Below are 41,133 nucleotides of genomic sequence, written 5' to 3' on the forward strand. Positions count from 1 at the left end.
TCAGAAGTGAAACGAAATAGCGCCGATGGTAGTGTGGGGCTTCCCCATGTGAGAGTAGGACATCGCCAGGCTTTAAATTTAAGAAGCCCGCTCGAAAGAGCGGGCTTTTTTGCATCTATAGAGTTTTAAAATTAGCTCACTTTATACCTAAAAAGTGTTCATCTAAGGTGCGATATACTTGCTCTCTGCAACCTTCCAAAAGGCTTTAACAAGCGGATTCTCCAGCTGAGTTTTGTTGCAGCAAACACCAAGTTTAAAAGGTTTAATTGGTAAGACTTTTAAACGATTTATCTTTTCTCTTACCGGACTGTTGTTGATTACAACATCAGGTGCGATACCTACTCCACACCCCAATGCAACCATACTTACGATGGCTTCATGTCCGGAGGTTTGTGCGTAGATCTTTGGCTTTATTTTCATTTGTTTGAGCCAAGTATTGGCCCTGTCCCTTGCCGTTCCTGCTTCTGGGAGTATGAATGGAATGACCGACCAGTCTGGTTTTTCTTTTTGTAGCTCTTCAGCAAACGCACTAACCCCAACAGGTACGATGACAGAAAGTGGGATTTCACTGATCGTTTCAAATGCGATTTTATTTGGCATCTGTTCTGACTTGGCTGATATGGCAATATCGGCTTCATCTGCTAGTATTTTGTCGATCGCTTGAGCTGGATCGCCGGTTGATAGTTTGAACTCAATGAAAGGGTTCTGAATACGAAAGTCAGAGATTAGCTCCGGAAGATGGCTGTAGCTTGCAGTAACAGAACAAAAGAGACGGATTTCTCCTTTCAATTCATCCTCGGTTCCCTTCAGGTGACTCTGATACTGCTGCCATTCGCCAAGAATCTTTAAGGCTACTGGGACTAGCTTTTTACCTTGGATAGTTAAATCAACGCTACGGTTGTCGCGTAAAAACAATTGTTGGCTGGTTTCCTCCTCTAATTTTTGTATCTGTCGGCTTAAGGCTGAAGGGCTAATATGCATTGCCGCTGCGGTCTTGGCGAAACTTTTACTCTCACAGAGATGAATGAAAAGTTGCAGGCTTTTGATATTCATTAAATTTTCATTTCCATGTTGCATAAATTGCAATAACTAATTGTGAATATATCACTTTAAGCAATCTCATGTCTGTTTTAGTATGAAGTTATTCGGTAAGGCAATTACTGACCTCAATGGAAGAATCTCAAAGGAGCACCCAGATGGCTAATTATTTCAATACCCTAAACTTGCGCGAGCAGTTGGACCAATTAGGTCGTTGTCGTTTTATGGACCGCAGTGAGTTCGCTTCAGAAGCGGATTATCTGAAAGGTAAGAAAGTAGTCATTGTAGGTTGTGGTGCTCAAGGTCTTAACCAAGGTCTGAACATGCGCGACTCTGGTCTAGACGTTGCTTATGCGCTTCGCCAAGCCGCGATTGATGAGCAACGCCAGTCATTCAAAAACGCAAAAGACAACGGTTTTGAGGTAGGTAGCTACGAAACGCTAATTCCACAAGCTGATCTAGTAGTAAACCTTACTCCAGATAAGCAGCACACAAACGTTGTTGAGACGGTAATGCCGTTGATGAAAGAAGGCGCAGCACTAGGTTACTCTCACGGTTTCAACGTTGTTGAAGAAGGCATGCAAATCCGTAAAGACCTAACGGTAGTAATGGTTGCACCTAAATGTCCAGGTACGGAAGTTCGTGAAGAATACAAGCGCGGTTTCGGTGTACCGACTCTTATCGCTGTTCACCCAGAGAACGACCCAAAAGGTGAAGGTTGGGATATCGCGAAAGCTTGGGCTGCAGCAACAGGCGGTCACCGTGCAGGCTGTCTAGAGTCTTCTTTTGTTGCTGAGGTGAAATCTGACCTAATGGGTGAGCAAACTATCCTTTGTGGCATGCTACAGGCTGGCTCTATCGTATGTTACGAGAAGATGATTGCTGATGGTATCGATCCTGGCTACGCTGGTAAGCTTCTTCAATACGGTTGGGAAACCATCACTGAAGCACTGAAGTTTGGTGGTATCACTCACATGATGGATCGCCTAACTAACCCTGCAAAAGTGAAAGCATTTGAGCTTTCTGAAGAGCTAAAAGAACTGATGCGTCCGCTATACAACAAGCACATGGATGACATCATCACCGGTCACTTCTCTAGCACTATGATGGCTGACTGGGCAAACGACGATGCAAATCTACTAGGCTGGCGTGCAGAAACAGGTGAAACTGCTTTCGAAAACTACCCAGAAACTGACGTAGAAATCTCTGAGCAAGAGTACTTCGATAACGGTATCTTGATGGTTGCTATGGTTCGTGCGGGTGTTGAGCTAGCATTCGAAGCGATGACGGCATCTGGCATCATCGATGAGTCTGCTTACTACGAGTCTCTACACGAGCTGCCACTTATCGCAAACACTATCGCACGTAAGCGTTTATACGAGATGAACGTGGTTATCTCAGACACTGCGGAATACGGTAACTACCTGTTCGCTAACGTAGCAACGCCGCTTCTACGTGAGAAGTTTATGCCAGCCGTAAATACTGACGTAATTGGTAAAGGTTTAGGTGAAACGTCTAACCAAGTGGATAACGCGACTCTTATCGCTGTGAATGAAACAATCCGTAACCACCCTGTAGAGTACATCGGTGAAGAGCTACGTGGTTACATGACTGATATGAAGCGTATCGCGGTGGGCGGCTAAATGACTCCATTTCGGTGTCGAAGGTGCTCGTTTACTATCGTAAAGTCCGCGCCTTCTCCTAGAAATGAAACCTTAATACAGCGTAATTTACTTAGTCTCAAGTAACGCAGTAGATAAACTCCAGGCAGACTGGAGTGATAGATACAAAATAAAACACAACATCTAATCAAAAGGCTTGGTCGCCGTTGACCAAGCCTTTTTGTTTTTAGCCGATTTATCTGCGCGCCGATAAGAAAAACGCTCCTTTGTGAGGAGCGCTTTGATACTTATTTTTCAGCAAGCTTTTCTTCAAGTTGCGCCAACTTCTGTTCCATTTCTGTTAGCTTTTGACGTGTACGTAGTAAAACTTGAGTTTGAACATCAAACTCTTCGCGACTTACAACATCTAGCTTGTTTAGCTGGCCTTGGATTACTTGACGAACTTTCTGATCGACATCAGAGCCCAACTCTTTTACAGGTTGAGGCATTGAGTCGTGAATCTGTTTAGCAATTTGCTCTAATTTCTTTGGGTCAAACATAGTGGCTAAAACTCCTTTTGATTTGTCCTCATTTTAAGTAAATGATACGTGAAAGTCGCCATTTAGATGGCAAAAAAGAGAGCGGCAATAAAAAAGGCCACCGAAGTGACCTTTTTGAATGCCTTAATAGCTTATCTGTTATCCGCTAATTCACGATGAGCTGCTTTCGCTTCGTCAACTCGCGCTAACTTCTCCAAGTCTTTGTCTTCAACAAATACTGGCAGAGGTTTGTGTTTTTCAGCTAGGTAGCTGTAAATCACAGGTAGCACGAATAGTGTGAACAGTGTACCGATTGCAAGGCCAGCAACGATGACGATACCGATACTGAAACGTTGCGCGGCACCTGCACCTGTTGCGTACATCAGCGGGATCAGACCTGCGATCATCGCTGCAGTGGTCATTAGGATAGGGCGAAGACGCACTTTCGCAGCTTCCATCACCGCATCAATACGAGACAGTTTATTATGTAACTGCTCTTCTTTGGCGACTTCACAGATCAAGATACCGTGCTTGGTTATTAGGCCGACCAGCGTTATCAAACCAACCTGCGAGTAGATGTTCATCGAGGCCGTACCCCAGGCCAATGCGATCAAGGCACCACATATTGCCAGAGGTACAGATACCATGATGACAATAGGATCGCGGAGTGATTCAAATTGAATCGCCAGAACGAGGAAGATGATCGCAAGTGCAAGACCGAAGGTTGCATACAAGGCACTACCTTCCGTTACAAACTGACGAGATTCGCCCATGTAATCGTGGTTATAGCCTGCAGGCAGCTTGGTTTGTGCAATATTCTCAAACCAGTCGATTGCGTCACCCATAGCAACACTAGGCGATGGTACTGCACCCACAGTCGCTGAGTTTAGCTGGTTGAAGTGTGGCAAAGAGCGAGGCTCAGCCACCACATCGATAGTAATCAGACTGCCTAATGGAACCGCTTTACCATCCACAGAGCGTACATAGTAGTTCTTCATCGATTCTGGGTTTAGACGCCATTTACGCTCAACTTGAGGAATCACCTCATACGAGCGGCCATTCAGGTCGATTCGGTTTACATAGCCATCTGCCATCATCGTGCTGAGGGTGATGCCAATGTCTTGCATAGTCACACCGTAGGCACCCGCTTTGTCTTTATCGATCTTGATCTTCATCGTTGCTGAATCGTAGTTCAAATCCAGGTCGGAATAGACAAACATTGGGCTACTTGCAACATCGGTTAGAATATCGCTAGCGATAGTAAACAAGCTCTCGAAGCTATTTGGTGTTGTAATTACAAACTGAACAGGTAGACCTGAGCCTGCACCTGGAAGCTCTGGCATTTGGAATGCAGTGACAGACATACCAGGTACACTTGATACTAGGCCACCCACACGTTTCGTGATTTCAGATTGGCTTGCCTCTCGTTCACTCCAAGGCTTCAATGTTGCTAGGCCAAACGCTTGGTTTGAGTTTGGTACACCATTAAAGACCTGCGCGTATTCCACCTCCGGTTGATCTGAGAGTATTTGGTTTACGTCATCCATGGTATTTTGGATATAGTCCAAGTTCGCGTTTGATGGGGCGGTACCCATCAGCATGACCACACCTTTATCTTCAGATGGTGCTAGTTCGCTAGGAATAAACTTGAACAAGACCGGTAAGCTTGCAAATACAATGATTGCAAACGCAATAACAACCGGACGATGAGCCATTACCGCTTTCAACATGCCTTCGTAACGAGTGGTCATGCCATCAAGGATATGGTGAACTTTTTGCTCAAACTTGCTTGGCTTCTCGTTCGCCTTCAGCATCTTCGAACACATCATTGGTGATAGTGTCAAAGCGATGATGCCGGATACGAATACTGAACCTGCCAGTGTCAAAGCGAACTCTTTGAACAATGAACCGGTGATACCACCCATCAATGCGATCGGTGCGTACACTGCACCTAGCGTCAATGTCATCGCGATAACTGGAACCGCAATTTCACGTGTACCAATGATTGCAGCTCGGAATGGTGATTCCCCTTCTTTGATGTGACGGTCAACGTTTTCTAGTACAACGATCGCGTCATCCACCACCAGACCGATGGCAAGCACCATCGCCAGTAGCGTCATCAAGTTCCAAGAGAAACCCATTGCCTGCATCACCATTGCCACACCAATCAATGAAAGTGGAATGGTCACGATAGGAATGATTACCGCGCGGAATGAACCTAGGAACAGTGTGATAACCACAAGTACGATTACTGCTGCTTCAAGAATCGTTTTCACTACTTCGTGAATCGATTCGTTGATGGCGATAGTTGAGTCGTACATTACGTTCATTTTGATGTTACTTGGTAGGTTGCGCTCAAGCTGAGGCAACAGTTCAAGTACGTCTGCTGCAATGTTGATTGGGTTAGCACTTGGCGCTGCGTTGATCGCCGCAACCACAGCTTCTTGACCGTTTGCACTTGCGCGATAAACGTCGTGACTCTTCTCTAGCGTTACTTTAGCGATATCACCTAGGCGGATGACATCCCCTTCACCAGTTTTCACGACCAATGCTTCAAGTTCAGCAACGTTTGATACCTGAGTATCTGCGCTACCGTTATAAAGCACGAACTCACCCGTCGCTTGACCGGTTGCAGATTGGTAGTTGTTGGCGTTAAGAACGCTCATCACATCGGTTGCGGTAAGCTTCAAAGCGCCCATTTTGGCAGGATCTAACCATACGCGCAGTGCGTACTTCATACCACCATACAGGTCAACTTTGGACACACCGTTTACGGTGAACAACTGCGGGTTGATTACACGCTCAAGGTAGTCAGTGATCTGGCTTGAAGATAACTCGTCACTCGTAAAGCCGATGTACAGTACCGCCGTTGTCGAACCTGTCGACATGGTTACGGTTGGGTCTTCGGCTTCTTTTGGTAGCTGTGAACGTACCGAGTTGGTTTTCGCCAGAATGTCAGACAACGCCGCATTTGGATCAGTATTCAACTTCATGTTGACAGTAATGGTCGATTTACCTAGTACCGATTGCGAAGTCATGTAATCAATATTATCGGCTTGCGCTACCGCTTGCTCCAATGGCTGAGTAATAAAGCCTTGGATCAAGTTGGCACTTGCACCGTAGTAACTGGTGGTCACGGTGACCACCGTATTCGTCATTTCAGGGTATTCACGAACCTGCATTTTGAACACCGCTTGCAAACCAAGCAATGCAATCAAAAAGCTGATCGATACCGCTAAAACTGGACGTTTTATAAAAACATCTGTAAAGCGCATGATGCCTCCAACTTAAAGCATTGGTGTTTCAGCAGGTGGGGTAGTTGCATCGCTTTCGACAATGCTTACTTTCGCATGGTTACTCAAACGGACTTGACCCGATGTCACCACTACATCACCTGGCTTCACGCCTTCTAGAATGTGTGCGATATCTTTAGAGCGTTCGCCAACTTTTACCACATGCTGCTTAACGCGTTTTTCGCCATCTTCTTCTGTTACGATGTAAACATTGTCGCCATACAGCGTAAATGTGATCGCGGTTTGAGGTAGAGTGACCTGATTTTCTAATTTAGGCAGAATGATGTTTGCACGCGCGAACATACCACTACGCAGTTTGCCGTCACTGTTAGGGATATCCGCTTGAACTTGAATCAAACCACTTTGTACGTTTACAGCTGGTTCAATCGCAGAAATAGACCCTTTGAAAGGTTGGTCTGGATAAGCGTCAACAAAGATATCCACTTCTTGATCGATATTGATACGTGAAATATCGGTTTGTGGCACGGTGAAGCGCAAGCGCATCACGCTGGTATCTTCAAGGCGAACAATGTCGGTGCCCGCCTGTAGGTACTGACCGAGGTACACGTTACGAATACCTACCACACCATCAAATGGCGCTTTGATTTCGCGTCGGTCGATGGTCGCTTTCAGGCTTTCAATGTCTGCTTTTAAGGAGAAGTAGTTTGCTTCTGCTTCGTCATACGCTTCTTTAGAAATAGAGCCTTTTTTGAATAGGCCTTGGTAGCGTTTGTATTTCGCTTCTGCCGCTGGCAACTTAGCTTGCGAGCTCTTCAAATTTGCTTTTTCGACTTCAGAATCAAGCAGCACTAATGGCTGACCCGATTTAACTTGAGTACCGGAATCAAATGCGATTTTATCGATAACACCGCTGGTCTCATTTGCTACCGTCACGCCTTGGTTTGGCTCGATAAAACCAATTGCTTCGATGACTGGTACCCAATCCACCGCTTGCACTTCTGTCACGGTTACTGGGAACTCAGGTTCAGGACGGTTTGCCATGTATTCAGCGATCTTTTGTTGCTTAAATAAATTGAAACCTATCACGCTGCCGAACAAGAGAACGGCGATAAGTAACATAAAGAAAGTCCACTTTTTCATTCTATTAAGAACTCCAAGTTAGTGTTTAATAATTGCATCCCAACTGGCTTCAATAGCGGCCTCTAATGCCGTCTTATCCAGTTGATAAAATCCCAAAGCGTGTTTCCGAGCAAGTGCAACACTTGCCTCAAAACTTAATCCAGAAAGTACTTCGTTATCGAGAAGCTTGAATACTCCCTCGTCTTTACCCTGATTAAAAAGAAGATCTACTTGGGCAAACATTTGTCTCTCAAGTTCCCGAGCTTTGCTACTATTTGAACAGGGTAAAGATTCATATTGGACTCGGTTGCTGATCGCACTTAAGTTCGAGCTCGCTAGATTCCAAATATTGAGCCACATGGTTCGATAACGCTGTTTTAAAGGCATCTCTTCACTAACACCTAGTTGCACCGCAGTAGCAACACGCTTAGCAACGTTAAGGCGTAGTTCCTCTAAAAGATGTTCTTTATCTGAGAAATAACGGTAAATCGTCCCTGCTGCGACACCTGCCTCATTGGCGAGCTTTTGCATGGAAAGCCCTTGAAAACCAGATTCAGCAATGAGTTGTTCAGCAGCGACTAAGATTTGTTCTCGTTTATCTACAGCAGGGTTATCCTTCATAATGTCACCCTTTAATGAATGAACGTTCATTCATTATAGCTTAAATACCCGCCATTTATGCAACAGAATATTGCACTTAATTGGTGTAAAAATTACAAGAAATCAGCATAGCTTTCACGAGGCCACCCCTTTATCATAGGCGCCACATTCATCACCCGCAGAGAATTTCTATGAAGCTGAACCCTAGTCAAGATGAAGCCGTGAAATACGTGTCTGGTCCATGCCTAGTGCTAGCTGGTGCTGGCTCGGGCAAAACTCGTGTTATTACCAATAAAATCGCTTATCTGGTTCAGCAATGTGGTTACAAAGCGCGTAACATTGCGGCGGTGACGTTTACCAACAAAGCAGCACGTGAAATGAAGGAGCGTGTAGGTCAAACGCTAGGGAAAGGTGAGTCTAAAGGTTTGATGGTATCAACATTCCACACTTTAGGATTGAACATCATCAAGCGTGAGTACAAGCATTTAGGGTTGAAAGCGGGCTTCTCACTGTTTGATGACCAAGACCAGCTAGCTCTGCTCAAAGAGCTTACTGAAAAGCAGCTTGATGGTGATAAAGATCTGCTACGTCAGCTTCTGAGTTGTATTTCCAACTGGAAAAACGACATGTTGACGCCAGAGCAAGCCAAAGCGCGTGCGCAAGGTGAACAGCAACAATTGTTTGCGTTCTGTTTTGATATGTACCAAAAGCAAATGAAAGCCTATAACGCGCTTGATTTTGATGACCTAATTTTGATGCCCGTTTTACTCTTACGTAATCATGAAGACGTTCGTCAGCGTTGGCAGAATCGTATCCGTTACCTACTGGTTGACGAGTATCAAGATACCAACACGAGTCAGTATGAGCTGGTCAAATTAATTGTCGGAGAACGTGGACGATTGACGGTTGTAGGGGATGACGATCAGTCTATTTATTCATGGCGTGGTGCGAAACCTCAGAACCTCGTGTTGCTGGGTGAAGATTATCCGAATTTGCGTTTGATTAAGCTAGAGCAAAACTACCGTTCAACGAGTCGAATCCTGCGTGCGGCCAACATTTTGATAGCTAACAACCCTCACGTCTATGAGAAGTCCTTGTTCTCTGAAATTCCTGACGGTGAAAAACTCAAAGTGTTGTTGGCTAAAAATGAAGAGCACGAAGCAGAGCGCGTAACGGGTGAACTAATTGCGCATAAGTTCCTAAACCGTACCGAATATAAAGATTATGCGATTCTATATCGTGGTAACCACCAATCACGTTTGATTGAAAAGTCTCTGATGCAAAACCGTGTACCGTATAAAATTTCTGGCGGCACCTCGTTTTTTGCGCGCGCAGAGATTAAAGACATCATGGCGTATTTGCGCGTTTTGGTTAATCCGGATGACGACAATGCATTTTTGCGCATTGTGAATACTCCACGACGTGAAATTGGCCCAGTGACGTTAGAGAAGTTAGGCAGTTATGCCAATATGCGAGGCAAGAGCCTGTTTGAGTCGAGCTTTGAAATGGGGCTCGAACAGCACCTAACGGGACGTGGCCTAGAAAACCTGCGTCGTTTCACCCAATGGCTAGTGGCGATTGCTGATCAAGCTGAGCGTGGTGATACCGTCGAAGCGGTTCGTTCGCTAGTTCGTGATATCCATTATGAAGATTGGCTATACGAAACTTCAGCAAGTCCGAAAGCCGCTGAAATGAGAATGAAGAACGTTTCTGACCTTTATTCCTGGATAGTGGCGGACCTAGAGGGTGACAACTACGATCAAGAAGAGAAAACGTTAAAAGAAGTCGTTCAACGTTTGACCTTGCGTGACATGATGGAGCGCGGTGAAGAAGATGAAGACAGTGATGCAGTACAACTGATGACCTTGCACGCATCAAAAGGCCTTGAGTTCCCATATGTATACTTAATTGGGTCCGAAGAAGGTATTTTACCGCACCAAACCAGTATTGATGAAGATAACGTGGAAGAAGAGCGTCGCCTGATGTACGTTGGTATTACTCGAGCGCAACGTGAACTGACTTTCACTATGTGCAAAGAGCGTCGGCAGTTTGGCGAGTTGATCAAACCTACTCAAAGCCGCTTTTTGGATGAGTTGCCATTTGATGACGTTGAATGGGAAGTAAACAAAAAGCCAGTATCAGCAGAAGAGCGTATGGCGAAAGGTCAAGCACACATTGCCAATATTCGAGCAATGTTTAAGAAGTAAAGTAACCTTGTTCTCACTGACTAAAAACAAAAAGACTTGCCAACTGGCAAGCCTTTTTCGTTGATGTCTTTACTTATAGACCTTCAATCATGTGGTCAATTGCTGCGATGATTTCATCGTCAGAACAGTCCATACAGGTTCCTTTGGCTGGCATCGCATTGAAGCCTTCTAATGCGTGCTTCACTAACGTATCTTTGCCTTGTGCAATACGTGGTGCCCAATCATCGGCATTACCTGTTTTAGGTGCGCCGTTTACACCAGATGCGTGACAAGCAATACAAAAAGTACCATAAACTGTGGCGCCATCACGTGGACCGGTTGGTTCTTCTTTCACTGGCTCAGAACCTGCTAGATAAACATCACCGACAGGTTGGATGCGTTCTGCGATCGCATCGTATTCAGTTTGGCTGATGTCAGAAGCTAAAGCTGCCGTAGAAAACGTTAAGGCAGCGAACAAAACGCTAATCATTTGTCGAGACATATCCATTAAACCCACTTCACATTCCCGAGGTAAGTGACTTACCTATTTATATAGTTAGAGTATTAATGCCGAGCAGAGAAATCATTAAATTCCACTGAATGGCATAGAATGATTAGACAACTTGGTTGCAGCTGTTAAATCAATGTAAATAATGGGTGATTATATCCCGATAACTTGTTGCAATAAACAACAAGTTATCCATGACAGGGCGTGAATCACATCAAAAATCCACTTTAACGGAAGATAACTGTCGAAAAAGAGACCAAACGATAAAAAAAGTAAAAAAAGTACTAGACGGCATAGTGTGATATCCGTATTATTCCACTCCGCCGATAGGGCATGCGCCCGTAGCTCAGTTGGATAGAGCGTTGGCCTCCGGAGCCAAAGGTCGAAGGTTCGAATCCTTTCGGGCGTACCATTGCCTCGGAGGATACATCGGTAAAAATCAGTGGTGGCTATAGCTCAGTTGGTAGAGCCCCGGATTGTGATTCCGGTTGTCGCGAGTTCAAGTCTCGTTAGCCACCCCATTCTTTCTTTTTTAGATTGAATGCGGTAGCATTGCTCCCAATCTTGATTTAATCAAGATAAAACATCGTCGGTGAATAGCGCAGCTTGGTAGCGCATCTGGTTTGGGACCAGAGGGTCGGGGGTTCGAATCCCTCTTCACCGACCACTATTTAGTTTATGGCTATATAGAGCGGTAAACAGAAAAAATTGATGGTGGCTATAGCTCAGTTGGTAGAGCCCTGGATTGTGATTCCGGTGGTCGCGAGTTCGAATCTCGTTAGCCACCCCATTAATTAAGGTGATTTCTTAGTTGAAGTGTCCTGTCTGATTTGAGAAAATCAGCAAATACAGTTCGGTGAATAGCGCAGCTTGGTAGCGCATCTGGTTTGGGACCAGAGGGTCGGGGGTTCGAATCCCTCTTCACCGACCACTATTAGAAAGCCTGCTTTTTAGCAGGCTTTCGTCGTTTTAGAGTTTATGATCTCGCTTGGACTGTATTAGTCGGTAATGTATCAATGGATTTGAACCCAAGTGGGGTTCGCCTGAAGTTAGAATTCGGCTCTTCACCGACCGCTATTTAGAGCCTCAGTCGAAAGACTGGGGCTTTTTTGCATCTCTCCTGAAAAGAATCGGCATTCCATTTCAATTTTTCCCCAAAGTGTACAGCTCTAGGGGCTTTTGACCACCTATGATCCAAATGCTTTTCGAGCTGACAAAATAAACCCCAGAGCAGTGTCTGGGGTTTTGTAGTTTTCTAATCCGCTGCTTTTATTGGGCGAGTGTTTTAAGGATTTCTTTCAGTTCTACCGTTTCTTGGATTTCAAAACTTGGCGTTATATCCGTTGAGTTACTTGCGCCTGTCGCATTCACCCACACACTCAAAATGCCCATATTGTTAGCGCCAGCAATGTCAGCAGGTAAAGAGTCGCCCACGTGTAGAGCCTCTTCTGGTTTTACTTCGACCAAGTCGAGCGCTTTTTGGAAAATACTTGTAGCAGGTTTCTCTTCTGGCTCTTCTCCTCCCACAATAATATGGTCCACCCAGTTGCTCATTTGTGTCGCGTTTAATTTAGGGTGTTGAGAAAAAATCGGGCCGTTAGTGATCACGACGAGTTTGTAATGTTGACGAAGGTCGCTGAGCATTTCTTTTACACCAGGGAAGAAGGTGAACGCGCCCATACGTGCAGAGTCAAAGTAGTCTTGAGCTTGTTGAGCCTCTTTTGCAGTGATGCTGACGCCTTGCTCCGCCAAGATGTTTTGGATCAGGCCACAACGGAAGGCATTTTCATCGGGTAGCAGAGCCACAAGGTGAGGGAACTCAGCATTCAGCTTTTTGTATACACCCTGTAAGTAGCGCTGCAAAAACGCTTTTGGCTCGGTAACTTGTGGGTAGGTCTTATGAATCCAAGTTGTAAACGCTTGTCCTGCAACTTTATCGGCTTGTGACGTTGCACATAAAGTCTCGTCCATATCAAAAAAAATCGCTTTAAGCACAGGGGCTCCTTTTATTTACGGCTTGGCTTTGACACTGTTCATCTATTATCCCACTCTCAATTGTGTCGTAAAGGGTTAAAACCGGCGAGTTTTCTTATGACGTACGAATGAGGATAGCGGTACTTTCCTTTTGCTTAGTCAATAAACCGCTTAAGTGACGCATATTCTGCGTTGGAGCAGGATTTGTGTGGTTTTGCTGTTTTGTTCACGTTTTGACCTATCCTTTCTCTTCCTAAGTTTGGCTTTTTGTATTTGCCGACTATTTTATTAATAGTTTTTTATGTTGAAAAAACACTTTTTGCATATGATATTGTTTGTTAAATGTTAATAAATGCACATGAATAATGCGGTTAATGATTTTGTTTAGTTCATGTTTACTTTTAGAGCATTTTTCTAGTTTTATTGGTGCATGACGCACAAAAATAGTGTGATATGAAAATAGTTAAATACTTGTTAATGCATTTTTATTCGCTAATTGTGCGTTTATTTAATGTTTTTTCGGCGGAATATACTTTAATTGTTGCTTTTTTGTGTGATTTTTGCCAAATTATTTCCGCATTAAGATTTCAGAGTATTATTCTGAATTTGAACGGATTCATTCAGGTGATGAATGGTGCCTTTGGCATGATTCGATACCACAGACAAGGCAGTAGAGGTCTGAAATGTCACTATTAGAAGTGAAAAACCTTCGTATTGAATACCCATCCCGACACGGCGTTCACGCTGCCGTGAAGTCACTTTCTTTTCATATTGAACGTGGTGAAATCGTGGGTGTTGTTGGCGAATCAGGTGCGGGTAAATCCACCGTTGGTAACGCTGTTATCGATTTGCTTAGTCCCCCAGGTCGCGTTGCTAGCGGTGATGTATTCTTGGATGGAGAAAAAATTTCTGGCCTATCACCAGAAGCGATGCGTAAGGTTCGCGGCTCGAAAATAGGTTTTATTTTCCAAGATCCGATGACCTCGCTCAATCCACTTTTTACTGTTGAGCAACAGCTGAAAGAGACGATCCACGCTAACATGAAGGTCTCTGATGAAGAGGCGTATCAGCGCGCGCTTTCTCTTATGCAGCAGGTTGGTATTCCGCAACCAGAAAACCGCTTAAAACAGTACCCGCACCAATTCTCTGGTGGTATGCGTCAGCGTGTTGTCATTGCTATTGCTTTGGCTGGTGAGCCTGATCTCATCATCGCGGACGAACCAACTACGGCGTTAGACGTTTCTATCCAAGACCAAATCCTCAACTTGATCCGCGAGCTGTGTATCAAGAACAATGTCGGCTGTATGTTGGTTACTCACGATATGGGTGTCGTCTCCAACGTCACCGATCGCGTGGCGGTAATGTATCGTGGTGACTTGGTGGAGTTTGGACCAACAGCCAAAGTATTGGGTGATCCTGATCACTCTTACACTCGCAGTCTAATTTCAGCGGTACCACGTTCAGACAGAAAGCTAGATCGTTTCCCGTTAGTAAGCTATATCGAAGAAGCGGCGGAAATGGAGCCACTCGATATCAAGAACCACTGGTTAGGACAAAGCCAAGATGAGCGTGAGTACACTGGCCCGCTTTTGGACGTGAAGAACGTCAATCTTCGCTTTGTGACCAAAGACTCTTTGTTCGAGAGCCGCCGAGAATACGTGCAAGCATCTAATAATGTGAGCTTTGAAGTGCACGAAGGCGAAACCTTTGGTTTGGTGGGCGAGTCTGGTTCAGGTAAATCGACCATTGCACGTGTGATTGCTGGTTTATACCAACCTAACTCTGGTCAGGTGAAATTCGAGGGCATTGACCTGACCGCTTTAACCTCTGAGAAAGAGCGCCGCCCGATGCGTCGTCAAATGCAGATGGTGTTCCAAAACCCGTATACTTCAATGAACCCTCGTATGAAGGTATTTGATATTATTGCTGAGCCAATCCGTTTTCATAAATTGACGAAAAACGAGTCGGAAACTCGCCAAATCGTGAATGACCTATTGGATCATGTTGGTTTGGGTCGAATGGCTGGGCTAAAGTATCCTCATGAATTCTCCGGTGGTCAACGTCAACGTATTTCTATTGCGCGTGCGTTGGCGACTCGTCCTCGACTTTTGATTTGTGATGAACCGACCTCAGCACTGGACGTATCGGTACAGGCACAAATTCTAAACTTGCTGAAAGATCTGCAAAGTGAGCTGAACTTGACTATGTTGTTTATCAGCCACGATTTACCTGTTATTCGTCAGATGTGTGACCGAGTAGGTGTGATGCAAATGGGTACACTTTTAGAAGTGGCACCAACAGAACAGTTATTCACGGCACCTCAACACGAATACAGCAAAAAATTGATTTCTCTGATGCCGGAGTTTACAGGCTTGCGAGAAGAGATCGAAACGGCATAAACCAAGCAATTCGCTTGGCTAACCTTTAGTCATAACAAAGACGCAAACACAACAACAAGGGATCCGTATCCCCGCATGAAGGAGTTATGCAAATGAAAACCATGAAAAGCAAATTAGCAGTGGCGCTAATGGCTGCGGGCCTAAGCTTTAACGCAATGGCAGCAGATATCAAAGTTGGCTATGCAGCTGACCCAGTATCGCTTGACCCACATGAGCAGCTATCAGGTGGCACACTGCAAATGTCACACATGGTATTTGATCCGTTGGTTCGCTTTACTCAAAAAATGGATTTCGAGCCTCGCCTAGCGGAAAGCTGGGAACGTATTAACGATACGACTGTTCGTTTCAAACTGCGTGAAGGTGTGAAATTCCATTCTGGCAATACTCTAACGGCTGACGACGTCGTGTGGACGTTCCAGCGTTTACAAAGCTCTCCTGACTTTAAAAACATCTTCGACCCGTACGAAAAAATCGTCAAAGTTGACGACAACACGTTCGATCTTGTAACTAAAGGTCCTTACCCACTAGTGCTGCAAACCGCAACGTACATTTTCCCTATGGACAGCAAGTTCTACACGGGCAAAACTGCGGACGGCAAAGACAAGTCTGAGTTAGTGAAGCACGGTAACTCATTTGCATCGACTAACGTATCTGGCACGGGGCCATTCATTGTGACTTCACGTGAGCAGGGCGTAAAAGTGGAATTTGAACGCTTTAAAGATTACTGGGACAAAGAGTCGAAAGGTAATGTTGATAAGCTAACGCTTGTGCCAATCAAAGAAGACGCAACTCGTGTAGCAGCGCTGCTTTCTGGCGGTGTAGACATGATTCACCCAGTAGCGCCAAACGACCACAAACGCGTTGAAGATGCTGACGGCATCGACCTAGTTACGCTACCTGGTACTCGTATCATCACGTTCCAACTAAACCAAAACAGCAACGAAGCATTGAAAGACGTTCGCGTTCGCCAAGCGATTGTTCACGCAATCAATAACGAAGGTATCGTGAAGAAAATCATGAAAGGCTTCGCAACGGCCGCTGGTCAGCAAAGCCCGGCAGGTTACGTGGGTCACGATGACAAACTGGTTCCTCGCTACGATCTGAAGAAAGCGAAAGAGCTGATGAAAGAAGCGGGTTACGAAAATGGCCTGACGCTAACGATGATCGCACCAAACAACCGTTACGTGAACGATGCGAAAGTAGCACAAGCGGCGGCGGCAATGTTGTCTAAGATCGGTATCAAGGTTGATCTGAAGACCATGCCAAAAGCGCAGTACTGGCCTGAGTTCGACAAGTGTGCGGCAGACATGCTGATGATCGGTTGGCACTCAGATACAGAAGACTCAGCGAACTTCAACGAGTTCCTAACGATGACTCGTAACGAAGAAACCGGTCGTGGTCAGTACAACTGTGGTTACTACTCAAACCCAGAAATGGACAAAGTAGTTGAAGCTGCGAACGTAGAAACAGATCCAGCGAAACGTGCAGAAATGCTGAAGGGCGTAGAAGCGACACTATACAACGACGCAGCATTCGTACCGCTACACTGGCAAAGTGAAGCATGGGGCGCGAAGTCTAACGTGAAAGCGGCAGATATCGTTAACCCAATGGTAATGCCTTACTTCGGTGACCTAGTGGTTGAATAATCACGGTTAGTCTACTTTGAGGAGGGATGGATTTCCCTCCTCAACTTAAAGCACTCGACTCAATTTTGTTTCAGTCGGATTGAGTTGGTTATTTAGACTGAATTTTCTCTCTAATTTAGAGATCTATGGATAGTTAAGGGGCAAGGAATGTTTTCGTTTCTGGTCAAGCGCCTGTTTCAGGCACTGATAGTGATGTTTGTGATCAGTTTGGTGGCGTTTGCCATTCAGGACAACCTGGGTGATCCGCTGCGTGAGCTTGTAGGTCAGTCGGTTTCGGAATCGGAGCGTCAAGCGCTACGCGACGACTTAGGCCTGAACGATCCCTTTATCACAAAGTATACGCGCTTTGTGGGTAATGCACTGCAAGGTGATTTGGGTACCTCATATTTTTTCAAGCGACCTGCGGTTGAGGTGATTCTCGACAAGCTGGTGGCTACATTAGAGCTCGTGTTTGGCGCGACGCTTATCATCATTGTTTTCTCTATTCCGCTTGGGGTGTACTCTGCGATTCATCCTAAGAGTGTTTTTACCAAATTTGTCATGGCGATGAGCAGTGTCGGTATCTCGATTCCGGTGTTCTTAACCGCAATCATGCTGATGTATGTCTTCTCCATCGAACTCGGCTGGCTGCCTTCCTATGGGCGAGGTGAAACCGCTAACGTACTCGGTTGGGAATCTGGCTTCTTTACCATTGATGGTATCAAGCACCTCATCCTACCTTGTATTGCGCTAGCGTCTATCATGCTGCCGTTGTTCATCCGTTTGGTACGTTCAGAAATGCTGGAAGTACTGAGTTCGGAATACATTAAGTTCGCCAAAGCAAAAGGTTTGAACTTACAAAAGATTTATTACCAACATGCACTTAAGAACACCATGCTACCAGTATTGACGGTAGGTGGCGTGCAGATTGGTACCATGGTGGCCTACACCATTCTTACTGAAACCGTGTTCCAATGGCCGGGCACTGGCTTCCTTTTCCTAGAGGCAATCAACCGTGTAGATACACCGCTGATCACTGCCTACGTTATCTTTGTTGGTCTGATCTTCGTGGTAACCAATACCATCGTTGACTTGCTGTACGGCATCATCAACCCAACTGTGAACCTAACTGGAAAAGGAGCTTAATCATGAGCCAATCAAATTTAACACCAGCTCCTGCTCCATCAGCGTGGCAGCGTTTCAAAGAGTCAGATTTTCTGTATTACTTCAAACGCGACAAAGTGGCGATGGCGAGTTTTACCGTCTTTATGATGTTCTTAGTATTGGCATTGGCTGCACCGATTCTTGCGCCAACAGACCCGTACGATCTGACGTCTATCGACATCATGGACTCTGAGTTGCCACCTTCGTGGATGGAAGATGGCGATGAGCGCTTTGTGTTGGGTACTGACGAGCAAGGCCGCGATATTTTATCGACCATTCTTTACGGCTCTCGTTTGTCTTTGACGATCGGCTTTTTAGCCGTCGGTCTTCAGTTGGTACTGGGTATCATCATTGGTTTGTCGGCGGGTTACTTCGGTGGTCGTATCGATAGCTTCTTGATGCGCTTTGCGGATGTTCAACTATCGTTCTCAACCATGATGGTGGCGATCATCGTATCGGCCATCTTCAAAGCCAGCTTTGGCAGTGATTTTTACAGCCAATATGCGGTGGTCATGCTGGTGGTGATCATCGGTGTGGCAGAATGGCCGCAATACGCACGTACCATTCGCGCCTCGGTATTGGCAGAGAAGAAGAAAGAATACGTCGAAGCGGCGCGTGTGATGGGCTTTAAAGCTCCGCGAATCATGTTCCGTCACATTCTGCCGAACTGTCTATCGCCAATCTTGGTTATCTCGACGGTACAGGTAGCGAACGCGATCATGTCGGAAGCGGCACTGTCATTCCTAGGTTTGGGTCTTCCTGTTGATCAGCCGTCACTAGGTGCGCTGATCAGCATCGGCTTTAACTACATCTTCTCAGGTGCGTGGTGGATTACTGCCTTCCCAGGCATCGTGCTCGTAACATTGGTTTTGGTTATCAACCTGTTGGGCGACTGGCTACGTGATGTATTCAACCCGAAACTGTACAAAGGATAAGAATTTTCCCACCAAGCGTTGTAAATTCGCTTAATTCCTTCCTAAACTGAGAGCCGGATGCAAATTCCGGCTCTTTTTTTGCTAGTTATTCTTTGTTCACATTTTTTTGGCGCTTTGCCGCCATAATGACCTTACCCACTAATTTAGAGTGAAGTGTATGGAAATGAAGAAGGCACAACACCCATCTCGTATCTTCCAAGCAAGCCTAGCTTTCGGCTTGTCGCTGGTATGCGCCCAGTTTTCTAGCCCAGTATCGGCGGAGGAGTTCCTTTGCCAAGCCACTCAAGCCAGCGAGAAAGAATTACCGATGCTTGAGAAAACGTGCCCAATTGGTAACGGAGTATGGGGAAAGAAAGTGCCGCAGGGGGGCAACTACCTTTACTGGATTCAATGCGGATTGCTACCCAAGCCTATGTCTCTCGCGAAAGCTAAGCCTCTCTATAGTAAAATCACGACTGACGTATGGATGAAGCCTGAATCCAAAGGCTATCGCTGTTTGATTGGACCTTACAAGGCATTGTCTGATGCGAGGGATGACTTACGAGGAGTCAAAACCTTGTCGAATTACAAAGAGGCGTTCATCCGAGTGGTTGGGAAAGGGACGAAACAACCAGTAACACCACCTACACCTAAATCTACTGTATCGTCGAAATCAGCCGCATCTTCGGTTAAGCCAACACCGACGGTGACCCCGAAACCCGCGCCAGTTCCTGCTGTGCGAGCTGATACCGACGCCTTTAAAGCGCGGGCAGAGAAGCCAGATACCAAGGCAAAAAGTTCACGTGATAGCTCTTCGTCTACGCCTGTTGCTAAGACCAAAGCGAAGCCAATTGTCACTGGAAATGATGACATTGAAGTTCGGTTGAGAACTTCAGTACAGGGCAAAACGTACGTGGTCCCATATTTACTCGATCACCATAATCAGTTTTACATGGAACATGGTAAGCCGTGGAACCGCCTCAACTACGAAAACTCGCACAAAGTATGTCAGCAACTGGGTATGAGCTTAGCTAACCCTGCAGAGTTTAAAGCGCTGAGGGCGTCTGGGGTGATGGAAAAAAATCAATGGCCACTGCAACTGCCGTATTGGGGCAAAGATAAGAAAGGTTTGTTCGCCGATCGTGAGCCCAATCAGCTCACCGGGACCTCATTATTGAACGTGGTGTGCGTGAAATAACGACTCAGATATTGTGGTCAAAATATAGAAGAAAGCCCCGAGTTCGGGGCTTTTTTGCGGTCTCAAATATTATCGCTATTTGAGTGGCGTTTCTTTGTGACAGTTAGAGCAGATATACACTTCTTTGATGCCGACCAATCGTTCCCAAAGTGTTCTGCGTCTTCTACGCAAATGTACGCTATCACAGCAAGGGTTAACGATGGTTGCTTTAGTCATCATCACCAGGCTCCAAAATCGGTAGTGAACTCGCGATGCTTGTCATGGCTTCTTTGCTGTTAGAGTACAGACCATATTCCGGTGCGGATTCATGACCGTTTTGTTCTTTACTCCAACGAATACCAATATAAAAGTCACCAAAATCGCGGTTGATGTAACGATGACGAGTTTTGTAATCTGACTCTGAGCCTGTTTCTTCTAGAATCAGCAGTTCGCGGTCTTCATCATTCAGGACTTCCCAATTACCTGGAGTTTGGAATCCTGTTGGCATGAACGAAGTGTAGTTGTAAGTATCAGTGTCGTATTCGTACGTACCTGACGAGTATTTCAGGACTGTGTCGTCGCCTGTGCCATTACTTTCTACCATCAAGTCATGCTCTACCGTGCCTTGTTTGATGTGTTCTGCAACCGAAAGTGATTCTGCAAATGGGGTATTGCTTGAGTCCATCCAGAACAGCTCATCATCTGATATTTTAACGATCATTTGAGTACCGTTATGCTCGGTTTTGTGCTGGTACAACATTTCATACTCGTCGCCGTAGCTGTTGTATAGCTTACCGTCTTTCAGCTCAACGTCGTTACAGTCTTTATTGTTGTATTCCGTGTAACCAGTTTGTTGGTCCAGATCGGCAAGAATGGCGTAAGCATCGTGTTCCCATGTGTCTTTTAGGAAGTCACTGATGTTCGCTTTGTACTCTTGATTCATCTCATCGTGGTTTGAACCCCAGCAGAATAGTAGGCCTTCAGAATCTTGCATCAACATGGCGTAGCCAATTTCACCATCTTTCTGTGCAAAGCTACCCATTTTCCATTCTTGACCGTTGAAGTGCTCGTGAGTGAAGCCCAAAGTCGGTACTACTGGTGGTGGCGTGACGCCTTCGATAACCGTTGGCATGCTGAGCGCAATTTGTACCGCGGTATGGCCATCTGTTGCGCTAATCGCAAGTACTGCTCCAGCTTCACCTGCTTTTGTTGGTGTGCCTTTAATGGTGATAATTGCATTACCATCCTCAGATACTGTTAGACCTTCAATGTCTACATAGTCCGCTGAGTAGTCGGTAATTTGACCGTCTTTATCTTGGAACAAACCAGAAATATCGAGTGTTTGTTCAAACACTTCACCTTGTTGTAGGTACCAACCATCAACGATGGACTGCAGACGCGCTTGTTCTGTTTCTACAACCATTGGTGGTAAGTTTGCCGATTCGATTTCGAACTGAAATACGGTGCTTACCGTACCCAAAACCTTACCTGACGAATCAATGTCTTGCGCCGTTAGAACAATCTCAAAATCACCAGCTTTCTCTACGATTGCAGTTGGATGTAGAACAATCAGGTTGCCAGTTTGCACAACTTCAATGCCTGTGCCTGCAAAGTTGTGCGTCAGTTTGGTTGTCACAAGGTTTTGGTCTTTGTCTGCAAATAGACCTTCAATGTCTAGCTCTAAGCCATCAAAATCCACGCCTTGTACGATTTTTGGTAGTTTTTCTAGCTTATCTTTAGCTGCCTTTTCGACGATTTTGTTTACGGTTAGCTTGTTATTAACTGCCGTTTCAGGTGCTAAGGTGTCGCTGTCTGGGGTCGCGTCAGTGATGATTGGACGTAGATTTGGGTCATTGATGTTTTCGCCAGATGCAACAAGACGTTCCACTTCTTGGTTTGCCGCTTGAGCAAACTCCGTGGCTTTTTTCTCGTAGTTCGTTGGGTTTTGTGCTTTCGAGTCGGTCAGAATCTGAGCGGTTTTATGTAGTTCGGCGTTTTTTGTCGCACCTTCAACAAAATCACTGTACAGATTAATTGGTGCTTCTTCTGAGCCTCCTAGCGCTTGGTTTACTTTCGCTTTCGCATCTTCTTCACTAATGGCTGGATCTTTTGCCATTTCAATCGCCACAAGATCCGTGATAGGTGAAATCACGTTTGATGATGTTGGTGCACGGAATACGATTTCGTGCGCCATAGCTTGGCCTGGATGATCCATATCAACCGTGTATTTGCCAGCGTACTCTTTCGCATCCAAGGCGATGAGCTGTTTCTGCTTTGAACCGTTTGGTGTGATGGTCTGTAGTGCTAGAGTGCTTTCTGGTTTTGCATCCAATTTCAGTTGACCTTTCTCATCGGTCAGACCAAGGAATGTTTCTTGAGTGTCCCATTGGCCGTTGTTGTTCGTATCTTCAAAAACAACGGCATGCTTGAAGTAGCCGTCAAAACCTGTGATCACCACGCCGTCGTTAGCACTGTTTGAACCACCATCTGAACCGCCACAGCCTGTAAGAGCGATAGCCACTGACGCTGCTAGTAAACTCACCTTATTCATTATTTATTTGTCCTTGTTTCGTTTCCGAATGAGAAAGTCGCTTTTTTTATTATTTTTTTCTTTATATCTCACTAGTGAGATATAAGAGAGTGGTGTCTTTTTAATGACTATTGAGCTTAGGTTCAAGACACGAAAATCCGCACAAAACCCGTAAAATTTATTTCTATTTTTTGTCTATGATGGAAAATTTATAATTTGATCACGGTTCCAGTTTTATTTTGGGAATGATTGTTTTGTTAATATAACCACCGGTAAAAAAGGTTTATTGGGTGCCGCTAAGGACAGGGGCGTGATAAATCATGTTGATCTTAAATTCCTCAACGCGATCAGCAAATTGAGGGTGAGGTTTAAGCACATAACTGTAGACTTCGCCTGGAATGAATATGTCGTAATCTGTGTATTCAAGGTTGTAAAACATAAATGTTCGTTGCCAGTAATTATCTGGCCATTCAGCACAATGTATTGGATTTACGCCGTCAAAATCCATTGAGCTAGAGATAATATCGGCAAACTCGCCTCGCCCCGCTACGATAGAGCTGTACCAGTAAAATAAATAATCATGACAAAATAGGTCATGTTGATTTGATTTCATATTGAGATCAGAGTCCAGCTTGTGCACTGGTTCGTTACCCTGAACACTTCTATCAAATATGTAGTTGCTAGCAGTCCCGTTTATGTAACCCCCTCCTGAAATGGGAAAGAGGTAGTCAAACAACGTTCCTTGATATTCGTACTCACCAGTGTGGACATTGATGCGTTTTTCCATCGATTGCTTGTTTTTTTGCATGGTGTAGCTTTCGAATTGTTTACCATCAAACACGGTGGTGAAGTAGTTCCGAGTATCTTCATGAACCTGAGATGGGTATTCTTTTTTGATGGTCCAAATTTGGCGTACACCTTGGACATAAACGATCAACGAGTCATCACTGATTTTGTACTTGCCCACTTTTTTCAAGTCTCCCTTTTCAGGACACTGGCGTTTGTTGTGTGAGGCGGCATAACTTACTTCGCCCCCTCAAACTGAAAGGCCTCGCAATACACCACTTCATACGCGTACGCGATACCGGCAAGATTTTGTGTCGTCTCTAGGCGATAAACTACATCGCCAACTAACGAGTGTTCTGTGTCATTTTGATCGGGTGTGATAACGGGTAACTCAAAGCGCGTTGTGACCCATGCATGATCGCTATTACCGTGATAATCATCGCGCGCTGCTACCGCTAAATATGTGGTGGTTTTTATTTCCTCAGGCGCTCCTTGCACCATCATTTGTCCTTGGTTGAGGACTCTTAACCCATTGGCGTTTTCAAGCCAAATCTGAGTGGTGAGGAGATCGCCATCTGGGTCTTCAAAAAGCTGGTTAAGGTTGAGCGAATAACTCACCGGAGAGTTTTGTTTCAGCTCCCAAGCATAAATAATGGTTTGTAGCTGCTGTTCCACAGTGAGGTTGATGATGGGTTTATTATTCTCTGATGGGTCCTCTTGTGGTCGGCTGTTCTTATCACCCAATGCTGACTCGTAAAACGTGTTGTCTTCTGTGGTATGAAATGGATTCGTAACAGGGCCTGGTTGTCCTAAAAGGGCGGAGTTAAATGCGTCATCTCCCGTTTTTTTAGGAGTGCGATCCAACGCAGAACCTGTCAACGCTTGCTTTACTTCAACTAAAGATGTGCGCTCATATTGACGATGTGCTTGCTGGGTTGACTTGTCGGCGTTGTCTGACGAGTCTTTCACAGATGCCAAATTGTGTTTGTTTGAAATGAAGTAAATACCGAACAAACCGACGCATACTGCGCCGATTATCCAAAGCTTTTTGTTCATGATTACGTGTGCGCCATTCGTGATTGTAGCCAACTGCGAGAGAATTTGAGGTCTTTCTCTATCAGGCTTGCGCTGCACTCGAGTAGCTCACTGATTTCTTGGTTTTTCATGCCCATTAAATACTTGAGTTTGAGTGCGCTCGATTGGCGTGGATAGCGGCTACTGAAACTATCCAGCGCTTTATCCATGATAATCAATTGCTCGAAACGATCTTCTTCATCTCTCATCAATGTAATGTGTTGACGCTTTTGTGCTTGGTGCGAGCGTGCGTTATCGATCAAGATTTGACGCATCACTTTGGCGGCCATCAAAAAGAAATCACGTTTTGTTTCAATTTCACTCATGTCGCAGTTGGACATTTTCAGGTAAGCATCATGAATCAATGCCGTGGTGCTGTTGACGCTGTCTGCCAATACTTTGTTGTCGGTGCCGTACTTTTCTGCATTTCGTTCACGCTCGTGTTGGGCGATCTTACGCAACTGTAAATAAGCAAACTGATAGAGCTCGCTCTCAGCTTGTTTATCACCAGATTGCCATTGTTGAATGATTTGTGTCAGTGCTACTGCTGTTGCCATGGTTATACATCCTCGCTCACTTTGACAAATTCAGAAATGGTGTGGGTTTCAATGCGATCGGAACCGTCTTGGTTGCGCAGAACATTTTGTTGATAGCGATATAAAATGCCTTGCTCCCAAGTAGCACCAGCTGGCAAGTATTCCCAGGTGGTGTAATTGATTTCGGATGGGGTTGTTGACCAACGTACCATGACGTTCATTTGCGCGAGTTCGGCTTTGGGGGCGCTATTGTTGACCCACCACATGTCGGCAAATTCGCGGGTAACATCTTGGGTGTACAGGCTTGTATCGGTTGGGCAGGTGTCCGTATTTTGCGGCAGTCGCATGACTTGTTGATGGCGCATCAATAGGCACGATTGTGTCATGGACTGTTGGTGGTATTCGGTTTGCTGCCACACACCGAGGTAGTCAATATCGTGTTCGCTAGTATTGGGATACGTAAACCAGAGCATTTCTGTGCGGTTATTGTGTTGGATGTTTTTTTTACGCCCGAGACCTTGTACTTTTTCCATCAATAACTCGGTGCTCGGATCAAAATTGAGGGCAACGGAGCGGTACTTCCAGTCGCCTTCATCATCGAAGTCTTCGAGAGAGAAGCCATTCAAGTCGTTGCGGGTGCACCCTGTGATTGAACAACCAACGATATTAAACCAATCCGCAAACTTGCTTATCGGTTCGACGACATCTTCCGTGATAGGGCGCTTCATCGAGAGGAAGCAGCCTTGAAAATGATCGCCAATGCTTGGGTGTTCAATCAATGAGTCTTTGGTGATAGTGAATCGAGTTTCACCAATAGGAGGACGATATTTGGGATGATGCTGATAGCGTAGATCGTAAGCACAAGCGCGGCCTTGCCAATCCTTCTTTTTGATGACGATGTTTTTGAACGTCATGTCGCGAGGTTCAAAAATGATCTCATCAGATGAAAAGTTTTTTTCAATGTACTGCTGGCTTTCGTTTAGGTGCTCAATCGCCTCATTGACAGATACCCAATCGAGATTGAGGTAGCGTTTAGCGTCATCCAGGTAATTGAGATCAAGGCCTTTGAGCTGGCTTTGAAAGTGAGGATCAGACAGCACACGGTTTGCTAGGACAATTTCCTCACGATTCTCAGGCGTGCTGTCGAGAGAAAGCAGCAGACGCGTCATATTGATGCTGCGGCTAGGTTTGGTTGTAGCCATCGTCGGCGTCAGCACTTCTTGGCTTGATAAGGTCGTCAGCAGATAACCTTTATCATCGTTACCAAGGAAGAAGCTAATTACATCACCGGGTTGGTAATGAAATGCTCCTTGCTGAGTGACGCCAGTGATATTGGAACTGGTTTTGTAATACAGGCCAGTCACTGGGGCGTCGATAAAGTAGCCTTGCTTCAAGGTTGAAGCTGGTGGGTGTGAAGTGGCAACTGAAACGTCTGCTGCCAACGTGGACGTAGCCGTCAATGCAGACAGCCAAAATACCACTGAACGTGTATACATCTTGTTTTAAGCCTTATTGGTTGGTGCTGTCCTTAGACGCACAATTTGGCTGACAACTCATTGGTGTAGTTAGGTGCTTCTCTGGCACCGGTGTCATCATCGCCAACAACATTTTTTGTTTTATATGTTTGGGGATATCTGGGTTAGAGAGTATCCGCCTTCGTGTTAACTCCATCATGGAGTTAACTGAGAGATGTTCGACATTTTGCCCCTTCGCGTGGAAGATGAGGCGAGTCATTTCGTACATCATATCTTCTGCAATCTTCTTCTCTTGTTGCAGCTGGATATTCTTTTGCATCATGGCGCTGCCAAATAACACACCAGAGAGCACAATGATGCCTGACAATACCGAAGCAAGGGGACGTCGTTGTACCAAGCGAAAGGCGCTATACAATGGCCAGTTTTTTTTCTGCTCGATTGGACGGCGTTCGATAATTCGTTCGATATCAATGCGCAATGCTCGAACATTGATATATCGCATTTGAGTGGCAGGACGCGTTGCGCGTCTTATCACCCAGTAAACATCAGACCAAATTGTTGGTGATGGAAACATCAAAGCGAGAATTTTGCCTAAGGAGTACACGTCGCTTTGCTCTGTTAGAACCTGTCCTGCTTGCTGCTCTGGGCTGGCAAAATTTTGGCTAAACGCAATCAGCGCTGAAGGTGAATCTTCTCGGTTGGAGTGCGCTTTTTGAGTCAAGTTGAAGTCAAGCAGCTTGGGACGTTTGCTACGATCAATCAGTATATTTTCTGGTTTTAGATCGGCATGCAAAACCTGGTGCTGGTGGGCGTGCTCCATCGCCTGGCAGATCTGCTTAAACAACAGCAGCTTCTCCGTTTTTTCTAGCTTATTTTCAGATAGATACTCATCCAAAGTTTGACCAAACACCCGCTCCATCACGATGTAAACCGAATCTTGATGGAGACCGCCGTCAAACACTTTCGCGATGTAAGGATGGTTTAGACGCGCGAGAAGTTGAGCTTCGTCGAAGAGTGCGCGTTGCCCTAACACATTGCTCAAATTGCTTTGAATAAACTTGATAGCCAGATCTTGCTCGAACGTTTCATCTGCACGTAGAGCTGCGTATACGACACCCATGCCACCACGCCCCAACTCATGAGTTAGGCGGTACTTACTGATGATTTCTCCGCTTAGATCGACGTCTTGGTTCGTAGCCTGATGAGCACCAAAATAAAGTAACTGCGTTAGTTGTTCTTCCGGTGTCTCGTTGGCTAAAAGAGGAACGAGTTGTCGATACAGCTCAGGTTGACTTCGTTGCAATGCTTGGAGGTATTGCTGCTTTTGGGAGTCGTCCAGATCAAGCAGGTGGTAGTAAATCTGGGTTTCGCTAGAGCCTAACTGCACTGTGACTAATGTCTTATTCTTTTAGGTACGGCATTTTATAAGAACTTTGATATAAATGTCATTTATTTATTCGGTTTTGATTCACAATCCATGAAACGCAATTTGGTGGCTAATGGAGTAATAACGTCATGATTTTGCGAATTATTTTCACTGAGCTTGTCGGCAGAGAGTCTATTCGTCATAATGTTACTTGTAACATTACTGATAAATCACATATTTATGGCTCAACAGAATAAGAAAACTCGTACGACATTGCAGGATGTCGCAGACCAGGTTGGCGTCACGAAGATGACCGTTTCACGCTATATGCGTAACCCTGAATCGGTGGCAGAAAAGACTCGGGCTAAGATTGCGACTGCGATTGAAGAGATGGGTTACATCGAAAACCGTGCACCGGCGATGTTGTCAAAGTCCTCCAGTAAAGCCATTGGTATTTTACTGCCGTCTTTGTCCAACCAAATTTTTGCTTCCTTTGTTCAGGGCATAGAGATGGTGACCAAAGCCAATGGCTATGAGACGCTTTTAGCGCATTTTAGCTACGATGAGCTTGAAGAAGAGCGCAAGATCGCGTCATTACTCTCTTATCAAGTCGATGGACTTATTCTAACTGAAAGCCATCACACGCCGCGTACATTACAGATGATCAAAAATGCGGGCATTCCGGTGGTCGAAACCATGGAACTGCCATCGGAGCCGATTGATATGGCGGTTGGACTCGATCATGAAGATGCGTCGTACACCGTGGTTAAGCAGATGCTAGATACGGGGAAGCGTACAATCGTCTATTTTGGCGCGCGTCTGGATACGCGAACCAAATTGCGGATGCAAGGTTACGATCGCGCGATGACAGAAGCAGGGCTAGAACCCAAACATGTATTAACTGGTGATCATTCTAGTTTTTCTTTAGCGCATGATTTGCTCGAACGCGCACTGGAAACGCACCCAACGCTCGATGGGGTGTTCTGTACCAACGATGACATCGCAATTGGCACCATGCTGAGTGCGCAGCAACGTGGCATTCAAGTTCCACAGCAATTGGCAGTGGCGGGCTATAACGCGCTGGATATCGGTCAAACCATCAGTCCGAAACTGACCAGCGTTGATACGCCGCGTTTCCAAATTGGTGTAAAGAGCGCAGAGCTATTAATTGCGCGCCTGAAAGGCGAAACGCAAGAAGAAAAAGTCTTCGATATGGGCTATCAGATCACGTCGGGAGAGAGTGTTTAACTAATTGTTAACTGCTCTTTGTATTCGCTCATCAATGGTATTGGTAGGTTAGGGTATGGCACATCAGCTGGATGCATTGGATCTCAACTTAATGCGTTTATTAAAAGCCGTGGTGGAAAACCGCAGCATCAAGCTGGCCGCAATGCAGCTTGGCATTTCTCAACCGAGCGCCAGCCGCGGCGTGATGAAGTTGAAGCAAGTGTTTGATGACCCGCTTTTTGTGCGTAAAGCACATGGGGTAGAGCCATCACCCATGGCGATTCGTCTCGCCGCCGAGTTCGACAATATGGTTGCGCCACTGGAAAAAGTGGTGCAAGAATTTGAAGTGTTCGACCCACTGCAATACCAAGGGCAGATTGCGATTGTAACTGACCCTTATTTGATGGATGAACAAGGGCAGCGACTGCTCACTGGTTGTCATCGAGCCTTTCCCAAAGCGCACTTTGCCTTTTCCAGCTGGAATACTTACTCGCACGATGAAATGTTAGAAGGCGAGCACGATTACTGCATTCTTGACCAAGAGACCGAGCTGTCGAAAGACATTTACATGCGCCCGTTATTCGTTGAAAAACGAGTGATTTTGGCGCGCAAAAACCACCCAACGTTGTCGAAAGTCAGCAATGATTGGGACACGGTGTCCAAACTACCACTCGTCTCTTTGCCTGCGCCTGCGTCATATAAACCGCTTTGTACCGTGGAGTCCGAGTATCGACGCATGGGTTATGAGCCAGTAGTGTTACTGAAGTCCTATAATTTGCGTTTGGCTTGCCAAATGTTGCAAGAAACCGACGCGATTATGTATGCCAGTCAAAGCTCGGCATTGTTGATGCCAGAACTCGCCTCTTACGCAATGCCACCCGTTAATCGTGAGTTTAGCCAGTTTGTTGTCTCTGGCGGTTTCCTTCAAACCAACCGCAACCATCCTTTGCACAGACACCTGCATAAAGTGGTGCGACAAACCCTCAATACGCCGCTGATTTTTACGCAATGACGTCACCTTATGGCATCGGCTGAATGAGAGAGTAGATGCTTTAACCTTATCAATATTGTGTGATTACATAGACAACTTACTTCTTAAGATATTCAAAAATGAATATCTCAATTACCTGTCTCTTTTTCCTACCCAGCGCTAACCTTATCTCAAATAGTCAGGAGAAGTGGCTCATTTTTATCTTTTTAACTTTTTGAATGTCGATACAGGTACGCGGCATTCACCATTCTCCGTTATGCATTTTTTTAATTTCTGATGGAGGATTAATCATGCTAGTTGCACGTCTATTTTTATTGCTCGCCATCGTTGCCGAAGTGGCTGGTACCAGCACTATGTCTCTTATCGGACAAGGGCACGGGTGGTGGGGCTACATCGTAATGTATGTACTGATCGCAATCTCTTACTACTTCCTCGCATTTGCCGCGAAGAAAATATCTATCGGTGTGGCATACGCTGTCTGGGAAGGGTTGGGTATCTCGTTGATCACCGTGGTGTCGATCATCGCCTTTGATGCCAACTTAAACCATCAAGAGTTGTTTGGTTTGATGTTAGCCGTTGTTGGCATTGTGTGTGTGACCTTAGGGGAATCACATGGTCAGCCTAACGCCAAGAAAAATGCCGATAAACCGGCAAAAGAACGTTCATTTTCTACTAGTACAAGGTGCGAATCATGAGTCAATTTTTTACGATGTCATTTGGATTTGTCGTGATGGCTGCCTTGGTCGATATCATGGCCAATATGGCGCTGACACGCTCAAAAGGTTTTAAATATAAAGGCTGGGGCATTGCGGCGATTGTGTTGGTACTGACAGCATTCACGCTGTTGGCACAAGCGGTGAAAGAGATCGACTTAGCCATTGCTTATGCCTCTTGGGGTGCGATCGGTATCTTGGGTACCGCAGTGGGTGGAGCCTTGCTGTTTAAGCAGAAACTCAAACCAATCGGCTGGTTTGGTATCTTTGTGGTGATTGCTGCCGTCGTGGTGATGAAAACCGCTTAATCAAGCCAAACAAAAACAACGAAGACAAATACAAAGAGCGGAGTATCAAACTCCGCTCTTTTTGTTTGTCTGGCTTACACAATAAAGCTTGCGCCTTCTTCTGCACTCGATACGTTTTGGCGGATCACGCTAAACAGACCTCGTCCCCAAGTTTGTTGGGTCGATTCGGTATCGAAATGAATCAACTCGCGACCAGTGGTGTCGCTTAAGTTGTTCAGTTCACCCGTTTGGCAATCCAGACGAATCAAATCACCGTTGCGCACCAAACCAATCGCGCCACCACGAATGGCTTCTGGAGAAACGTGAATCGCAGACGGAATTTTACCGGATGCACCAGATAAACGACCGTCCGTCACTAGCGCGACTTTAAAGCCCGCTTTTTGCACGTTCCCTAAAATTGGCATCAGCTTGTGCAGTTCAGGCATGCCGTTTGCCGCTGGGCCGTTGTGTGTGACCACAACGATGCAGTCTTTGTTCAGGTCGCCACGTTTGTACGCGGCCTCCACTTCGTGTTGGCATTGGAATACGATCGCTGGTGCCACAATCACGCGTTGCTCTTCTTTCACCACAGACACTTTCACCACGGCTTTGCCTAAGTTGCCAGTCAATACGCGAGTGCCGCCAGTATTTTGGAATGTGGCGTCTGGTTTGGCGATCACGTCACCGTCTTGGCTGCCTTGGCACGATGTCCAGGTCAGTTGGCCATCGACAAGGCTCGGTAGCGTCATTTGGTCTTCAAATTCACCAAACACGGGTTTCACATCGCGATGCAAAAGCTCGGATTCGTTCAAGCGGTGCAATAACGCAGGCACGCCACCCGCGTCTTGGAACGCGTTCATATCGGCTGGGCCGTTCGGGTAAACGCGAGCTAACAAAGGAACCACATCCGACAGATCGCTGATGTCTTGCCACGTGAGCAAGATGCCAGCAGCACGCGCCACGGCGATCATATGAATGGTGTGATTGGTACTGCCGCCAGATGCGAGTAGAGCGATGATGCCGTTGACCAAGCTCTTTTCTGTGACCACTTCTGCCAACGGACGGAAGTGTGCAGAACCCGCCGTCATTGAGGCGATTTTCAGAGCCGCGTGATCGGTTAACGCTTTACGCAGTTGGGTATGGGGATGGATGAATGCCGAACCTGGCAGCATCAAGCCCATGGCTTCGAACACCAACTGGTTGGTGTTGGCTGTGCCGTAAAACGTACACGTCCCCGCAGAGTGGTAAGCGCGACACTCCATATCCAGCAGAGCGTCTTTGCCGACTTCACCCGCTGCGTATTTTTGGCGCACGTCGACTTTCTCTTCGTTGCTGATGCCCGTAGCCATCAGACCCGCTGGTACAAACGCAGTCGGCAGGTGCGCGTAAGACAGTGCGCCCATCAGTTGCCCCGGTGCGATTTTGTCACAGATGCCAAGCAGTAATGTGGCATCAAAGACATTGTGACTCAAAGACAATGCCGTTGATTGCGCAATTAAGTCACGCGAAAACAGCGACATATCCATGCCTGCTTGACCTTGAGTCACCCCATCGCACATCGCTGGCACACAACCTGCGACTTGCGCCGTATGGCCGTAGTCCGCCAGCACTTTTTTGATTTGTGCTGGGTAGTCTTGGTACGGCTGGTGGGCGCTCAACATGTCGTTGTAGGCGCTGATCAGCGCGACATTGGCATGAGTAAAATCGAGAATATTTTTCTTTTCAGAAGAGCAAGAAGCGGCGACTGCATGGGCTAAGTTACCACAAGATAAACCAACACGGCCTTTGCCAGCTTCGGCTTGCACTTCGGTGCGAGCAAGAAAGGCAGCGCGCGCTTCACGGCTGCGCTCGGTCAAGCGTTGTGTGACCTCAAGAACAACAGAGTGAGTCATTACGCCACCTCGATCGCTTGCATTTTGATTAGCTCAGCGGCAGAGCGTTCCACCACGTCGCTGATGTCTCCGTCGATACTGACGATCAGAGTTTGAGGCTCGTTGTCTGGGCGCTCTAGTGTCTCGAATTGGCTCTTCACCATGTTTTCTTTCATGAAGTGGCCTTTGCGCATACGCATGCGATTAAGGATCAACTCCCTATCGCCATCAAGGAACAGGAAGGTCACGTTGTTGTTGCCTTCGCGGATCTGATCGCGGTAAATCTTTTTCAGTGCTGAACAGACAATAATGCCGTGTTCGTTTTTGCTTTCTAGGCTGTACGCCGCATCACGAATGCGTTCTAGCCATGGCTTGCGATCATCATCGTTCAGAGGCTGGCCCGAAGCCATTTTCTGAATGTTCGCTCGTGGATGAAGATCATCACCATCAATGAATTTACGCCCTAGCTTTTTCGCTAGATGCTCACCAATTGTGCTTTTACCACTAGCACAAACGCCCATAACGATGACACTACTACCAGCCATAACTTATCCTCATAACCAAATTTGCGCGTGATCTCAATTTTTGAATTCACTTTAAAATATGGGTTTATCTTATTCATGTTATCGGTAACATGTTACCGGTAACTGAAATAAATGTGAACCATAACACAAACAATAATTCTTAAAGGTGAACCTATGGAGCAATTAACCCAAGCCCCAGATCCTACGTTCCTACTGACGATTGCAGGCCTTGCCATTGCAGCGTTACTCGTTCTGATCATTAAACTGAAAGTCCATGCTTTTGCTTCCCTTACTATGGTGAGTTTAGGTACGGCAATCGCCACTGGCGTTCCTTCAGAGAAAGTCGTATCGACCATGATGGGCGGCTTCGGCGGCACACTGGCTTCCGTAGCATTGCTGGTTGGTCTTGGTGCGATGATCGGTAAAATTCTTGAAGTGACTGGCGGTGCGAAAGTGCTGGCAGACACTTTGATTGGTCGCTTTGGTAAAGAGCGCGCACCATTTGCTTTGGGCGTCGCTTCATTACTGTTTGGCTTCCCAATCTTCTTCGATGCTGGCCTTGTAGTGATGATGCCAATCATCCTAAGTGTGGCGGCTCGTTTTGGTGGCTCACCAATTAAATACGCGTTGCCAGCAGCCGGTGCTTTTGCGGTTATGCACGCGTTTGTTCCACCACATCCAGGTCCGGTTGCAGCGGCAGAATTCCTTGGCGCAAACATCGGTCTGCTATTGGTGGTGGGTATTCTGGTGGCTATTCCAACTTGGTACCTTGGCGCTTACCTATTTGGTTTGTACGCGGGCAAAAAATTCGATATCCCACTATCTAAAGCCTTCTTTAATGGCGAAGCGATGGTGGATGAGCGCAACGCACCAAAATTTGGCACGGTTATGACCATCCTTGTGCTGCCAGTCTTGCTAATCTGTTTGGATACGGTATTGAACACACTGGCGGTTGCGGGTGTGATTGATGGCAAAACGGCACTGGTTGAGTTCCTACGCATGCTAGGTAAAACCCCAGTTGCGTTGCTGATCACTTTGATTGTCTGTCTGGCTGTGTTTGCCAAAGACTACGGCATGGCAAAACTAGAAAAATTATGTGGTGAGTCATTGGCTCCTATCTGTGGTGTTATCCTAGTAACGGGTGCAGGTGGCATGTTTGGCGGCGTACTGCGCTCAAGCGGTATTGGTGATGCACTGGCTGACGTTCTTACAGACACAGGTATGCCTGTGATTGTGGCGGCGTTTGTGATTTCAACCTGTTTGCGTGTTGCTCAAGGCTCGGCAACCGTCGCGCTAACCACGACGGCGGCTCTTATCGCGCCAGTTGTGGCAGCATCAACAGGTTTGAGTGAACTCGACCTTTGCTTTATCGTAATCGCGATTGCGGGTGGTGCAACGGTATTGTCTCACTTCAATGACTCTGGTTTCTGGTTGGTATCTCGTCTGCTTGAGATGGATGAGAAAACCACATTAAAAACTTGGACGGTAATGGAAACGTTACTTGGTGGTATCGCGTTTATTATCGTCGCAACATTAAGCTTTATTCTTTAGAGGTTCCCCATGACAACACTTGAACAACGATTAAGAGAAATCAAAATCGTCCCAGTTATCGCAATCAACGACGTAGCACACGCTCTGCCACTGGCAAAAGTGTTGGTAGAAAACGGTTTACCATGTGCGGAAGTGACATTCCGCACCGAAGCGGCGGCGGAGTCGATTCGCATCATGCGTGAAGCGTACCCAGAACTGTTGATTGGCGCGGGCACCGTTCTGACCACAGAACAAGTGGATATCGCGATCGAAGCAGGCGTGGACTTTATCGTTAGCCCAGGCTTCAACCCAACCACAGTGAAATACTGTCAGCAACGTGGCGTGACTATCGTACCGGGTGTAAACAACCCAAGCTTGGTTGAGCAAGCGATGGAAATGGGTTTGCGTACGTTGAAGTTCTTCCCTGCTGAGCCATCAGGCGGCGTAAACATGCTGAAAGCACTGACGGCGGTTTACCCAGTGGAATTCATGCCAACAGGTGGCGTAAGCCCATCCAACGTGGAAGATTACCTAGCGCTGAAATCGGTTGTAGCTTGTGGCGGTACTTGGATGGTGCCAACCGCAATGATGGACAACGGCGATTGGGAAGGCATTGCTGAATTGGTTCGTGCAGTTAAGTAAAACGCACAAACGGCTCCGAAATACCCCCGAACGTTAGAAAACGTGACACAAAAAAGGGTCATCAAGTTACTTGATGACCCTTTTGCTTTTGGGAATGAAACGGCTTTAGAAGTGATGCTTCATAAAGCGCTTAATAAAGCGAATGAAATCGGCTTCGGCTAGCTTCGCGCACTTCAATGTTTGGGCGTGAGACAGTTCTACATCACCCAAACCTTCTGCCATGTTGGTGATCGCACACACTGCCAATACGGGTAAGCCGCAATGCGCCGCAGAAATCACTTCTGGCACGACCGACATGCCCACTACATCACCACCGATGATTTGCATCATGCGGATTTCGGCTGCGGTCTCAAAGTTGGGGCCTGTGTAAGAGACAAACACACCTTCATTCAGGTGAATGCCATTGGCTTTGCCGACTTCAAACGCTTCTGCGCGCAGGTCTTTGTCGTACGCATTGGCGAGGCTGAAGAACCTCGGGCCGTACTCTTCATCATTCGGACCGATCATTGGCGATTCAGGCATGGTATTGATGTGGTCATGAAATACCACCAGAGAACCGACGTCGATGCGTTCAGGGCGAAGTGAGCCTGCCGCGTTGGTGACGAGCAGAAACTCACAGCCCAGCTTTTTAAAGGTGCGCACGGGCGTGGTCATGACCTTCATTGAGCCGTGTTCGTAGTAGTGACCGCGACCTTTCATGCACACTACGTCTACGCCGCCCATGGTACCAAGCACCAACTCACCAGAGTGGCCTTGCACGGTACTAACCGGAAAGCCTTCGAGCTCTTCGTATGGAATGACCACTTTGTCTTGTAGTTCGTCTGCCAATACGCCTAAGCCAGAGCCTAAAATAAACGCCGCTTTAGGTTGGAAGTTTGGTTTGCGTTCGCGAATGGTTTGTAGCGCGCCGATTACTGGATCGTGATTCATGTTAGTCACCTTCTGGTTGTGTGTTGATTCCATTGTGTGACTTTCTGCGCTGGTTATCTTTGCTTTATTCGCTACTATCATCCTTAAAAAGAGGATGATGAAATTCGCTAGGACTCAATGCATGAAGTCAGAACCATTTGAGCGCGTGACGCTGAAGATGCTGCGTTACTTTTACGAGGTCGCACAAACCAAGCATTTCACTAAGGCGGCTGAGAATCTCAATATCACCAATTCGCCGTTGAGCAATCGCATCAAAGAGTTGGAAGAGGTGCTTAACGTCAAACTGTTTGAGCGCGATTCAAGAAATGTCATGCTGACGGAGGCCGGGCGATTGTTGGAGTCCAAATGCCAACTGATTTTTCAGACCTTGGATGTCTCGCTCAATCAAGTGCAGCAAGTGGGGTTGAACCAGAGAAATATCCTGCGAGTTGGTGTGGTAAGTAGCGCATTTTGGGGCGGATTTGATCGTCTGTTACAGCGCTTCCATGCTGAGCATGACACTTATCACGCCGACATTTTTGACCTTAACCCAGAGACGCAAAAGAAGCATCTGAGCGAGAAGAAAATCGATGTGGGCATTGTGCGTTTTGCTGATGCACTCAACATTTATCCGTATCAGTCGGTATCTTTGGGCAAAGATGTGTTTGTGGTGGCGGTGTCGGAGCAACATGAGTTAGCCAGCAAATCTTTGCTGCGGCTCCAAGATTTAAAGACGTGTGAGTTTGCGTTTATGAGTTTGGCGAATTCTGCCTCGGCAAACTTCATCATCAATGCCTGTCTGCAAGAAGGCTTTTCACCCCATATTGGCAAACAAGTGGTGGAGCCAAGCACCTTGATGGCATATGTAGCAAACAGCAATACCGTGACGTTGGTTCCGTCGACGTTTTCTCAGCATCATTGGCATGGGATTCGTTTTATCAAGCTGAAAGAGTCACTGCGTGCAGACTTGTGTCTGATTCATGATGGTAAGCAGGAGAGTGCTATTAAAGCCGAGTTTATTCGCACATTATTAGAGAATGCGAGTTAAGCATGGGATAACAAAAAAAGGTCATCCTAAGATGACCTTTTCAAATGATTCACTGAAATCAGCAATGCGATTAGAGCGTAATTAACGCATCGTTTGAGACTACCTACACAGGTGGTTTCAGCAATAAATCTGGAAAGTTTTGTGTGATAAGGCTTACGAGCCTTTTCCAGAAAAACAGTAATTTTTAATTGTTTTTCCTAAATCTTGAATTTTGATGCTACCAGTTTCCAGAAAATTAGTCACTTCTTAAAGGCGCACTTTTGAGGTGTGGAGGGGGATACCCTGTGGGAACAAACTCATTTTTGCCCCTTTCCTTTTTAGAGTATTTGCCCCAAGCACAGTGACAGCCCCCATCTCGCATTAGGAAATATTATCCAAAATTGTCATTTCTAAAATTATCTAGTCATTCAAACAACCTATGGAGGTGGAGCATGGTAACTACTATTAAACAGAGAAGACACTTAGGACAAAAGAAGCCATTCAAACTCGAAGATATCTGGCGGATACGCACACGCCTTGAGATAGAGGGCATTTGATGGAGCTGGCGCTTTTAAAGCTCGCGATTGACAGTAAACTCCGGTCTTGTGACTTACTTAGAATGAGAGTTCGCTACATTTCGTCGTCAGGCATCATTCATCCCAGATTTCTGTTCATGCAATGCAAAAACGCATTTGGATGTTCAGTCGGAGAACACTGGGAAATCCTACCTGAATCTGCGTTGACGGTTGTTTAATAGCTTTGCCACAGAACGTGTTCTCCTAGAATTGGCCCACATTGCCGCCCGTGCGTGACCAGTTGCCACCATTACGCTTTGGCAATGTCAGAGAAGAGTACATATCTCCCTTTTCCATTTTGCTTGGCATGGTACATGGCACTATCTGCAGCATTAACCAATTCGCTAAATGTGACACCATCGTGAGGGAAAGAAGCCAAACCGATGCTTATACCGACGCAGACTGAATCGCCAAACACCTCTATGGGGGCGCTTACCGTGTTGATAATCTGTTGAATGTTGCGGAGCTGGCCGTATTCTGCACCGTGCAGCATGGCTAAAAATTCATCGCCGCCAAACCGTGCGAGTGAGTCGGTACTTCGTAAGCAAGATTTTATTCTGCCTGCTGTTTGTACCAAAACTTCATCACCCACGGTATGTCCATAGCTGTCATTAACGTGTTTAAACCCATCTAAGTCCATAAAAAGCACTGTCAGAGGCTGTCCCCCGCGTTCACTAAGCTTAATGGAGTTTTCTCCCATCGCTATGGCTGCGCGCCGGTTTAGCAAACCGGTTAGTTCATCCACATTAATGTACTTTGACTGCTCTGCAATTCTCTTTCTCACCACTTGAATGTCAAAGTGCTGGTTAATTACCCGATAGATAAGTGCTGTGATCAGTGCCCAGACGATCAATATTAACGGCCAATACCACGGCGACAATATCAAGCTATTGGGATGTTCAGCGATGGCGGGCTTGTGCAATATCGCCAGGTCGAGGTGCCCGTTACCAAAACTTTGTCTTCGAGCACCAGTATTGTCAGCGGTATCCAATAATTGGCTATTGCCAATGGTTGTATTTGCCGTGCTATCGTTGTCTGCAGTGAATCGCATGCCTATGTCATGGTCCTCCAATATGGACATCAACGCCGGAGATTGGATGACTCTTTCAATGTCTATCAAAACAATAACTTTGCTTTGCGCCAAGAGATGATAGCTATTCGAGGCAGATACAGTGGGATGGCTGAGGGCGACACCTAACACTTTAGGGGCGATGAGAAGTGCGCCTTGAAGTGACTCATTCCCGCTCGTTGCTGTGGTTAGGGTATTCAGCGATTCAAAGTAGCCCTTTACGCGATTTTCAATCTCAGCAGATTGGTGATAACGGTTAGTGAGATATATATTCTTTGCATCAGTCTCAACCCGAATGCCAAGCACTTCGGGCAACTCCTGAATCAAACTTTCTGAAAATCGCAAAAATGCGTTTTCATTGAGCGTGGAGGTGGAATCCACGTAGGCTTCAACGCTCTCCGCCACTATGGCATATTTCTGGACGTTCGCTGACACCAGGTTGAACCATTCTGAAGCAACTTCATCGTCATGAAGTTGCATTTTTTCTTGGTAACGATCCTCCTCATAACTGTTAAAAGCATAGGCGATGGCGAGCCCCACAGAGGAAATGGACAGCGCAATGTATAGCGCGAAAGGATTCGCTATCGAAGAGAGAGGTCGCGAGGAAAGGTGGGGTTGGCTTAAATAGGCGTAGAGCACACAGAAATACGAAGCCAAGCGGAAGACATGCCCAATCGCATTAGCCTGATCATACACCCCCACATACTGGGTAAAAAACAGCTCCGCCATAATGGTGAACAAAAAAGCCAAGCCGAAATACACGCGCTGCTTTCTGTTGTAGTGCTTGCGATGCAAATACAGGCCGCTCGCTGCCACCAAGATCAGTGCAATAACCACTAACTCTGCATAGATTTTGAAGGCGGTAAGACCCACGCCTTCAATATATGCATCAGGGAAGAGACTAAAGGGAGCAATGGAAAGGAGTACTAATACAGCCAACGTTACCAGTACTTTGTTTTCCCATCCCCGCCATCGGTAAGAAAAATGAATGTGAAAGAATAATGCGAGTCCAGCGGCTTCAAGAAGACGACCACCTATCCAATATTGTGTTGGAGGATTAGCAGAAAGCCCTTCGGCAAGAGGCATCCCTTTGTAGGTCAACATATGTGCGAAATCGAACAGACACACCCATAGATACAGACTGACGAGAAATGAGAATGGATCCTCAAGCCTTGGCATTAAGGCCCTTGTCTTGGCTGCCAGTCCAACAACAATGAGTGCGACAACGATAGTGAGGCATTCGATAATCGTATGAAAGTGGATAAAGCTAGTTAAAGAGAGCGCATACAGCTCAATAAATAGAAGCAGAAAAAAAGCAAATTTTGCCAACGTAGCAAAATGCTTTTTCATTAAACTGATGGCTGACAACATAAAGTCCATCATGAAAAGACTCACTGGAAACAAGCTTTATTTAAGTAAAGACTAATGTGTTGTTCGTATCAATGATGAGGCGTTGAAATTGTGACCATGTTGCTGTTATTTTGCACTGACATTTGAGTCTCAGATTTAGTTGAGAAATTAAGTACATCGGGTGGAAATTTACGTTTTTCTTGGTGGTGCTACTATTTCTAAACAGGTCTGAGCGTTTTGTTTGTTGTTATTTAGGTTCCTAACCAAATTTATCCGAAGCAAGTGGTTACCAACGCACTCGTCAGCTCTCTTTTCTCGAGCTTGTAACACACATGAGCCCTTTTCCGGTCAAAGGCAATCGCCTTCGTTCGGCTCCGTTAGCAACCAATGCACTGGAACTACAAAGTCGCCTAGGGAATTTTCCCCAAACTCAACTTATCCGAAGCAAGCGGTAATGAAGAGAATCGCCAACTTACTTCTGTCCGTGCGACCTGAAGTCGTATGAAGCGTTGTTCACCGCTTTATGAGTGAACCGTCTGTATCACCAGATGAA

Annotated in this window: 29 protein-coding genes, 5 tRNA genes and 1 pseudogene; 19 read left to right on the plus strand and 16 right to left on the minus strand. The window is 46.1% G+C overall.

Annotated elements, in window-relative coordinates; translation table 11 throughout:
• Window positions 1–162 precede the first annotated feature (162 nt).
• On the minus strand, window positions 163–1,053 hold the full coding sequence (gene ilvY / locus R7E78_RS20930) for an HTH-type transcriptional activator IlvY (RefSeq protein ID WP_005379097.1): 891 nt from the start codon (window positions 1,051–1,053) through the stop codon (window positions 163–165).
• Window positions 1,054–1,196: 143 nt separating this feature from the next.
• On the opposite strand from ilvY, the gene ilvC reads away from it, so the two are divergent.
• On the plus strand, window positions 1,197–2,681 hold the full coding sequence (gene ilvC / locus R7E78_RS20935) for a ketol-acid reductoisomerase (protein ID WP_005379098.1): 1,485 nt from the start codon (window positions 1,197–1,199) through the stop codon (window positions 2,679–2,681).
• A gap of 266 nt (window positions 2,682–2,947) precedes the next feature.
• Here ilvC and ubiK read toward each other — a convergent pair whose 3' ends face one another.
• From ubiK to R7E78_RS20955, 4 genes are all read right to left on the minus strand, one after another.
• Window positions 2,948–3,199, minus strand: a complete 252-nt coding sequence (gene ubiK, locus R7E78_RS20940) for a ubiquinone biosynthesis accessory factor UbiK (protein ID WP_005379099.1) — start codon at window positions 3,197–3,199, stop codon at window positions 2,948–2,950.
• A gap of 131 nt (window positions 3,200–3,330) precedes the next feature.
• Complete coding sequence (gene vmeD / locus R7E78_RS20945; protein ID WP_005379100.1) at window positions 3,331–6,453, minus strand: multidrug efflux RND transporter permease subunit VmeD; 3,123 nt, start codon at window positions 6,451–6,453, stop codon at window positions 3,331–3,333.
• A gap of 12 nt (window positions 6,454–6,465) precedes the next feature.
• The gene (gene vmeC / locus R7E78_RS20950) at window positions 6,466–7,572 is read right to left on the minus strand and encodes a multidrug efflux RND transporter periplasmic adaptor subunit VmeC (RefSeq protein WP_005379101.1); all 1,107 of its coding nucleotides are present in this window, start codon (window positions 7,570–7,572) and stop codon (window positions 6,466–6,468) included.
• 18 nt (window positions 7,573–7,590) lie between these two features.
• Window positions 7,591–8,172 (minus strand): TetR/AcrR family transcriptional regulator, encoded by a 582-nt coding sequence (locus tag R7E78_RS20955; RefSeq protein ID WP_005384254.1) that lies wholly within the window; start codon window positions 8,170–8,172, stop codon window positions 7,591–7,593.
• A 170-nt stretch (window positions 8,173–8,342) separates the two neighbouring features.
• Between R7E78_RS20955 and rep the strand changes: the two genes are divergently transcribed.
• Window positions 8,343–10,358 carry a DNA helicase Rep gene (rep, locus tag R7E78_RS20960; protein ID WP_005379104.1) on the plus strand — a complete coding sequence of 672 codons (2,016 nt, stop codon included), beginning with the start codon at window positions 8,343–8,345 and terminating at the stop codon, window positions 10,356–10,358.
• Between the two features lie 73 nt (window positions 10,359–10,431).
• Here the strand turns inward: rep and R7E78_RS20965 are convergent, their stop codons facing one another.
• Window positions 10,432–10,845: a c-type cytochrome gene (locus R7E78_RS20965; protein WP_005384252.1), complete on the minus strand. Its 414-nt coding sequence runs from the start codon at window positions 10,843–10,845 to the stop codon at window positions 10,432–10,434.
• A 335-nt stretch (window positions 10,846–11,180) separates the two neighbouring features.
• Between R7E78_RS20965 and R7E78_RS20970 the strand changes: the two genes are divergently transcribed.
• The 5 genes from R7E78_RS20970 to R7E78_RS20990 all read left to right on the plus strand — a co-directional run bounded on the left by R7E78_RS20970 (window position 11,181) and on the right by R7E78_RS20990 (window position 11,776).
• A tRNA-Arg gene (locus R7E78_RS20970) sits at window positions 11,181–11,257 on the plus strand.
• Between the two features lie 33 nt (window positions 11,258–11,290).
• A tRNA-His gene (locus R7E78_RS20975) sits at window positions 11,291–11,366 on the plus strand.
• 69 nt (window positions 11,367–11,435) lie between these two features.
• Window positions 11,436–11,512: transfer RNA gene (locus R7E78_RS20980), tRNA-Pro, on the plus strand.
• Window positions 11,513–11,559: 47 nt separating this feature from the next.
• Window positions 11,560–11,635, plus strand: a tRNA-His gene (locus tag R7E78_RS20985).
• Window positions 11,636–11,699: 64 nt separating this feature from the next.
• Window positions 11,700–11,776, plus strand: a tRNA-Pro gene (locus R7E78_RS20990).
• A 338-nt stretch (window positions 11,777–12,114) separates the two neighbouring features.
• Here R7E78_RS20990 and R7E78_RS20995 read toward each other — a convergent pair.
• Window positions 12,115–12,840, minus strand: a complete 726-nt coding sequence (locus R7E78_RS20995) for an HAD family hydrolase (RefSeq protein ID WP_005379107.1) — start codon at window positions 12,838–12,840, stop codon at window positions 12,115–12,117.
• Window positions 12,841–13,502: 662 nt separating this feature from the next.
• Between R7E78_RS20995 and R7E78_RS21000 the strand changes: the two genes are divergently transcribed.
• The 5 genes from R7E78_RS21000 (at window position 13,503) to R7E78_RS21020 (ending at window position 20,119) form a co-directional block, all read left to right on the plus strand.
• A complete protein-coding gene (locus R7E78_RS21000) occupies window positions 13,503–15,218 on the plus strand; it encodes a dipeptide ABC transporter ATP-binding protein (RefSeq protein ID WP_005379108.1) in 1,716 nt (571 codons plus the stop codon).
• A 92-nt stretch (window positions 15,219–15,310) separates the two neighbouring features.
• Window positions 15,311–16,864 carry an ABC transporter substrate-binding protein gene (locus R7E78_RS21005; protein WP_005379109.1) on the plus strand — a complete coding sequence of 518 codons (1,554 nt, stop codon included), beginning with the start codon at window positions 15,311–15,313 and terminating at the stop codon, window positions 16,862–16,864.
• A gap of 147 nt (window positions 16,865–17,011) precedes the next feature.
• Window positions 17,012–17,989 carry an ABC transporter permease gene (locus R7E78_RS21010; RefSeq protein ID WP_005379110.1) on the plus strand — a complete coding sequence of 326 codons (978 nt, stop codon included), beginning with the start codon at window positions 17,012–17,014 and terminating at the stop codon, window positions 17,987–17,989.
• A 2-nt stretch (window positions 17,990–17,991) separates the two neighbouring features.
• On the plus strand, window positions 17,992–18,942 hold the full coding sequence (locus tag R7E78_RS21015; RefSeq protein WP_033907403.1) for an ABC transporter permease: 951 nt from the start codon (window positions 17,992–17,994) through the stop codon (window positions 18,940–18,942).
• 157 nt (window positions 18,943–19,099) lie between these two features.
• A complete protein-coding gene (locus R7E78_RS21020; protein WP_318058203.1) occupies window positions 19,100–20,119 on the plus strand; it encodes an SPOR domain-containing protein in 1,020 nt (339 codons plus the stop codon).
• Window positions 20,120–20,327: 208 nt separating this feature from the next.
• On the opposite strand, the gene R7E78_RS21025 is transcribed toward R7E78_RS21020, so the two are convergent.
• From R7E78_RS21025 to R7E78_RS21045, 5 genes and pseudogenes are all read right to left on the minus strand, one after another.
• Window positions 20,328–22,649, minus strand: a complete 2,322-nt coding sequence (locus R7E78_RS21025) for an acid phosphatase (RefSeq protein WP_318058204.1) — start codon at window positions 22,647–22,649, stop codon at window positions 20,328–20,330.
• A gap of 262 nt (window positions 22,650–22,911) precedes the next feature.
• Window positions 22,912–24,470 (minus strand): annotated as a pseudogene (locus R7E78_RS21030) (hypothetical protein).
• Window positions 24,471–24,472: 2 nt separating this feature from the next.
• Window positions 24,473–25,045: a sigma-70 family RNA polymerase sigma factor gene (locus R7E78_RS21035; RefSeq protein ID WP_104979902.1), complete on the minus strand. Its 573-nt coding sequence runs from the start codon at window positions 25,043–25,045 to the stop codon at window positions 24,473–24,475.
• A gap of 2 nt (window positions 25,046–25,047) precedes the next feature.
• A complete protein-coding gene (locus tag R7E78_RS21040) occupies window positions 25,048–26,520 on the minus strand; it encodes a hypothetical protein (protein ID WP_042523863.1) in 1,473 nt (490 codons plus the stop codon).
• Window positions 26,521–26,533: 13 nt separating this feature from the next.
• Entirely contained in the window at window positions 26,534–27,886 is a 1,353-nt protein-coding gene (locus R7E78_RS21045) for a serine/threonine-protein kinase (RefSeq protein WP_053349772.1), read from the minus strand.
• 219 nt (window positions 27,887–28,105) lie between these two features.
• On the opposite strand from R7E78_RS21045, the gene R7E78_RS21050 reads away from it, so the two are divergent.
• The 4 genes from R7E78_RS21050 (at window position 28,106) to R7E78_RS21065 (ending at window position 31,104) form a co-directional block, all read left to right on the plus strand.
• Window positions 28,106–29,113, plus strand: a complete 1,008-nt coding sequence (locus R7E78_RS21050) for a substrate-binding domain-containing protein (RefSeq protein ID WP_017636149.1) — start codon at window positions 28,106–28,108, stop codon at window positions 29,111–29,113.
• A gap of 55 nt (window positions 29,114–29,168) precedes the next feature.
• Window positions 29,169–30,104, plus strand: coding sequence for a LysR family transcriptional regulator (locus tag R7E78_RS21055; RefSeq protein WP_005379132.1), 936 nt, complete (start codon window positions 29,169–29,171; stop codon window positions 30,102–30,104).
• A gap of 269 nt (window positions 30,105–30,373) precedes the next feature.
• Window positions 30,374–30,778: an SMR family transporter gene (locus R7E78_RS21060; protein WP_005379135.1), complete on the plus strand. Its 405-nt coding sequence runs from the start codon at window positions 30,374–30,376 to the stop codon at window positions 30,776–30,778.
• Window positions 30,775–31,104 carry an SMR family transporter gene (locus R7E78_RS21065; protein WP_005478614.1) on the plus strand — a complete coding sequence of 110 codons (330 nt, stop codon included), beginning with the start codon at window positions 30,775–30,777 and terminating at the stop codon, window positions 31,102–31,104. Before R7E78_RS21060 ends, R7E78_RS21065 begins: the two co-directional genes overlap by 4 nt.
• 74 nt (window positions 31,105–31,178) lie before the next feature.
• Here R7E78_RS21065 and edd read toward each other — a convergent pair whose 3' ends face one another.
• Window positions 31,179–32,975 carry a phosphogluconate dehydratase gene (edd, locus tag R7E78_RS21070; RefSeq protein ID WP_318058205.1) on the minus strand — a complete coding sequence of 599 codons (1,797 nt, stop codon included), beginning with the start codon at window positions 32,973–32,975 and terminating at the stop codon, window positions 31,179–31,181.
• Entirely contained in the window at window positions 32,975–33,499 is a 525-nt protein-coding gene (locus R7E78_RS21075) for a gluconokinase (protein ID WP_005379140.1), read from the minus strand. Before R7E78_RS21075 ends, edd begins: the two co-directional genes overlap by 1 nt.
• A 153-nt stretch (window positions 33,500–33,652) precedes the next feature.
• On the opposite strand from R7E78_RS21075, the gene R7E78_RS21080 reads away from it, so the two are divergent.
• Window positions 33,653–35,029, plus strand: coding sequence for a GntP family permease (locus R7E78_RS21080; RefSeq protein ID WP_012841240.1), 1,377 nt, complete (start codon window positions 33,653–33,655; stop codon window positions 35,027–35,029).
• 9 nt (window positions 35,030–35,038) lie between these two features.
• Window positions 35,039–35,650 (plus strand): bifunctional 4-hydroxy-2-oxoglutarate aldolase/2-dehydro-3-deoxy-phosphogluconate aldolase, encoded by a 612-nt coding sequence (locus R7E78_RS21085; RefSeq protein ID WP_005394384.1) that lies wholly within the window; start codon window positions 35,039–35,041, stop codon window positions 35,648–35,650.
• A 105-nt stretch (window positions 35,651–35,755) separates the two neighbouring features.
• Here R7E78_RS21085 and xapA read toward each other — a convergent pair whose 3' ends face one another.
• Window positions 35,756–36,580: a xanthosine phosphorylase gene (gene xapA, locus R7E78_RS21090; protein ID WP_005379149.1), complete on the minus strand. Its 825-nt coding sequence runs from the start codon at window positions 36,578–36,580 to the stop codon at window positions 35,756–35,758.
• A 121-nt stretch (window positions 36,581–36,701) separates the two neighbouring features.
• Between xapA and R7E78_RS21095 the strand changes: the two genes are divergently transcribed.
• Complete coding sequence (locus tag R7E78_RS21095; RefSeq protein ID WP_005379156.1) at window positions 36,702–37,607, plus strand: LysR family transcriptional regulator; 906 nt, start codon at window positions 36,702–36,704, stop codon at window positions 37,605–37,607.
• Between the two features lie 804 nt (window positions 37,608–38,411).
• On the opposite strand, the gene R7E78_RS21105 is transcribed toward R7E78_RS21095, so the two are convergent.
• Window positions 38,412–40,613: a GGDEF domain-containing protein gene (locus R7E78_RS21105; protein ID WP_318058206.1), complete on the minus strand. Its 2,202-nt coding sequence runs from the start codon at window positions 40,611–40,613 to the stop codon at window positions 38,412–38,414.
• Window positions 40,614–41,133 lie beyond the last annotated feature (520 nt).

It is taken from the genome of Vibrio sp. YT-19(2023) (genome assembly GCF_033337395.1).

Excerpts from the sequence above, each read along its gene's own strand:
- ilvY (WP_005379097.1), bottom strand. The coding sequence starts at position 1,053 with ATGAATATCAAAAGCCTGCAACTTTTCATTCATCTCTGTGAGAGTAAA.
- ilvC (WP_005379098.1), top strand. The coding sequence starts at position 1,197 with ATGGCTAATTATTTCAATACCCTAAACTTGCGCGAGCAGTTGGACCAA.
- ubiK (WP_005379099.1), bottom strand. The coding sequence starts at position 3,199 with ATGTTTGACCCAAAGAAATTAGAGCAAATTGCTAAACAGATTCACGAC.
- vmeD (WP_005379100.1), bottom strand. The coding sequence starts at position 6,453 with ATGCGCTTTACAGATGTTTTTATAAAACGTCCAGTTTTAGCGGTATCG.
- vmeC (WP_005379101.1), bottom strand. The coding sequence starts at position 7,572 with ATGAAAAAGTGGACTTTCTTTATGTTACTTATCGCCGTTCTCTTGTTC.
- R7E78_RS20955 (WP_005384254.1), bottom strand. The coding sequence starts at position 8,172 with ATGAAGGATAACCCTGCTGTAGATAAACGAGAACAAATCTTAGTCGCT.
- rep (WP_005379104.1), top strand. The coding sequence starts at position 8,343 with ATGAAGCTGAACCCTAGTCAAGATGAAGCCGTGAAATACGTGTCTGGT.
- R7E78_RS20965 (WP_005384252.1), bottom strand. The coding sequence starts at position 10,845 with ATGGATATGTCTCGACAAATGATTAGCGTTTTGTTCGCTGCCTTAACG.
- R7E78_RS21000 (WP_005379108.1), top strand. The coding sequence starts at position 13,503 with ATGTCACTATTAGAAGTGAAAAACCTTCGTATTGAATACCCATCCCGA.
- R7E78_RS21005 (WP_005379109.1), top strand. The coding sequence starts at position 15,311 with ATGAAAACCATGAAAAGCAAATTAGCAGTGGCGCTAATGGCTGCGGGC.
- R7E78_RS21010 (WP_005379110.1), top strand. The coding sequence starts at position 17,012 with ATGTTTTCGTTTCTGGTCAAGCGCCTGTTTCAGGCACTGATAGTGATG.
- R7E78_RS21015 (WP_033907403.1), top strand. The coding sequence starts at position 17,992 with ATGAGCCAATCAAATTTAACACCAGCTCCTGCTCCATCAGCGTGGCAG.
- R7E78_RS21020 (WP_318058203.1), top strand. The coding sequence starts at position 19,100 with ATGGAAATGAAGAAGGCACAACACCCATCTCGTATCTTCCAAGCAAGC.
- R7E78_RS21025 (WP_318058204.1), bottom strand. The coding sequence starts at position 22,649 with ATGAATAAGGTGAGTTTACTAGCAGCGTCAGTGGCTATCGCTCTTACA.
- R7E78_RS21035 (WP_104979902.1), bottom strand. The coding sequence starts at position 25,045 with ATGGCAACAGCAGTAGCACTGACACAAATCATTCAACAATGGCAATCT.
- R7E78_RS21040 (WP_042523863.1), bottom strand. The coding sequence starts at position 26,520 with ATGTATACACGTTCAGTGGTATTTTGGCTGTCTGCATTGACGGCTACG.
- R7E78_RS21050 (WP_017636149.1), top strand. The coding sequence starts at position 28,106 with ATGGCTCAACAGAATAAGAAAACTCGTACGACATTGCAGGATGTCGCA.
- R7E78_RS21055 (WP_005379132.1), top strand. The coding sequence starts at position 29,169 with ATGGCACATCAGCTGGATGCATTGGATCTCAACTTAATGCGTTTATTA.
- R7E78_RS21060 (WP_005379135.1), top strand. The coding sequence starts at position 30,374 with ATGCTAGTTGCACGTCTATTTTTATTGCTCGCCATCGTTGCCGAAGTG.
- R7E78_RS21065 (WP_005478614.1), top strand. The coding sequence starts at position 30,775 with ATGAGTCAATTTTTTACGATGTCATTTGGATTTGTCGTGATGGCTGCC.
- edd (WP_318058205.1), bottom strand. The coding sequence starts at position 32,975 with ATGACTCACTCTGTTGTTCTTGAGGTCACACAACGCTTGACCGAGCGC.
- R7E78_RS21075 (WP_005379140.1), bottom strand. The coding sequence starts at position 33,499 with ATGGCTGGTAGTAGTGTCATCGTTATGGGCGTTTGTGCTAGTGGTAAA.
- R7E78_RS21080 (WP_012841240.1), top strand. The coding sequence starts at position 33,653 with ATGGAGCAATTAACCCAAGCCCCAGATCCTACGTTCCTACTGACGATT.
- R7E78_RS21085 (WP_005394384.1), top strand. The coding sequence starts at position 35,039 with ATGACAACACTTGAACAACGATTAAGAGAAATCAAAATCGTCCCAGTT.
- xapA (WP_005379149.1), bottom strand. The coding sequence starts at position 36,580 with ATGAATCACGATCCAGTAATCGGCGCGCTACAAACCATTCGCGAACGC.
- R7E78_RS21095 (WP_005379156.1), top strand. The coding sequence starts at position 36,702 with ATGAAGTCAGAACCATTTGAGCGCGTGACGCTGAAGATGCTGCGTTAC.
- R7E78_RS21105 (WP_318058206.1), bottom strand. The coding sequence starts at position 40,613 with ATGATGGACTTTATGTTGTCAGCCATCAGTTTAATGAAAAAGCATTTT.